General features: G+C 68.8%; 53 protein-coding genes, 1 tRNA gene and 4 pseudogenes (2 of these 58 cut by a window edge). 19 read left to right on the top strand and 39 right to left on the bottom strand.

All coding sequences use genetic code 11. The annotated features are described in order from the left end of the window. From AB0H86_RS39600 to AB0H86_RS39575, 6 genes and pseudogenes are all read right to left on the bottom strand, one after another. Window positions 1–127, bottom strand: partial view of a galactosyltransferase-related protein gene (locus AB0H86_RS39600; RefSeq protein WP_362450205.1) — the 5' portion only. It extends 1,082 nt beyond the left edge of the window; the window shows 127 of its 1,209 coding nt (coding positions 1–127); the start codon lies at window positions 125–127; the stop codon falls past the left edge of the window. A 30-nt stretch (window positions 128–157) separates the two neighbouring features. Beyond that, complete coding sequence (locus tag AB0H86_RS39595) at window positions 158–1,363, bottom strand: MFS transporter (protein ID WP_362450203.1); 1,206 nt, start codon at window positions 1,361–1,363, stop codon at window positions 158–160. Then, complete coding sequence (locus AB0H86_RS39590; RefSeq protein ID WP_362450200.1) at window positions 1,360–3,315, bottom strand: thiamine pyrophosphate-binding protein; 1,956 nt, start codon at window positions 3,313–3,315, stop codon at window positions 1,360–1,362. The genes AB0H86_RS39595 and AB0H86_RS39590 overlap by 4 nt, the downstream gene beginning before the upstream one ends. A 5-nt stretch (window positions 3,316–3,320) precedes the next feature. Further along, window positions 3,321–4,229, bottom strand: a complete 909-nt coding sequence (locus AB0H86_RS39585) for a UTP--glucose-1-phosphate uridylyltransferase (RefSeq protein WP_362450225.1) — start codon at window positions 4,227–4,229, stop codon at window positions 3,321–3,323. A 356-nt stretch (window positions 4,230–4,585) separates the two neighbouring features. Next, the gene (locus AB0H86_RS39580) at window positions 4,586–5,179 is read right to left on the bottom strand and encodes an AfsR/SARP family transcriptional regulator (protein WP_362450223.1); all 594 of its coding nucleotides are present in this window, start codon (window positions 5,177–5,179) and stop codon (window positions 4,586–4,588) included. Continuing rightward, a pseudogene (locus tag AB0H86_RS39575) lies at window positions 5,180–5,401 on the bottom strand (winged helix-turn-helix domain-containing protein); the annotation flags it as partial. A gap of 675 nt (window positions 5,402–6,076) precedes the next feature. On the opposite strand from AB0H86_RS39575, the gene AB0H86_RS39570 reads away from it, so the two are divergent. The 8 genes from AB0H86_RS39570 to AB0H86_RS39535 all read left to right on the top strand — a co-directional run bounded on the left by AB0H86_RS39570 (window position 6,077) and on the right by AB0H86_RS39535 (window position 15,325). Further along, a complete protein-coding gene (locus AB0H86_RS39570; protein ID WP_362450197.1) occupies window positions 6,077–7,039 on the top strand; it encodes an aldo/keto reductase in 963 nt (320 codons plus the stop codon). 680 nt (window positions 7,040–7,719) lie between these two features. Then, window positions 7,720–8,673: a UbiA prenyltransferase family protein gene (locus tag AB0H86_RS39565; RefSeq protein WP_362450195.1), complete on the top strand. Its 954-nt coding sequence runs from the start codon at window positions 7,720–7,722 to the stop codon at window positions 8,671–8,673. Between the two features lie 34 nt (window positions 8,674–8,707). Further along, entirely contained in the window at window positions 8,708–9,727 is a 1,020-nt protein-coding gene (locus AB0H86_RS39560; protein ID WP_362450194.1) for a glycosyltransferase family 2 protein, read from the top strand. Beyond that, entirely contained in the window at window positions 9,724–10,734 is a 1,011-nt protein-coding gene (locus tag AB0H86_RS39555) for a lysylphosphatidylglycerol synthase domain-containing protein (RefSeq protein WP_362450192.1), read from the top strand. The genes AB0H86_RS39560 and AB0H86_RS39555 overlap by 4 nt, the downstream gene beginning before the upstream one ends. Continuing rightward, the gene (locus AB0H86_RS39550; RefSeq protein ID WP_362450189.1) at window positions 10,731–12,161 is read left to right on the top strand and encodes an aspartate aminotransferase family protein; all 1,431 of its coding nucleotides are present in this window, start codon (window positions 10,731–10,733) and stop codon (window positions 12,159–12,161) included. The genes AB0H86_RS39555 and AB0H86_RS39550 overlap by 4 nt, the downstream gene beginning before the upstream one ends. Further along, a complete protein-coding gene (locus AB0H86_RS39545; RefSeq protein ID WP_362450221.1) occupies window positions 12,161–13,276 on the top strand; it encodes an NAD-dependent epimerase/dehydratase family protein in 1,116 nt (371 codons plus the stop codon). Before AB0H86_RS39550 ends, AB0H86_RS39545 begins: the two co-directional genes overlap by 1 nt. Continuing rightward, window positions 13,269–14,300: a glycosyltransferase family A protein gene (locus tag AB0H86_RS39540; RefSeq protein WP_362450187.1), complete on the top strand. Its 1,032-nt coding sequence runs from the start codon at window positions 13,269–13,271 to the stop codon at window positions 14,298–14,300. The genes AB0H86_RS39545 and AB0H86_RS39540 overlap by 8 nt, the downstream gene beginning before the upstream one ends. Beyond that, entirely contained in the window at window positions 14,297–15,325 is a 1,029-nt protein-coding gene (locus tag AB0H86_RS39535; protein ID WP_362450185.1) for an endonuclease/exonuclease/phosphatase family protein, read from the top strand. The genes AB0H86_RS39540 and AB0H86_RS39535 overlap by 4 nt, the downstream gene beginning before the upstream one ends. 90 nt (window positions 15,326–15,415) lie before the next feature. On the opposite strand, the gene AB0H86_RS39530 is transcribed toward AB0H86_RS39535, so the two are convergent. The 4 genes from AB0H86_RS39530 to AB0H86_RS39515 all read right to left on the bottom strand — a co-directional run bounded on the left by AB0H86_RS39530 (window position 15,416) and on the right by AB0H86_RS39515 (window position 20,263). Continuing rightward, window positions 15,416–16,843 (bottom strand): GH1 family beta-glucosidase, encoded by a 1,428-nt coding sequence (locus AB0H86_RS39530; RefSeq protein WP_362450182.1) that lies wholly within the window; start codon window positions 16,841–16,843, stop codon window positions 15,416–15,418. 118 nt (window positions 16,844–16,961) lie between these two features. Continuing rightward, entirely contained in the window at window positions 16,962–17,870 is a 909-nt protein-coding gene (locus tag AB0H86_RS39525) for a carbohydrate ABC transporter permease (protein WP_362450180.1), read from the bottom strand. Between the two features lie 12 nt (window positions 17,871–17,882). Continuing rightward, on the bottom strand, window positions 17,883–18,896 hold the full coding sequence (locus AB0H86_RS39520) for a sugar ABC transporter permease (protein ID WP_362450178.1): 1,014 nt from the start codon (window positions 18,894–18,896) through the stop codon (window positions 17,883–17,885). 5 nt (window positions 18,897–18,901) lie between these two features. Further along, complete coding sequence (locus AB0H86_RS39515) at window positions 18,902–20,263, bottom strand: ABC transporter substrate-binding protein (RefSeq protein WP_362450175.1); 1,362 nt, start codon at window positions 20,261–20,263, stop codon at window positions 18,902–18,904. A gap of 383 nt (window positions 20,264–20,646) precedes the next feature. Between AB0H86_RS39515 and AB0H86_RS39510 the strand changes: the two genes are divergently transcribed. Further along, a complete protein-coding gene (locus AB0H86_RS39510) occupies window positions 20,647–21,699 on the top strand; it encodes a LacI family DNA-binding transcriptional regulator (RefSeq protein ID WP_362450173.1) in 1,053 nt (350 codons plus the stop codon). 5 nt (window positions 21,700–21,704) lie between these two features. On the opposite strand, the gene AB0H86_RS39505 is transcribed toward AB0H86_RS39510, so the two are convergent. The 6 genes and pseudogenes from AB0H86_RS39505 to AB0H86_RS39480 form a co-directional block, all read right to left on the bottom strand. Then, window positions 21,705–21,986, bottom strand: coding sequence for a hypothetical protein (locus AB0H86_RS39505; RefSeq protein ID WP_362450171.1), 282 nt, complete (start codon window positions 21,984–21,986; stop codon window positions 21,705–21,707). A 518-nt stretch (window positions 21,987–22,504) separates the two neighbouring features. Then, complete coding sequence (locus AB0H86_RS39500) at window positions 22,505–23,035, bottom strand: GNAT family N-acetyltransferase (protein ID WP_362450168.1); 531 nt, start codon at window positions 23,033–23,035, stop codon at window positions 22,505–22,507. 457 nt (window positions 23,036–23,492) lie between these two features. After that, window positions 23,493–24,164: a class I SAM-dependent methyltransferase gene (locus tag AB0H86_RS39495; RefSeq protein ID WP_362450219.1), complete on the bottom strand. Its 672-nt coding sequence runs from the start codon at window positions 24,162–24,164 to the stop codon at window positions 23,493–23,495. A gap of 257 nt (window positions 24,165–24,421) precedes the next feature. After that, window positions 24,422–24,601 carry a hypothetical protein gene (locus tag AB0H86_RS39490; protein WP_362450166.1) on the bottom strand — a complete coding sequence of 60 codons (180 nt, stop codon included), beginning with the start codon at window positions 24,599–24,601 and terminating at the stop codon, window positions 24,422–24,424. Window positions 24,602–25,197: 596 nt separating this feature from the next. Further along, window positions 25,198–26,392 (bottom strand): annotated as a pseudogene (locus AB0H86_RS39485) (helix-turn-helix transcriptional regulator). A 108-nt stretch (window positions 26,393–26,500) separates the two neighbouring features. Next, complete coding sequence (locus AB0H86_RS39480; RefSeq protein WP_362450164.1) at window positions 26,501–27,142, bottom strand: HAD family hydrolase; 642 nt, start codon at window positions 27,140–27,142, stop codon at window positions 26,501–26,503. A 73-nt stretch (window positions 27,143–27,215) separates the two neighbouring features. On the opposite strand from AB0H86_RS39480, the gene AB0H86_RS39475 reads away from it, so the two are divergent. Beyond that, entirely contained in the window at window positions 27,216–27,338 is a 123-nt protein-coding gene (locus tag AB0H86_RS39475; RefSeq protein WP_362450162.1) for a hypothetical protein, read from the top strand. A 315-nt stretch (window positions 27,339–27,653) separates the two neighbouring features. Here AB0H86_RS39475 and AB0H86_RS39470 read toward each other — a convergent pair. The 4 genes from AB0H86_RS39470 to AB0H86_RS39455 form a co-directional block, all read right to left on the bottom strand. After that, a tRNA-His gene (locus AB0H86_RS39470) sits at window positions 27,654–27,726 on the bottom strand. 108 nt (window positions 27,727–27,834) lie between these two features. After that, entirely contained in the window at window positions 27,835–28,437 is a 603-nt protein-coding gene (orn, locus tag AB0H86_RS39465; protein ID WP_362450159.1) for an oligoribonuclease, read from the bottom strand. 149 nt (window positions 28,438–28,586) lie between these two features. Continuing rightward, the gene (locus AB0H86_RS39460; RefSeq protein WP_362450156.1) at window positions 28,587–29,843 is read right to left on the bottom strand and encodes a helix-turn-helix domain-containing protein; all 1,257 of its coding nucleotides are present in this window, start codon (window positions 29,841–29,843) and stop codon (window positions 28,587–28,589) included. A gap of 378 nt (window positions 29,844–30,221) precedes the next feature. After that, the gene (locus AB0H86_RS39455) at window positions 30,222–30,578 is read right to left on the bottom strand and encodes a hypothetical protein (RefSeq protein ID WP_362450154.1); all 357 of its coding nucleotides are present in this window, start codon (window positions 30,576–30,578) and stop codon (window positions 30,222–30,224) included. A gap of 306 nt (window positions 30,579–30,884) precedes the next feature. Here AB0H86_RS39455 and AB0H86_RS39450 point away from each other — a divergent pair, with 306 nt between their 5' ends. Together AB0H86_RS39450 and AB0H86_RS39445 are read left to right on the top strand one after the other, a co-directional pair. Next, complete coding sequence (locus AB0H86_RS39450) at window positions 30,885–31,412, top strand: universal stress protein (RefSeq protein ID WP_362450152.1); 528 nt, start codon at window positions 30,885–30,887, stop codon at window positions 31,410–31,412. 182 nt (window positions 31,413–31,594) lie between these two features. Continuing rightward, window positions 31,595–32,158: a GPR1/FUN34/YaaH family transporter gene (locus AB0H86_RS39445; protein WP_362450150.1), complete on the top strand. Its 564-nt coding sequence runs from the start codon at window positions 31,595–31,597 to the stop codon at window positions 32,156–32,158. A 103-nt stretch (window positions 32,159–32,261) separates the two neighbouring features. On the opposite strand, the gene glmS is transcribed toward AB0H86_RS39445, so the two are convergent. Then, window positions 32,262–34,079 carry a glutamine--fructose-6-phosphate transaminase (isomerizing) gene (gene glmS, locus AB0H86_RS39440; RefSeq protein ID WP_362450148.1) on the bottom strand — a complete coding sequence of 606 codons (1,818 nt, stop codon included), beginning with the start codon at window positions 34,077–34,079 and terminating at the stop codon, window positions 32,262–32,264. 13 nt (window positions 34,080–34,092) lie between these two features. Next, the gene (locus AB0H86_RS39435; RefSeq protein ID WP_362450146.1) at window positions 34,093–34,350 is read right to left on the bottom strand and encodes a hypothetical protein; all 258 of its coding nucleotides are present in this window, start codon (window positions 34,348–34,350) and stop codon (window positions 34,093–34,095) included. 186 nt (window positions 34,351–34,536) lie between these two features. Between AB0H86_RS39435 and AB0H86_RS39430 the strand changes: the two genes are divergently transcribed. Beyond that, window positions 34,537–36,138 (top strand): metallophosphoesterase family protein, encoded by a 1,602-nt coding sequence (locus AB0H86_RS39430; RefSeq protein WP_362450143.1) that lies wholly within the window; start codon window positions 34,537–34,539, stop codon window positions 36,136–36,138. A gap of 72 nt (window positions 36,139–36,210) precedes the next feature. On the opposite strand, the gene AB0H86_RS39425 is transcribed toward AB0H86_RS39430, so the two are convergent. The 8 genes from AB0H86_RS39425 to AB0H86_RS39390 all read right to left on the bottom strand — a co-directional run bounded on the left by AB0H86_RS39425 (window position 36,211) and on the right by AB0H86_RS39390 (window position 44,946). After that, complete coding sequence (locus AB0H86_RS39425; RefSeq protein WP_362450140.1) at window positions 36,211–37,098, bottom strand: DUF4429 domain-containing protein; 888 nt, start codon at window positions 37,096–37,098, stop codon at window positions 36,211–36,213. A gap of 83 nt (window positions 37,099–37,181) precedes the next feature. Next, a complete protein-coding gene (locus AB0H86_RS39420) occupies window positions 37,182–38,957 on the bottom strand; it encodes an IucA/IucC family siderophore biosynthesis protein (protein ID WP_362450138.1) in 1,776 nt (591 codons plus the stop codon). Continuing rightward, on the bottom strand, window positions 38,954–39,499 hold the full coding sequence (locus AB0H86_RS39415; protein ID WP_362450136.1) for a GNAT family N-acetyltransferase: 546 nt from the start codon (window positions 39,497–39,499) through the stop codon (window positions 38,954–38,956). Before AB0H86_RS39415 ends, AB0H86_RS39420 begins: the two co-directional genes overlap by 4 nt. Next, window positions 39,496–40,779 carry a lysine N(6)-hydroxylase/L-ornithine N(5)-oxygenase family protein gene (locus AB0H86_RS39410; RefSeq protein ID WP_362450133.1) on the bottom strand — a complete coding sequence of 428 codons (1,284 nt, stop codon included), beginning with the start codon at window positions 40,777–40,779 and terminating at the stop codon, window positions 39,496–39,498. The genes AB0H86_RS39415 and AB0H86_RS39410 overlap by 4 nt, the downstream gene beginning before the upstream one ends. Then, on the bottom strand, window positions 40,763–42,229 hold the full coding sequence (desA, locus tag AB0H86_RS39405) for a lysine decarboxylase DesA (protein ID WP_362450131.1): 1,467 nt from the start codon (window positions 42,227–42,229) through the stop codon (window positions 40,763–40,765). The genes AB0H86_RS39410 and desA overlap by 17 nt, the downstream gene beginning before the upstream one ends. 162 nt (window positions 42,230–42,391) lie before the next feature. Then, window positions 42,392–43,225: a siderophore-interacting protein gene (locus AB0H86_RS39400; protein WP_362450129.1), complete on the bottom strand. Its 834-nt coding sequence runs from the start codon at window positions 43,223–43,225 to the stop codon at window positions 42,392–42,394. A gap of 80 nt (window positions 43,226–43,305) precedes the next feature. Next, on the bottom strand, window positions 43,306–44,352 hold the full coding sequence (locus tag AB0H86_RS39395; RefSeq protein ID WP_362450128.1) for an ABC transporter substrate-binding protein: 1,047 nt from the start codon (window positions 44,350–44,352) through the stop codon (window positions 43,306–43,308). 342 nt (window positions 44,353–44,694) lie between these two features. Further along, window positions 44,695–44,946: a hypothetical protein gene (locus tag AB0H86_RS39390; protein ID WP_362450126.1), complete on the bottom strand. Its 252-nt coding sequence runs from the start codon at window positions 44,944–44,946 to the stop codon at window positions 44,695–44,697. Between the two features lie 42 nt (window positions 44,947–44,988). Between AB0H86_RS39390 and AB0H86_RS39385 the strand changes: the two are divergent. After that, window positions 44,989–45,141: pseudogene (locus tag AB0H86_RS39385) on the top strand (site-specific integrase); the annotation flags it as partial. 96 nt (window positions 45,142–45,237) lie between these two features. Here the strand turns inward: AB0H86_RS39385 and AB0H86_RS39380 are convergent. From AB0H86_RS39380 to AB0H86_RS39365, 4 genes are all read right to left on the bottom strand, one after another. Next, window positions 45,238–45,702: an Imm10 family immunity protein gene (locus AB0H86_RS39380; protein ID WP_362450123.1), complete on the bottom strand. Its 465-nt coding sequence runs from the start codon at window positions 45,700–45,702 to the stop codon at window positions 45,238–45,240. Further along, window positions 45,638–46,045 carry a hypothetical protein gene (locus AB0H86_RS39375; RefSeq protein ID WP_362450121.1) on the bottom strand — a complete coding sequence of 136 codons (408 nt, stop codon included), beginning with the start codon at window positions 46,043–46,045 and terminating at the stop codon, window positions 45,638–45,640. Before AB0H86_RS39375 ends, AB0H86_RS39380 begins: the two co-directional genes overlap by 65 nt. A gap of 185 nt (window positions 46,046–46,230) precedes the next feature. Further along, window positions 46,231–46,701 carry an NUDIX domain-containing protein gene (locus AB0H86_RS39370; protein ID WP_362450119.1) on the bottom strand — a complete coding sequence of 157 codons (471 nt, stop codon included), beginning with the start codon at window positions 46,699–46,701 and terminating at the stop codon, window positions 46,231–46,233. 2 nt (window positions 46,702–46,703) lie between these two features. Beyond that, window positions 46,704–47,450 (bottom strand): XRE family transcriptional regulator, encoded by a 747-nt coding sequence (locus AB0H86_RS39365; protein WP_362450117.1) that lies wholly within the window; start codon window positions 47,448–47,450, stop codon window positions 46,704–46,706. Window positions 47,451–47,696: 246 nt separating this feature from the next. On the opposite strand from AB0H86_RS39365, the gene AB0H86_RS39360 reads away from it, so the two are divergent. From AB0H86_RS39360 to AB0H86_RS39345, 4 genes and pseudogenes are all read left to right on the top strand, one after another. Beyond that, a complete protein-coding gene (locus AB0H86_RS39360; RefSeq protein ID WP_362450217.1) occupies window positions 47,697–47,948 on the top strand; it encodes a hypothetical protein in 252 nt (83 codons plus the stop codon). After that, entirely contained in the window at window positions 47,936–48,181 is a 246-nt protein-coding gene (locus tag AB0H86_RS39355; protein ID WP_362450114.1) for a hypothetical protein, read from the top strand. Before AB0H86_RS39360 ends, AB0H86_RS39355 begins: the two co-directional genes overlap by 13 nt. Window positions 48,182–48,683: 502 nt before the next feature. After that, window positions 48,684–49,215: pseudogene (locus AB0H86_RS39350) on the top strand (site-specific integrase); the annotation flags it as partial. A gap of 1,013 nt (window positions 49,216–50,228) precedes the next feature. After that, window positions 50,229–51,107: a hypothetical protein gene (locus AB0H86_RS39345; RefSeq protein ID WP_362450112.1), complete on the top strand. Its 879-nt coding sequence runs from the start codon at window positions 50,229–50,231 to the stop codon at window positions 51,105–51,107. Window positions 51,108–51,150: 43 nt separating this feature from the next. On the opposite strand, the gene AB0H86_RS39340 is transcribed toward AB0H86_RS39345, so the two are convergent. After that, on the bottom strand, window positions 51,151–51,819 hold the full coding sequence (locus AB0H86_RS39340) for a hypothetical protein (RefSeq protein ID WP_362450110.1): 669 nt from the start codon (window positions 51,817–51,819) through the stop codon (window positions 51,151–51,153). 135 nt (window positions 51,820–51,954) lie between these two features. Beyond that, a complete protein-coding gene (locus AB0H86_RS39335; RefSeq protein WP_362450108.1) occupies window positions 51,955–52,185 on the bottom strand; it encodes a hypothetical protein in 231 nt (76 codons plus the stop codon). A 432-nt stretch (window positions 52,186–52,617) separates the two neighbouring features. Between AB0H86_RS39335 and AB0H86_RS39330 the strand changes: the two genes are divergently transcribed. After that, entirely contained in the window at window positions 52,618–52,929 is a 312-nt protein-coding gene (locus AB0H86_RS39330) for a hypothetical protein (RefSeq protein WP_362450106.1), read from the top strand. An 89-nt stretch (window positions 52,930–53,018) separates the two neighbouring features. Here AB0H86_RS39330 and AB0H86_RS39325 read toward each other — a convergent pair whose 3' ends face one another. The 3 genes in view from AB0H86_RS39325 to AB0H86_RS39315 are tightly spaced (at most 5 nt apart) and all read right to left on the bottom strand, a layout consistent with a single transcriptional unit that may run on beyond the window. Then, the gene (locus tag AB0H86_RS39325) at window positions 53,019–54,179 is read right to left on the bottom strand and encodes an acyl-CoA dehydrogenase family protein (protein ID WP_362450104.1); all 1,161 of its coding nucleotides are present in this window, start codon (window positions 54,177–54,179) and stop codon (window positions 53,019–53,021) included. A gap of 5 nt (window positions 54,180–54,184) precedes the next feature. After that, entirely contained in the window at window positions 54,185–55,144 is a 960-nt protein-coding gene (locus AB0H86_RS39320; RefSeq protein WP_362450102.1) for a hydroxymethylglutaryl-CoA lyase, read from the bottom strand. Continuing rightward, window positions 55,141–55,531, bottom strand: the end of a protein-coding gene (locus AB0H86_RS39315; RefSeq protein WP_362450215.1) for a biotin carboxylase N-terminal domain-containing protein. Its footprint extends 1,679 nt past the window's final position; 391 of the gene's 2,070 nt are visible here — the last part of the coding sequence; its start codon lies beyond the right edge, outside the window; the stop codon is at window positions 55,141–55,143. Before AB0H86_RS39315 ends, AB0H86_RS39320 begins: the two co-directional genes overlap by 4 nt.

Below are 55,531 nucleotides of genomic sequence, written 5' to 3'. Positions count from 1 at the left end.
TCCACGGGCGGGCCATCTCCCAGTAGAAGAGGCCGGAGCGGCGGGCGTCGGGGTCGGAGACGACGACGACGCTGTCGACGACGGCGGTCGCCAGGACTTCCGGGTCGCTGGGACGGAGTTGAGCCACGAGTGTTCCTTTCGGGAGTCGGTGCAGAGGTCAGGCGGCATGGGCGGGAGGCGGCTCGGTGGCTGCCCGCTGCCCTGAAGCGACGAGGCGCAGGAGGACCGCGGCACCCAGCGCGAGCACGCTCACCACGCCGAGCGCCGGGGGCAGGCCGGTGATCTGCGCGAGGAAGCCGATGAGCGGAGGCCCGCCCAGGAAGCCGGTGCCGGCGATACTGGACACGACGGTGATGGCCGGGCCGGTGGCCGGTCCGCCCATCCGCCCGGCCATGGAGAAGACCGCGGGCATCACGATGGACAGCCCCGTTCCCAGTGCCGCGAACCCGCAGACGGCCGCGGCCGGATGCCCGGCCAGAAGACCGGCGGCGAACGCGAAGCCCGCGGACGCAACCGCCCACGTGACCACCCGTACGTCGCCCCAACGGGCCAGGAAACGGTCGCCGAGGAGGCGCCCGGCCGCCATGGCCACGGAGTACGCGGCGTAGCCCACGGCGGCGAACTCGGCGCTGGTGCCGAGGTCGTCGCGTAGGTAAATGGCGCCCCAGTCGCCGACGGCCCCCTCTCCCGCCATGCCGCACAGGCCGACGAAGCCCAGCAGCACCAGCGGCAGCCTGCGCTCGGCGGGCAGCTTGGCCCAGCCCCCTCGGGCGGCCCTCGGGGCGACATCGCTGCTCGCGGGCAGCAGCCAGGGCGACACGGCGAGGGCCGCACCGCCCAGCACCGCGGCGACGAGAGCGAAGTGCACCAGCGGGGACAGGTCGTGGGCCTCGGCGGCCCCGCCGGTGAGCGCGCCGAGCAGCCCGCCGATGCTGTACACCCCGTGCAGGGAGGACAGAACGGGACGGCCCATGCGGTCCTGCAGGGCGACGCCGTGGGCGTTCATCGCCACGTCCACGATGCCCATCGCCGCGCCGAAGCCGATGAGGGCGAGCCCGAGAGCGACGATGTTCCCGGCGAGGGCCGGGAGAATCAGGGCCAGACAGCTCAGGGTGATGCCGAGCACGGTGATGGGGCGGCTCCCGTACCGGGCGACGAGCTGGCCGGAGACCTGCTTGGACAGCAGGGCGCCCACGGCGATGCCGAGCAGCGCCAGCCCGAGCGGGCCGGTGTCCGCGCCGACGTGGTCCTTGACGGCGGGGATGCGCAGCACCCAGTTGCCGAACAGGGCCCCGTTGACGAAGAACACCACGCTCAGAGCGATCCACGGCCGCCCGGCAGGGGCTGTCGGCCCCTTGCTCACGCCACGCTCTCCGGTTCCGCCGGAGACGTCTTCTCGAAGCCCTGGGTGATCCAGATGCCCTTCCACACGTCGGGATCCGACGGCAGGACGATCTCGACCAGGCTGGGTCCCTGTTCGGCGGCGCTCTTCTCCAGCGCGGTCGCCAGGTGGGACACCGCAGCCTCCACCGCCGCGGGCGAGCCGCCGACCGGGACGACCACCTGGTGTGCGGGCACTCCGAGTGCTTCGGCGACCTGGTGGTACGCCAGTTGACCGACATTTGCGAGATACGAACGGTCCGAGGCGCCGTAAGAGGCGGCGGCCTGCTTCTTCAGCGAGACCGACTCCCCGTTGTTGCACACGACGAACAGCACCTGGGCCTGGTCCTGCACGGCGGCAACCAGCCCCTGGAAGGAGTTGGTGAAAGCCTGGTCGCCCAGCGTGCACATCACCCGGGCGTCCCTGTCTCCTCGGGCCAGGCCCGTCGCGTACGCCAGTCCGCCGCCGACGAACGCCCCGTGGTCGCCGAAGACCCGCAGGCCCTGCGGGAAGTCGTCATAGTGCTCGGACAGCAGTCCGCCGAACATCTGGCTGTCGTCCACGAGCGCCGGCCGCTCCCAGGAAGCGAGCGTCGCGGCGAGCGCCCGGGCGACGGCGCGGCGTCCGTCCTCGACGGCGTCGGCGGCCTGCTCGGGGCTCACCATGTGCTCGGCGTGTGCCTCCGCCGGGAACCAGGGCACGGGCGCCGGCTCTGCGGAGACGCTCAGCCGGTCGGCCAACTCCGTGAGTATCAGGGCCGGTTCTCCCACGACCAGCGGTTCGTCGTCGTGCAGGTACTCGTTCTTGAGGACCTTGGCGGGGTCGGTGTTGACCGCCGCCTTCCGGCAGTCCGGCAGGGGGCCGACGACTCGTTCGTAGATGTTGCGGTCCTCCACGGTCACCAGGAGGTCGCACTCCGCGAGTAGGGCGCGGTGAGCCGCGCTGAAGGGGTTGAGCCATCCGGCGAAGTTCGTCACCTCATCGCCCCGTAACCGCTCGAAGAGCATCGGGCCGCGCCGGTACCGCACTTGAAGCACTGCCGCTCCGGTCGCGGCGCTCAGCCGGTCGAGCGCGGGGCGTATCCCCGAGTGGTGGAGGGCGTAGTCGTCGAGGAGGAACAGCGGGCGCCGGGCATGCCGCAGCTCGCTCAGCAGAGCCTCCAGCGCGGACTGCCGGAGATCGGTGGCCGGCGTGGCAGGCGGGGGCGCGAGCAGCGCGTCGAGCGGGATCCAGCGGCTCTCGGCGACATCCTGGGGGACACCGAACAACGCCGGCCGATGCGGTGGTGTGGTGATGAAGGCCAGGCTCGCCTTGAGCCGCTCCACGAACCGCTCGGCCGCGGCCCGGCGTTCGTCGGGATCCTGGGGCACCGGCGGGGCCTGCCACGACCAGTCGGCGAACGTGCCGATGCCCTCGATCAGGCCGGGTTCGCCGTGCGGCGGCAGGAAGCGGACGGAACCGCTGGAGGGAAGACCGACGAGGAACAGCGCCCCCACCTCATTGCGCCGGGCATCGGCCACGGCTCCGGCGGCGTTGGTGAGCCCGCGAGCGCCGTGCAGTACGGCTGCGCCGCGGCCCGGGTGTGTCAGGGAGGCGCCCGCAGCCATGAAGGCGGATTCCTTGTCACCGCGTCCGTTGGACAACTGGACACCTTCGGTGCGATGCAGTGCGTCGCAGATCGCCAGCTCCGAGGTACCCGCGTAGACGAAGACGCTGCGGACGCCGCCGTCGGCGAGCAGCGCCGCCACGGCCTCCGCGCCGGTCAGTAACGGTGTCCGTCTGGGGGTCGCGTCGGCGGCCGACGGTGCGAGGGGCAGGCCGGCCGGGTCGTGGCCGGCGAGTACGAGCCGGGCCAGTGCCAGGGGATCGGTCTCGGTCTGGGTGCCGTTGGCGGAGTCGGGGAGGTGGGTGTCCAGGGGGGAGCCAGAGGGCATTTCGTTCACCTTGTTTCATGGAAGTCGTGCGAGACGAACGCGGCGAGCCACGCTCGGAAGTCCGGCCCCAGATCCCCGCGTTCGCAGGCCAGCCGGACGATGGTGCGCAGGTAGTCGGCCCGGTCGCCGGTGTCGTACCGGCGACCTGAGAACAGGACGCCGTGCACCGGTGCGTGGGCCGTCCTGCTTCGGGAGAGGCTGTCCAGCGCGTCGGTGAGCTGGATCTCCCCGCCGCGCCCGGGCCGGGTGCCGCGGATCACGTCGAAGATGCCGGGGTGGAGGACGAAGCGGCCGATGACGGCGCAGGTGCTGGGCGCCTCGCCAGGGCCGGGCTTTTCGACCAGGCCCGTGATGCGTACGACATCGGCCTCGTCGGTGGGTACGACGGCGGCGCATCCGTAGAGGTGGATGTCGCGAGGATCCACCTCCATGAGCGCCACGACGCTGCCACCGCATCGTTCCTGCACGGCGATCATGCGGTCGAGCAGCGGATCGCGGGGATCGATGAGATCGTCACCGAGCAGGACGGCGAACGGCTCGTTCCCCACATGCGGTTGCGCGCACAGGACCGCGTGGCCGACGCCCTTGGCAGCGCCCTGGCGAACATAGTGCAGAGACACGAGATCGCTGGATTCGCGCACCCGGAGCAACTGCGCCTCGTCACCTCTGCGGGCCAGCGTCTCTTCGATTTCGAGATTGCGGTCGAAATGGTCTTCCAGCGATCGCTTATTGCGACCGGTTACCATGAGTATGTCGGTCAGGCCGACAGTGACCGATTCCTCCACCACATATTGGATGGCAGGCTTGTCGATGACCGGCAGCATTTCCTTGGGAATTGCCTTGGTTGCCGGCAGGAAGCGAGTTCCCAGGCCTCCTACCGGAATGACGGCTTTGGTGAGGCGTGGAGATCTCAGTGGTCTTTTTCGTTCCCGAAGTAACTCAGATTCCACCTGCTGTCCTTCCCCGTCCAGGAAGCCGGTAAAAAAACCCTGACATGTGTGTCATCGGCCTGTCAACCGGTTTCTGTGCAGTCCGGCATGATTGTGCAGCGGTGTATACAAACCCGCCGTCACTGTTTTTTGGGGGATGGCGAAACGATCATCGACGCATTCCTGCCCCGTGTCCCGGCGCGAGCTGCTCGAAGGGGTCGCTGCCGGCGGTGATCAGGTAATCCATGACTGCGAAGCACGTCGCTCCGGGCGGTGGTCGACACCATGGCGACAAACCGCGTCAGGCTCCCCTTATCGGGTGCATGACAGATTTCTTCGTGTCAGGCGCTGTACTTCATGTCGTGGTAGTCGATCCTCTTCAGCGCACGCGCGGGGGACTTGATGATGTCCTGCTGCAGAAGAGTCAGGCGTGCGGAGGGCTCCAGGCCGAGTTCACTCACGATCCGCTTCCGCAGGGCGTGGTATGTCTCCAGCGCTTCGTTCCTGCGGCCGGCCTGGAAGAAGGCGACCATCAGCTGCCCGTGCAGATTCTCGTGCAGCGGGTGGCGGGCCGCCAGTTCGCGCAGTTCGCTGAGCACCTCAAGCGGATGACCGAGCTCCAACTCGAGTGCGATGAGCTTCTCGGTGGAGTTCAGGCAGGACTCGTTGGCGCGATCCGCCCATACCCGCAGGACAGGGCCGCAGCCGATGTCGGCAAGAGCCGGACCGCGCCAGAGGTTCAGTGCCGCGCGGTAGTGCAGCACAGCCTCCTCCGCCGGCCGGGTGCGCCGGGCCTCGTCCGCCTTCTCCAGCAGCCGGTGGTACTGCGCGAAGTCATGCAGCTCGGGGTTCACGCGCAGCACGTAGCCGCCGGGCTGAGTGATCAGGAGTCGCTCGGAGACGGTATGGGTGTCGACATCCAGAGCCTTCGCCATAGCGCGTCGTAATTGCCCGATGTATGTATGCAGGGTTGCGGTGGCCGTCCGCGGCGGATTGTTACCCCAGAGCTCGCGATAGAAATCCTCGGTGAGCGTCGGCTGGTTCGCTCGGGCCGAAAGGAGCGCCAGGACTTGACGCTGCTTCGGGGCGCTTGGGGTTGTGTTCCGCTGGGCGGTAAGAACCCTTAAATCTCCCAGAGTATTTACGGCTACGTCCATAGAAGCACTCTCCCCGGTGTCGTGGCCCGAAGGCCGTACGCAGTGCCATGCACGATTCACCAAAAGCAGTCGCCCGCTGGAAAATGAACAAACAAAAGCTACCACGCCCCGGCATCGCGTGGCCACGTTCCGCTACGCATCAGGCTCGTCCATGATGGCCGAATAGTGTTCCTCCGGGCGTACTGGCCGATCGCCTATGTCGGGTACGTCCGATGCTGCGAATGTGAAATCCAGTTGTCCGTCTCCCGGCGCCACGCATGCGGCGAAATATTTCGCGGGTGCCCGAGGTGATTCGATGCGGTGTCGCCTGACGATCATGTCGAATACGGCATTCGAACAGATGGGCGCACGTGTGGGTGGTCGGCCGCCCGGCGCCGAGGGACCCTCCCGCCGACCCTGATGGGGATGCGTGGAGCGCCGGCGGCGGTGCGGATCCCGTGTCGCCGGGCGGTCGTCAACCGTTGTGCTTCGTCGCGGTCGGCGGCTCGCGTCGTGCGCTCAAGTTCGGCCATCCCGGACCGTATGGTTCCACCGCGCCGGGAGTGGCACGGTCGCCTCCCGCGATTTCATCTCCTACAGTCCGGACGCCGGCGCACCTGTACTGCCCCGGGCGGAATCCGCGGTCGGTGAGTCCTGGGTGACGCCCTCATGCCATGACCCATGGAAGGACATCAAATGAAAAAGCGGCGGATCGGCGGCGAGTCGGGCTTCGACGCCAGCGCACTGTGTTTAGGAGGGATGCACTTCGGCACCAAGACCGACGAGGCGACGGCGTTTGCCATCCTCGACCGATTCCTGGAGGTCGGTGGCACCTTCATCGATACCGCCAACACGTACGCGTTCTGGCCCGAGGGCGGAACAGGCGAGGAGAGTGAGGCGCTGCTCGGTAGGTGGCTGCGCAGCCGCGGTGTACGTGACCAGGTAGTCCTGGCCACCAAGGTGGGAGCGTTACCCGTGCCCCTCGACGCCCCATGGCCGCAGGCCGCCGAAGGGCTGTCGACAGAAGTGATCGAGCGTCAGGTCAAGGCCAGCCTGGACCGGTTGGGGACCGACCGCATCGACGTCTACTACGCGCACATCGAGGACCGGCGCACGCCACTGGAGGAGACGGTCACGGCCTTCGGAGACATGGTGGCGCGCGGCATGGTCCAGCTGCTCGGCTGCAGCAACCACGCGGCCTGGCGGATCGAGCGAGCCCGTGCCCTGGCGCGGCAGCTCGGTGTCGCCGGCTACACCTGTGTCCAGCAACGTGCCACCTACCTCCAGCCACGGCCTGGCGCGGACTTCGGTGCCAACCCCCACGCCGGCGACGAACTCCTCGACTACGTGCGCTCCGAGCGGGAACTGACGCTGCTCGGCTACTCGACTCTGCTGGGCGGGGCGCTGTCGCGCTCGGACCGCCCGGTTCCGGAGCAGTACAACCACCCTGGCACTCCGGGCCGGCTGTCCGAGCTGGGCCGGGTCGCGGAGGAACTCGGCGCCTCGCCGAACCAGGTGGCGCTTGCCTGGCACATGCACAGTTCGCCCAGCACGCTTCCGGTCATCGGGGTGAGCTCGGTGGCCCAACTGGACGAATGCCTGGCGGCGGTCGACCTCGAGATGGACGCTCACCAGCTCGACCGGCTGAACACCGCCTGAGCCCCCGACCGCTGCGTCGTCCGACGAGTCCGGTCCCGGCGGCGTCCTCGCCGCCGGGACCGGACTTCGTCGCGCCCGCTGCCCGCTGCCCGCTGCCCGCTGCCCCGCGCCCGGAACCGGTAGCCGCAGCAGCGCTGACGCGTCGCAAGAGCAGCGCTCGTCGAGCCCGATAGGGCCGGTGCACTCCGGGAACAGCCCCTCCAGAGCATCGGCATGTGGTCGACAAGAGAACCGCCAGAAGCCGCCTGGGGGGCGAGAGGTCGCCCAGGCGCCCGGCGTGGCCGGTAATGCGGCGCTGACCGGCGTGTTCGCGAACAACGAGAACCGGCGGTGCCCCCGGAACGGGATCGTACGGATGTGAAACGGAGCTCGGGCGCATGAGATCGGCCTTGCAGCGGCTCTCGTCGCGAGGCAGTCTCGGCCTGCCCGTCGAGACCATGAGCGGGACCCCCTGAAACCGTCGCCTCCGATCGCACGTGCGCGCTTCCGCCCGGTACGAACCGCCCCCCCCCAACCGCACGAAGCCTCGCCCGAAGGAGAGTCATGACGACGCGCAACCCCATCGCAGGTGCCGCACGCCGATCTGGTGCGGGACACCTCCCCTTGGACGGCCGAAGACGCCGCCACACGGCCATGGGGCATCAGAACCCGCGCCGTCTCGGTTCCGGCGGGGAGATGACATGACGGTCACAGAACCGCGCCTGCGCGACCCCTCCGCCAGACCCGGCATGCGGGCGAAGGACCTGGTGTTGCTGGTACGGCCTCACCAGTGGCCGAAGAACCTGGTGGCCGTCGCCCTGCCACTGGTCGGCGGAGTGTCCTGGACCTGGTACAGGTTGTCCCACATGGCCTGGGCCGTCGCCCTGTTCACCCTTGCGGCATCGATTGTCTACGTGATCAACGACACGGCCGACCGGGAGCGGGATCGTCTGCACCCGGTGAAACGTGCCCGGCCGATCGCCGCCGGGCGGGTTTCCGTCTCCGTGGCCATCGCCTCGGCGGTGGTGCTCACCGCGGCGCTGGCGGTTCTGGCCGCGATGGGGCCGTGGCGGCTCACCTGGCCCGTGGCCGTCTATCTCGTGCTCAACGTGTTCTACAGCCACAGGCTCAAGCACATCCCACTGGTCGACGTCTTCGTCGTCGCAGCCGGGTTCGCGCTGCGGGTCGTCCTGGGTTTCCTGGCCGGCGGTATCCCCCTGTCGGTGTGGCTCGTACTGGGCGTCTACGCGGCCTCCGCCATGATCAGCCTGGGCAAACGGCGACACGAGCTGGACCTGGGGGCGGTGGCCGACCGGCACCGCCCCACCCTTGAGGGCTACTCCCGCCCGTTCGTGGAACAGATGGCCATCGTCACCGCGGTCGTCGCGGTGCTGGGGTACGCCGGTTTCCTGCGCAGCGACGCGACACAGCCCTTCGGTCAGGTGGCCCTGCTGCTGACCATGCCGTTCGTCCTGTACGGACTGTTGCGCTACCTCCAGATAGTGATCACGGAAGGGGGAGGCGGGGACCCCACCAAGACCCTGCTGCGCGATCGGCGGGTCGTCATCAGCGCGGTGTTGTGCTGTGGCTGTCTCGCCTTCACCTCGGTGCTGGCCGGCCATCCGGAATTCGTGGGCGGACTGCCGAGCCGGTGACGAACGATCTGTGGGAAGCCCTGAGGACAGCCGCATGAGACTTGGTAAACCGACCGTGTCCGTCATCATCCCCAACTACAACTACGAGAAGACACTTCCGGCGTGCCTGGACGCGGTCTTCGCCCAGACCCTCCAGCCGCTGGAGGTCATCGTCGTCGACGACGCCAGCACGGACCGCTCACGGGAGATCATCCGGACCTATCCGTGCAGGCTGATCGTGAACCCCGGCAACAGCGGTGTCTCAGCGGTCCGCAACCGCGGCGCCGCCGAGAGCCGAGGCGACATCCTCTTCTTCGTCGATTCCGATGTGGCCCTCGCACCCGACGCGCTGGAGAACGCGGTCCGGATCCTCACCGAGGATCCCGATTGCGGGTTCGTACACGGCGTTCCGGCTGCGGAGCCGCTCTTCGACGACGGCCCCGTCGAGCGCTACCGGGTGCTGCACGCCCACTACTTCCACCGTCGCAGCGTCGGCGTCGTGGCCTCGGCCTTCTTCGCACTGGGCGCCGTCCGACGCGAGGTCTTCGAAGCGGTCGGCCCGCTGAACGAGCGGCTGCGCGACTCGGAGGACCTGGAATACAGCAACCGGCTCCACGGCCGCTGCCGCGTCCGCCTGACGGACACCATCACCGGTCGACACGACGACGCCGACAGCCTGCGCGGCCTGCTCCGGGAACAGGCCAGGCGGGCACAGCTCCTGATCCCGTTCGCGGCGGCGCACCGGGCACAGAAGAACGCGGTGCGGGCACACAGCATGGTCGGTGTGCTCGCGGTCGCCGCGACGGTGGCGACGCTGCCCCTGATAGCGCTGCTCCCGGCCGTTCCGCTGCTGTTCCTCCTGGTCGCCATCGCCTCCGACCCCGGCCTCTCCCGCTTCGTACTGCGCCAGCGGGGCCCCGCGTTCCTCGCCTACTTCACCGGGGTTCATTTCCTGGTCCAGCTGTCGATCGTCCTGGGCGCCGCCTGGGGCGGACTGCGGCTGCTGACGGACCGTGGATTCGGTCGTCCGGATGCCGGCCGGGTCGGGCCCGCCACCGAGGCATCCGCGCGATGACGGCTACCGAGACTCCGCCGGGGATTCGGGCACCGGAGCGCGGTATCCGCCGCAACGTGCTGTCCGGCGCGTTCTTCCTGGCGGTGCTGGCCGGACTGTGGCTGTCGCTGCACGACCGGATCGGCGCGTTCGCGGACCTCGCGTTGCGCCCCCGGTCCCTCCCGTACCTTGTCGCCGCCTTCGCCGCCAATGCCGTGGGAATGCTGATCTCTCTCATGACATGGCGGTCTCTCCTGGTCGGCCTCCGCCCTGTGGTGGACCTCCGCGTCGCCGCCCGGATCTACTTCACGTCATTTCTCGGCAAGTTCGTGCCCGGCCGGGTCTGGGGCCTTCTCGCCCAGCTCCGCCTGGGCAAAGAAGCCGGCTTCTCGGCGTCGGCCATGTCCGGGGTCTTCCTGCTCAATCTTGCGGTCGGCACACTGACCGGGCTCGCCCTGGGCCTGGTCTGTGGTCCGGGACTGCTCGGTGGCCAGGGGTGGTTGCTGCTGCTGCCGGCCTGCGCCGTGGGCGTACTGCTCGTCCGTCCGGAACTGCTCACCTCGATGCTGAGGGTGGCGGCCCGGCTGGTCCGCAGGAATGCGCCCACCAGCACGGCGACCGCGGCGGGAATGCGCCGGAGCATGGTGGCGGCCACCGTCTCCTGGCTGGTCTCCGGGCTTCACCTGTGGTCGCTGGCGGTCCTGTTCGGTGCCGATCCGCTCCGGTCGCTGCCGCTGTGCGTCGGTGGGTTCGCGATGGCTACCGCCATCAGCAGCCTGGCAGTCGTCCTGCCGGACGGCTGGGGCGCCCGCGAGGCGATCCTCATGGTGGTGCTCTCCAGCGTGCTGCCCTGGTCGGCCGCGGGAGCCGTCGCTGTGGCGAGCCGCATCATCTGCACCGCGAGTGAGGTCATCGTCGCCGGGGGCGTGCTGCTGCTCGCCCGTCGGCCGCGCCCCACCCGGACGCATGATTCCCCTTCCCGGACAGCTTCCGTACCGCACGACGACTCAAGGACGGCGAAATCATGACCGATCTGTTGTCCATCGACGACACCCAGGCCCTGACGGCGAAGCAAGTGCAAGACCTGTACCGGCGCCATGTCAACCGGAGCCAGGTATCCCTGATGACGTCCTTCGGGTTCGGCAGAGAACTGGTCGACCATGCCGAGGGCGCCTACCTCTACCAGCGCGACGGCCGCCGCATCCTCGACTTCACCGGCGGCGTCGGCGTGCTGAGCCACGGACACAACCACCCGCGCATCCTGGCCGCGCGCCGGCGGTTTCAGGAGGAGCAGCGGATGGAGGTGCACAAGACCTACTTCTCCCCCTATGTGGCGGCACTCGGCCACAACCTGGCGCAGCTCCTCCCGGACGACCTCAACATGTCCTTCTTCCCGAACTCCGGCGCGGAGGCGGTGGAGGGCGCCGTGAAGCTCGCGTACAAGTACCACAACGGCTCCCGCAAGCGGATCCTGCGCGCCGACAACGCGTTCCACGGGAAGCTGCTCGGCTCGGGAAGCCTCACCGGGCAGGCGCAGGAGACGTTCCGGTTCCCCGGCATCCAGGGAGTGGTCTCCTACCCGTACGGCGACCTCGACGCGATCCGCCAGGAAGTCGCCAAGTCCCGTAAGGGGAAAGGCGAGTGCGACGTCTACGCGATTCTCGTCGAGCCGTTCAGCGCCTCCACCATGCAGTGGTGCTCGGAGGAGTTCCTCCGTGGACTGCGCGCGCTGTGCACGGAAGAGGACATCGTCCTGATCTTCGACGAGATCTACACCGGCTGGGGAAAGACCGGCAGCCTCTTCTACTTCATGCGTTACCCGGGCCTCGTACCGGACGTGGTGACGACCTCGAAGTCATTCGGCGGCGGCAAGTCGTCCATCTCGGCCTACGTCGCCCGGGAACCCGTCTTCCGCCGTGCCTACGACAATATGATGGACGCCCTGCTCCAGAGCACGAGCACCACGTACTACGGATTCGGCGAGGAGACGGCCACCGCCATCGAAGCGATCAACATCGTGGTGGAGGACGACTACCCCGCGCGAGCCCGTGCCATCGAGCGGGTCCTCGCCCCGGGACTGGAGCGCATCGCGAAGGAGCACTCCGAGACCGTGGTCGACGTACGCGGGGCCGGCGCGCTGCACGGCGTCTTCCTGCGGGAGGGTCCAAGGACCCTGGAACTGGCGACCAAGCTGGTACCCGGCGGGATGACCCGTGATCCCCGGTTCCTCACCAAGCTGATCACCTCGTCGGTGGTGAACGCGCTGTACCGCGACCACGACATCTACGCGTACTACACGCTCAACGGGCGCAATCCGCTGGTAGCCGCTCCACCGCTGATCGTGGAGCAGCCCGAGGTCGAGCGGTTCCTTGAAGCGCTGGACAAGACGCTGGCCAAGGGGCTCCCGCGGCTGCTCACCAAGTTCGTTCAGGAGAAGGTGTCGTCGCTGTGGTGATGAACGTCGTGGTGACGGGCGGGGCCGGGATGCTGGGTTCCACCCTGATCGGCAAGCTGCTGGACGAGGGACACCACGTGCACTGTGTGGACGTCCGCGAACCCGACCCCGCTCACTTCACCGCCTCCCGCGCGGGCGGCGGACGGCCGGACGAACTCGACATCACCGTCGCGGACGTCCGGGACGGCGCGGCGATGAAGAGGGCGCTCACGGACGCCGACGCGGTGGTGCACTGCGCTGCCGCGCTGCCCAGCTATCCGACCGAGCAGATACGTTCGATCATCGTGGACGGCACCCGGACCATGCTCACGGCCGCTGCCTCGAACCGGGTCCCCCGGTTCGTCCAGATCTCGTCGACCGCGGTCTACGGACTGCCCAAGGTCGTGCCGACCACCGAGGAGTACCCCCGCCGGCCGGTGGACACGTACAGCGCCGCCAAGGCCGAGGCCGAGGAGGTCTGCGAGAGATTCCGCGGCGGTGAAATGTGCCTGCCGATCCTGCGCCCCAAGACCTTCCTCGGGCCGGGCCGGATGGGTTTGTTCGCGATGCTCTTCGAGTGGGCGGAGGAAGGCCGCAACTTCCCCGTTCTGGGCCGGGGCGATGTCCGCATCCAGATGTTCGACGTGAACGACCTCGTCGACGCCGTGATCACCACGCTGCACGCCCCACCCGAACAGGCGGACGACACCTTCAACCTCGGCGCGACCACCTTCGGCACGCTGCGGGAGGACTTCCAGGCCGTGCTCGACGCCGCCGGTCATGGCCGACGGGTTGTGCCGATCCCGGGCCGGCCCGCTGTGTCCGCGCTGCGCCTGCTGGAGCGGACCGGTCTCTCCCCCGTCTACGGCCGTCTGCTGAACAAACTCCTCGACGACTCCTTCGTCAGCACCGACCGCGCCCGGGAACGGCTGGGCTTCGACCCGCGATACTCCAACGAGGAGTCCATCCTCCGTACCTACGCGTGGTGGCGCGAGCAGCGGCAGCGGTCCGCGAACACCGCCGGACGCCGACCCGCGACCGGCGGTACCACAAGCGTCGAACCTTGGCGGCAAGGGGCGCTCTCCCTCGCCAAGGTCTTCTTCCGGCCGCCTACCCGAAAGAGGACCCATGCCTGATCAGCAGCCCCTGGTGTCGGTCATCGTGCCGAACTACAACTACGCCAAGTCCCTGCCCCTGTGCCTCAAGGCGATCCAGGACCAGGACTATCCCTCGATCGAGATCGTCCTGATCGACGACTGCAGCACCGACGACTCCGTGGTCGTCGCGGCGGCCCTCGGGGTCGAGGCCGTCAGCACCGGTACGAACGGCGGTGTCTCGGTGGCCCGCAACCTGGGTGCCGCGCGCGCCCGCGGGGAGATCCTGCTCTTCGTCGACTCCGACGTGGCCCTCGCCCCCGACGCCGTGACGCAGGCGGTCCGCCTGTTGCTTGCCACCCCGGACCTGGGAGCGGTCTGCGGGATCTACGACCCGGACCCGCTCATCAGGGACAGCCGCATGGAGGAGTACCGCTGCCTCCAGCAGTACTACGCGCTGGTCAGCTCCGAAGGGCGGATCAGTACCGTCCACACCAACACCTTCGCCATCCGGGCGGACGTCTTCGCCGAGCTGGACGGGTTCAATCCCCAGCTCCGCCACACCGAGGACCAGGACTTCGGACTGCGCCTCGCGATGCGCTACGGGGCACTGAGCACCTCGGCCGTGGTGGGCCGGCACGACAACGACGACACGCTGCGGCTGGTGCTCCGCAAGGTCTACCAGCGCATCTACCTCGCCATGCCGCTGTACCTGCGGCGGCGCGGCCTCCCCGGCGGCTACGCCTCAGGCCCCCGCGCCTGGGCGAGCGCGGTGTGCCTGCTGTCCGTCGCCACGCTGCTGCTGCCGCTCCTGCTGGGCGCGGCCTGGGCGGTCGTACCGGTGCTGGTGCTGGGCACAGGGCTCGCGTGCGACACCGGCCTGTACCGCTGCGTCGTCCGGCACAAGGGGTGGGGCTTCCTCGGGTACTTCATGGCGGTCAACTTCGTGGTGAACCTCACCGTGGCCGTGGGGGTCATCGCGGGCGGCCTGCGGTGTCTGTTCTCCCGCCGGTTCCGTGAGGTCTACGACGCCGCCCTGGGCTCGGGGGTGAGCGCGCCCGCATGACGACGCTCGACGCCGTTCTGATCACCGGTGCCGTCGGGGCGCTGCTCTTCCAGGTGGTGGACCGGCTGCTGACCAACCGATGGTGGTGGTGGGCGACGACGGACGTACTGCCACCGCCCGTCCATGTCCTGGTCCCCGGAGCGCTGTTGGCGGGCGCCTCGGCCACGAGTGGCGGTCCGCGCTGGTGGACCGCCACCCTCGCGGCGGCGGCGCTCGTGCTGGGGATGAGGCATTCCGGACTGGCGCCGCGGGCAGCGCTCAACAACCGCCGCGCCACCGGATCGGCGGGAGGCGTCCGCGTCGTGTGCTGGAACACCCAGCACTGGGACGAGAGCGTCGACACCGAGGACTTCTACGCCTTCCTTCGGCGGCTCGACGCCGACATCTACCTCCTCCAGGAGCACATTTACGACGCAGGCGTGCACGCTCCGCCGATCCCGGTGGACTTCCGCGCGCGCCTGGCTCGTGAGTTCCCCGGCTACCACGTCCTGGTACGGGGGCAGTTCGTCACACTCTCGCGTTTCCCCGCCGTCGCGACACCCGACATCGGGGCTCCCGAGGTGTTCCGGGCGGACCTGCGCATCGATTCCCTGCCCGGCTCACCGGTGCTGTCCACGTACAACGTGCACCTTCCGGTGCACGTGTTCCTGGAGAACCCCCTCCGGCTCGGGCTCTACCGGGAGATCAGGGAACGGGTGCTCAGCCGGAACCGCCAGCTGGACCGGTTGATCGCAGACGTCCGCGACAACGAGTGTCCGGCGCTCATCGCCGGCGACTTCAACCTCAGCCGCTCGCTGGGTGACATCGAGCGGCTGTCGGCCGTGGCCGAGGACGCCCTGCGGGCGTGCCGGTCGCTCTACCCCGTCAGCTGGCACCGGGGTGCGGCCTGGCTACGGTGGTGGCGGCTCGACCTCGCTTTCACCACCCGTGGTGCGAGGGCGGAGCACTATCACTTCCGCGACCCTCAGGGACTCTCGGACCACGCCGTCCAGGAACTGGTCATCGACGTCCGCAAGGACACCTGAACCGACCGGCCCGTACAACGTCCGCCGAGAGCAGGGGGCGCGGCACTCCCTCCAGGATGCCGCGCCCCCCGCCGCTGCCGGAAGCCGCGGTCAGACCCCCTCCACCGCGGGCAGCTTCCCGGTCCGCGCCACCTCCGCGTACCAGCGCGCACTCGACTTCGGCGTCCTCTCGAGCGTGGCGTAGTCGACGTACACGATGCCGAACCGCTTCTCGTAGCCGTACGACCACTCGAAGTTGTCCATCAGGGACCACTGGTAGTAGCCGCGGACGTCCGCGCCGTCGGCGATGGCGCGGCGGACCGCCGACAGGTGGCCGTGCAGGTAGGCGATCCGCTCCGGGTCGTGGACGCGGCCGTCCGGGTCGGGCTTGTCGTCGTAGGCCGCGCCGTTCTCGGTGACGTACAGCGGCAGGCCGGGCGCCTCACGTGTGTAACGCATGAGCAGCTCGTGCAGACCCGTCGGGTCGATCGTCCAGCCCATCTGCGTCTGCTCGCCGGGCGTCTGGTGGAACATCACGTCGTCCGTGCCCGGCCAGGGCGAGTACGCGCTCTCCCCGTGCCCGTCCGCGCGCGGGCTGCTGGACTCGGGGTCCGCCGCCGACACCAGCGCCGGCGTGTAGTAGTTCAGCCCCAGCGAGTCCAGCGGCTGGTTGATCAGCACCAGGTCGCCCTCCACGATGCACGACCAGTCCGTGATCTTTTCGGTCGCCTTCAGCAGCGTCTCGGGATAGGCGCCGTGCAGCATCGGGCCGTGGAAGACGCCGTTGGCCAAGTCGTCGATCTTGCGGGCTGCCGCAAGGTCCGCCGGGTCCTGCGACACGGGGCGCACCGCCGAGGAGTTGAGGCTCACCGCGATCGAGTTGCGGGCCGGCATCACCGACCGCAGAGCGGACGTGCCCAGGCCGTGGGCCAGGTTCAGGTGGTGGGCGGCCTTCAGGGACGCCTCCGGGTCCGTACGGCCCGGGGCGTGTACTCCCGAGGCGTAGCCCAGGAACGCGCTGCACCAGGGCTCGTTGAGCGTCATCCAGTGCTCCACGCGGTCGCCGAGCGCCTCGCCGACCAGCTGTGCGTAGTCGGCGAACCGGTACGCCGTGTCGCGCTCCGGCCACCCGCCCGCGTCCTCCAGGTCCTGCGGGAGGTCCCAGTGGTAGAGGGTCACGGTCGGCTTGATGCCGTGGGACAGCAGTTCGTCGACGAGGCGACGGTAGAAGTCCAGACCGACCTGCGCGGCCGGGCCGCGGCCCGTCGGCTGCACCCGCGACCAGGAGATGGAGAAGCGGTAGGCGTCCAGGCCCAGCTCCGCCATCAGCGCCACGTCCTCGGGATAGCGACGGTAGTGGTCGACAGCGATGTCACCGTGGTCGCCGTCGAAGGTCTTGCCCGGCGTATGGCTGAAGGTGTCCCAGATCGACGGGGTGCGACTGCCCTCCCGCACTGCCCCCTCGATCTGGTAAGCGGAGGTCGACGCGCCCCAGAGGAAGGTGGAGGGAAAGGTCACCGGCGTCGTGGGTTCAGGCATGGAAGCGCTCCCATCGGTGGTCGTTCAGACCGTTGGAGGAAGGGGGAGGAGGAAAACCGGGGTGAGGCGGCGGTGACCCGCCCCGGCAGCACGGGGACCGAGGCGAGCTGATCCGCCGTCAGCCCTTGACGGCACCTTGCATGATGCCGCCCACGATCTGCTTGCCGAAGATCGCGAAGACGAGCAGCAGCGGCAGTGTGCCCAGCAGCGCACCGGCCATGATCAGGGACTGGTCGGGGGTGTAGCCGCGTCCCAGGCCGGCGATCGCGACCTGAACGGTCGGGTTGCCCATCTGGGTCAGCACGAGGAACGGCCACAGGAAGTCGTTCCAGGTCTGTACGAACGTCAGCATCCCCAGCACGGCCATCGCGGGCCTCGCCGCCGGGAACACCACGTGCCACACCACCCGCCAGCTGCTCGCGCCGTCCACGCGGGCGGCTTCGATGATCTCGTCCGGCAGCGCCTGGACCAGGTACTGGCGCATGAAGAACACGCCGAACGCGCTCACCAGCGAGGGAAAGATCACCGCTTGCAACTGGTCGGTCCAGTCCAGCTTCGCGACCATCATGTACATGGGGATCACGCTGAGCTGGGGCGGCACCATCATCGTGCCGATCACGATCAGCATCAGGGCGTTGCGGCCCTTGAACCGCAGCTTGGCGAAGGCGAACCCCGCGATCGTCGACAGGACGACGATGGTCACCGCCGAGATCCCCGCCACGATGGTGGTGTTGAGGAACGCCTCACCGAGGTTGGCTTCCTTCCAGGCCACCTCGAGCTTGTCGAAGAGGCCCGAACCGAACCAGAACGGCGGCGGGGACTGCGCCAGCCGGTTGTTGTCGCGGGAGGCGGCGATCGCCGTCCACACCAGCGGGAACAGCGAGCCGATGGTGAACAGGGCCAGGATCGCGTACCCGATCGGCCCGGCGTGCAACTGCCCGCCCGCCCGTGCGGACTTGGGGCGCCGGGAGCGCTTCGGCGGTGCGGGCACCGCGTCGGCCGGGGGTTTCGTCACAGTCGTCGACACGGCCGGAACTCCTTAATGACTGGCGCGCAGCCGGCGCGAGATGACGTAGTTGACGATCCCGACCACTATGAGGATGAGGAACATCATCCAGGCGATCGCCGAGGCCCGCCCCAGGTGCTGGTTCACCCAGCCCTGCTCGTACAGGTACAGGCCCAGTGTCTGGAACTGGTGCTCGGCGCCGCCGGAGGCACTCTTGGTCGCGTCGAACAGCAGCGGCTCGCCGAAGACCTGACTGGCCCCGATCGTCGACACGACACAGGTGAACAGGATCGTCGGCCGCAGCGACGGCAGCGTCACGTGGAAGAACTGCTGCCAGCGGCTGGCCCCGTCCAGGGCCGCCGACTCGTACAGGTCGTGCGGGATGGCCTGCATGGCGGCGAGGTAGATCAGCGCGTTGTAGCCGGTCCACCGCCAGATGATGATCGTCGAGACGGCGAGCTGCGACCACCACTTGTCGTTCTGCCAGTCGACGGGGTCGATGCCGACCTCGTGCAGCACCCAGTTGATCATTCCGTAGTCGCGGCCGAAGAGCAGCACGAACACCAGCGAGGCGGCGGCGATCGAGGTCGCGTACGGAGCGAGCATCACGACCCGGAAGAAGATCGAGGCGCGCAGCTTGTAGTTGAGGATGTGGGCGATGCCCATCGCCATCAGCAACTGCGGAACGGTGGCGATGATGCCGATGGTGAGGGTGTTCTTCGCAGCGTTCCAGAAGAAGTCGTCCTCGAAGATGCGGGTGTAGTTGCGCAGCCCCACCCAGCTCATGTCGGTGGGCGCCGTCAGTTCCACCTGGTGCAGCGACGCCCAGCCCGTGTAGAGAAGCGGGAACAGGCCGAACGCGATGAACAGCAGGAAGAACGGCGAGACGAAGGCATACGGGCTCCAGCGCACGTCCCGCTGCCAGCGCCGGGACAGCCGGGCCCGCTTCTTCGCCGAGCCCGCGGGCCCGGCGTCGGGAAGCGCGCGGGCCGGGGCCGCGCCCCCCTCCTTGCCGGGGGGCGCGGCGGTGTCGTGCCGGGTGGCCATACCGGTCACTTCTCCAGGTTGTTGTCGATGGTCTTGGTGGCCGTCTCCCACGCCTCCTCGGGCGACTTGCCCTTGGTGACCAGGACGAGACCGTTGTCGTTCAGGCTCGACCCGATGACCTGGTCCTTGGGACCGACGATCTGAACGGGGGTCGTCTTCGCCGCCGCGGCGAAGATCTCGCCGATCGGCGCGTCACCGGTCATCTCGTTCTTCGCGTCCAGCACCTGGGGCATGGTGTACGTGGCCGGTGCGCTCGGGAAGCCGCCCTGCACCTTGAACAGCTTCGCCTGCTGCTCCGGAGCGGTCAGCCAGGCGGCCAGCTTCGTGGCCTCCTTCACGTTCTTGCCGCTCTTCGGAACGGAAAGGAAGGCGCCGCCCCAGTTGCCGGACTTGGGCGCGACGGCCACGTCCCACTTGCCCTTGGCCTCCGGCTTCGAATGTTCCTTGAGCGTGCCGAGCATCCATGGCGGGCAGGCGATCGCGGCGAACTTGCTGTTGGCGACCGTGGTGTTCCAGTCCGGCTGGAACTGGGTCTGGGCGCCGACCAGTCCGTCCTCGGCGGCCCTCGCGGTCTGCATGAAGGACTGCTTGACGACCGGGTTGGTCTTGTAGATGACCTTGCCGGACTCGTCGTAGTACCTGACCTTCTCGCTGCCGAGGATGGCGCTCATCAGGCCGCCGGGGGAGTCCATGAAAGTGGTGCCCTTGGGGGCGTTCTTCTGGTAGTCCTCGCCGACGTCGATCAGCTTGTTCCAGTCGCCGGCCCACAGCTTCGCCAGCTCTTCGCGGTCGGTCGGCAGCCCGGCTTCCTTGAAGAGGTCCTTGCGGTAGCAGATCGCCACCGGCCCCACGTCGGTGCCGAGGCCGATCGTCCGGCCGTCCTTCGTGGTGGCCTGCTGCCACTTCCAGTCCAGCCAGTCGCTCGACTTCACGCCCGGCGCCTTCGAGAGGTCCTCGAGCTTGTCCCCCTGGGTGCTCACCACCTCGGCGATGTTGCCGACCTCGACGGCCTGGATGTCCATCAGGCCCGCGCTGGTGGTGAGGTGGTTGACGAGCGCCGGGTAGTAGTTCTCGTTCCGCTGGGTGACGTTCTCCTCGATCTTGATGCCCGGGTTGAGCTTCTCGTACTCCGAGAAGAGGCCGGCCTCTTTGAATCCGAAGGTGCCGAAGAGTCCCAGTTTGACGACGGTCTTGCCCTTGTCGTCCCCGGACGAACTGCTTTTGTCGCCACCGTCGTCGGCGCAGCCGGCCAGCAGCCCCGCGCTCATCGCGGCGCTCACCGCAAGGACCAATGTCCTGTTGGCGGTGCGGCGGGTCCTGCCCCCTCTCGAGTCCAGCCGAGAGTGGCGGAGGGTACGTCCTCGCATTGCGTCCTCCTGTTGCCCTGACGTGCCGGCCCCCCGGCCAACTGCGTTGTCGGACCCGTTGTTTCATGCTGCGGCTCGGGTGGGGAACGTGCGGGTTGTGTATGAGTCAGGTACCGTGGGAGCGCTCCCACTGGTGATGTGTTGAAGGTTCGTCGACCCGGGCGGGGGTGTCAAGGGACCGGGGGCGGAGAGATGCGTTCAGTTATCGGGCTGTTAACTGGACCCGGGGGGAGCGGATCGGAAGCGGTCGGCATCACTCGGCCCGGTCGGCGTTCGAGGACCAGGACGTTCCGGGGGCGGCGAGCTCCCGTGACGGCCACACCGGTGAGCGGGACTGTTAAGTTCCAGGCCGGCGGCAAGACTACGGCGGGAGAGGCGGAGCCATGGGCCACGGAGCGAGGGGCCGGAGCGGTGGCCGGCCCACCCTCGAAGAGGTGGCGGCACGGGCGGGCGTCGGTCGCGGGACGGTCTCCCGGGTGATCAACGGTTCGCCCCGGGTCAGCGACGCCACCCGGGCGGCGGTGGAGGCGGCGGTCGCCGAACTGGGCTACGTACCCAACACGGCCGCCCGCGCCCTGGCCGCCAACCGCACCGACGCGATCGCCCTCGTCGTCCCCGAGCCGGAGACCCGGTTCTTCGCCGAACCGTACTTCTCGGACATGCTCAAGGGGGTCGGCGCCGAACTGTCCGACACGGAGATGCAGCTGCTGCTGATCTTCGCGGGCAGCGACCGGGAGCGGGCCCGCCTCGCCCAGTATCTGGCCGCGCACCGGGTCGACGGCGTCCTTCTGGTGTCGGTGCACGCCGACGACCCGCTGCCCGACCTGCTCTCCCAGCTGGAGATCCCGGCAGTGATCAGCGGCCCGAGATCGGCAGGGGAGACGCTGACGTCGGTCGACTCGGACAACTACGGCGGCGCCCGTTCGGCGGTCGAGCACCTGCTGGCCCGAGGCTCCCGGGTGGTCGCCCACATCACCGGCCGGCTCGATGTGTACGGCGCCCAGCGACGCGTCGACGGCTACCGCGACGCCCTGCGGGACGCCGGGCACGAGGCGGACGAGCGGCTGATCGAGCCCGGCGACTTCACCGAGGAGGGCGGCCGGCGCGCGATGACGAAGCTGCTGGCCCGCCGTCCCGACCTGGACGCGGTCTTCGCGGGCTCGGACGTGATGGCGGCCGGCGCCCGTCAGGTCCTGCGCGAGGAGGGTCACCGTATCCCCGACGACGTGGCGCTCGTCGGTTACGACGACTCGGCCATCGCCCGCCACATGGACCCGCCGCTGACCAGTGTGCGCCAGCCCATAGAGGAGATGGGCCGCAGGATGATCGACCTGCTGCTGACCGAGATCGCCGACCGTCGGCCGGCGGTCACCCGGGAGCTGGAGCGGCGCCAGGTGGTGCTGGCGACGGAGTTGGTGGCGCGGGCGTCGTCCTGACCGGGTCACTGCCGGTGCCACCGCCTGCGCGGTCGCCGTCGCGGCCGCTCGGTGCGGTGCGTGACGAACCAGGCGATGCCCAGGAGCACGTCCCCGGCCAGCCAGCAGAGGATCACGAGCCAGGCGCCGGCGGCCGACCCCGAGTCGTCGGCGCCCCGGCACAACTCCCCGACGCATCCCTTGCCCGCCGCGTCGAGGGCCACCACGAGCCACAGCAGCATGGCCAGGTTGAACGCGAGGAACACCCAGGTCACCAGCCGCCACCGGGGGTTGCGCCGGGCCAGCATGACGAGACTCCCAACATCACGAATGACTCATAACCTGACAATACGCCCGTACGATCCGGGTATGGCCGTGGGGAAAGCCGGCGGCACCCGCTCCCCTTCGAGACGGATGCGTCTCGCACGGCGTCCAACTCCCGGACGGCACACGCTGTTTCGCCAAGTCGGCCGCCACCGCGCCGCCCGCCGCCGGCTCGACCGTGCCTGGGCCTTCCATCGCTCGGTCCGGCATCCGGCGATCGTCCCGCAACCGCACCGGATCGCGCTACGGGACGGACGTACGGCGACGGTGATGCCCTGGCGCGAGGGCGGGCGGAGGTGGCGCTGGTCCTGGGCGATGACGAGCGCGCCTTCCGGGGTACGGCGGCACAGGCGGCGGTCGTCGAACGGGCCACCCGCCCGGATCCGGGCGAACGCTGCGCAAGCGAGGGCGAGTTGGCGACGGCGTCGCGGGGCGGCGGCTGCCTGAGAGGCCGTCGGATGCGGACGTCCCCTGGCGCCGTGCCTGCCGCGGCAGAAGGGTCCTAGTCGCCGCCCAGGACCAGCCGCCACCTCCGCTCGCCGTCCTGCTCCTCCTCGGTCGGTGTGAGGCCGGCCGCCGTGGCGACCGAGGCCGACGCGAGGTGGTCGGGGTGGATGTGGGCGACCACCGTCCGCACGGACCGACTCCCGAGCCACGCGACGAGCGCCCGCGCCGCCTCGGAGGCGAACCCGCGCCCCTGCCAGGGTGTCCCGACCACCCAGGCGATCTCGGCGGTGTGCCGACCCGCGTCTCCCCGTGTGATCGTCGCCTGGACCGTGCCCACGAGGCAGTCCTCCGTGCGCGGTCGCAGTACCCAGTTGCACCACGTGACGTCCTGGTCGGGCGATCCGGCGACCAACCGCTCGTAGCGGGTCCGCACGGCGTCGGGGGAGTGGGGTGTGCCGCCGATGAAGGTGTGCAGGGCCGGGTCGGACAGCGCGACGGCCATCTCCTCGGCGTGCTCGACCCGCAGGGGCAGGAGGTCGAGGCGGGGTGCGGAGAAGGGTTCGGCGGCCATGAGGGGCTCGGTCATCGGCTGGCCCTCTCCGAGGTCTGTGAGCAGTCCGGGCCGCCGGGACGCGGGCGCCGGGAACGACTTCAGCCGGGCGCGTTCAATGACGCTCGATGTCGCTGAATGCTGCCCACCGCCTCTCGTTCCCACGGGAACAAGGGGGTTCTGAGGCTATCCAGGGTGGGGGCCGGCTGAGTGCAGAACGGCCTTACCGACAGTCAATGAAACACGACAGCGCCCCCGGCACATGATCAACCTTCCTCCGCACTGCAAGATCACACAAATTAGGGTCCGCCCGAATCCTTTTTGATCATGGGCTCGGGAGAGTGGACGGGAGGTCCCGCCCCACCCGACGAGCGGTCCTGACCCGCCGCCGCGCCCTCGTACAGCCGGATCGAGCAGGGCCACGCCTCACCTGAGCGGCCCGCCGCAGACCCCGGTCGGTGAGGGGGAGAACTGACCGGGGCCGCTACAGCTGTCAGGCGCGGGCCTGGACGATGAGTGTGCCTACCGTGCGTGGGCCGGGAGGCGCGGCCAGCACCTGCGTGCGCACGTCCGTGTAGCCGTAGCTGTCGAGCAGCTGCTCCCACACTGTCGGCTCGTAGTCCCAGCGCTTCACGACGAGCGGGTCCTCGTCGGCGCTGCGCGGAATGTACGAAGCCTGGCAGCCGTAGCAGCCTTCGACGGGCGGCCGCTGCGAAAACACCAGCATGCCGCCCGGCCGCAGCCGCTCACGCACAGCCGGTAGCAGGACGGCCGGGTCCGTGAACCACACCGCCCCGTACACCGAGCACACCGCGTCGAAGGGAGCGGTGCCGTGCAAGTAGGAGAGGGCGTCCGCCCGTACCAGGTCGAGCCCCGGCATGCCGCCCCATCGCTCCTCAGCCGCCCGCAGTTGCGCCGCCGACACGTCGATGCCGACTGCTTCCATGCCGAGCCGGGCCAGGTGCGCCGCGTTTCCGCCCTTGCCGCAGCCGAGATCCAGCACGCGGCCACCGGGCGGCAGATCGAGGAGCTCAGCACCGGGGCCGTGGTCGGGGTACTGCGTCCAGTTGAACCAGGTCGTCTCTCCGCGGGCGTTGGTCGGCTTGCGCTCGGGCCGCTGCCGCGCGTAGGTGTCCCAGGCGCGGGTCGGTGGTGCCCACGGGATGTTCCAACGCGATGGTCACGTGTGTTCCTCCTGTTGTGGACGGACGCCCCGGTCGGGGCGTTGGAACCCGCCGCCCCCACCAGCTCACGGGTACGGGGGCGGCGGGGGTCAGCGTCGCCGCGCGGGCGTGCTTTGGTGAGGCGCCGGCTTGCACGGCACCGTGTGGATGTACACCGTCGTGCCCGCGTTGGTGGGTGCAGCGTTGACGACGGGCGTCTCCTCGCCGGGAAGGATGCGGAGGTCGCAGCGTGCGCAGATCACCGTCTGACCTCCCTGCGCCAGAGGAGGAACCAGGACCGGTACCGCTCCATTGCCTCCGGGCACTCGGGGGGATCGACCGGCCGGCCGAGGTCGACCTTGCAGCCGGGGCAGAGGATGCAGTGGTCGGCGAGCTCGCCGAACGCTTTCTGTGCCGGGGTCAACGTCGCGGCGCTCATCGTGCCTCCCGTGCGAGTTGCTCCAGCGCGGTCCGGGTCCCGCACAGCGAGGCGTCGTCAACGCACTGCTCGCACTGCCCGGCGTGGTCGCCAAGAGCCCGCACGGCGGTCTCTCCAGCACAGCCGCGACAGGCCCGGGGGAACGTCGAGTAAGCCCCGTCCAAACGCTTGTGGCGGCGCTCACCCAGATCGACAGCCGTGGCCGTGTCGAGGATCGCGGTACACCAGACGCATGCCGCGCCGCGTACCTGCTCCTGTGACAACCCGTCAGGGGCAGGGAGGGGGAGCAGGGACAGCGGGCTGTCGGTGGTACTGGTCATGCCCGGCCCGCAAGTCACGATCGGCCACTCGCGGTCGCTGCCCGGCACCTTCACCGAACCGGCCGCGGTGAGGTCCTTGGCGACGGCGCCGCAGTCGAAGCAGGCGCGGCCTGGAGTCGGGCGATGCTCACCGGGCCGCTGATGCGGACCGGTGAGACGGTAACGGTGTCGGGCATGGGCCGTTCCCCTCTGCCTGGTTGCGCGGACAGACAGAGCATGGCCTTGTACAAGGGGCACAAGGGACACAGCGTGTGTCCCCTGATGTTCCTCGGCCGGTCACGGTCGGACGGCGCAGACCCACTCGGCGAACGACGTAAGGGACTCGGCGTCTGCGCGCTTCAACCGGCGCAGGGTGGCGGCCGTTTCGCGGGCCCAGGGGTGTTCGCGGGTGTGCTGCGGGGCGATCAGCCGGGCGACCTTCAGCGACTCGAAGGAGTCGTCGGCCAGGCCTGCCCACAGCTGTGCGGGTGCGAGCTCGATCCAGAACCCGGACTGCCGCTCCGCGGGCAAGTCCTTCGGCGGTGTCCACTCGCGGGCGACAGTGAGGGCGCGGGAGATGTGGTCGCGGCCCAAGCTGACCGCGACGGACACCTCGTGGGCACGGACCGAGTCCGGACCGGAGGCTGTCCCCCCGTACTCCCCTTCGCGGACCTCGTCGCCGAGTTGGCGTGCCTCGCCCAGATGGGTGGCGGCGGCAGAACCGTCTCCGACCCGGCCGGCGATGACCGCGGCCCGCATGTGAAGCGCGCCGCGCACAGCGATCGCGTCCGGGCCGTGGGGGCTTGGGCTCGCGTCGATGGCGCGCTCAAGGGCGCATAGTCCGGCCGTGTGGGCGCGCGGCGAAGAACGTCTCCGTTCGTACGTAGGCGGCGGTGGCCTGTGTGAGCGGGTCTTCGGTGCGGTCGGCGGCCCATCGCATCAGGTCGACCAGTCGGGCTGAGAGGTCGTGGTGACCGTACTTGTAAGCCACGGCGTCGGCGGTGCGGGCGGTGGCAGCGAGGAGCTGGGCGGCTTGCAGGCGTTGGGCTCCGTGGCTGTGGTGCAGGGTCCGGAGTGTGTCGTCGAGGAGGCTGGGGATGTGCGTGGCGATCCGTGCGTACTGGGCTGCCAGGCGCCAGTTCACGGCATCCTGCACGTCGTTGCGGAGTTTCGTCAGCGGGCGGGCAGGTGCGTCTGTGGGGAGGTCGTAGGCGGCGATGGCGGCGATGGCGGCGTTGATTGCGGGGATCGCGGCGTGGACTCTGGTGTCCGTGTGGGTGTTGCCGGTGATGATGTGGCTGGGGTCGACGGCGAGGGCGGCGGCGAGGGAGTCGAGGGCGTTGTCGCTGGGGGACCTGGCGCCGCGCTCGATCGCTTTGACCATGGAGAGGGATAGGAAGGCTGCGGTTGCGAGGTCTTGCTGTGTCATCCGGCGGGCCTGTCGGATGGTGGCGATGCGCTGGCCTACCTCGCGCGTCGTGGTAGTGGGCATACTGGCTCCCGTTCGGGGCGTCCACTCCGAGCCGTACTCGCGTGACGACGCTGCGTGTACGAGAACGGCCCCGCTGGTCTTGACTGGTGGGGCCGTAGCGTTGCCGGTTCAGTGCGCGATGATCGACGTGAGCTGGCTGAGGCTGTCGATCCGCCAGTCCGCCCGCGCCACGACCTCCGGGTCATCAGCCCACAGATGCCCCCATGGGCCGCGGCGTAGATGCGCCGCGCGCAGACCAGCCGCTTTGGCGGGGATCAGGTCGTTGGCCGGGTGGTCGCCGACGTACACCGTCTCCTCGGGTGAGGCCTGTGATACCTCCAGCACCCGCTCGAAGAACGCGGGCTGTGGTTTGGCCACACCCCACTCACCGGACGTCACGATCAGATCGGCGGGCAAGTCCAGGTCACGCAGGAGGTCACCCATCCTGGGTGTCTGGTTCCCGGCGACGACGACTCGAATGCCGAGGTGGCGCAGTGCGGAGAGGGCGGGGCGGACGTCGTCGTACAGGTCGGTCTCGTCGAGTGCCTCGCCGCGGCCGGCGGCTTCGCGGGCGTGGTACTCGGCGGCGATGTCGATGCCGGGGCGGGCGAGCCGAAGGGCGTCGGCGTTGTCACGGCCTTGGGCTACGACGGCGCCGACGAGGGCGGAGAGGGTGTGGTGTGGGACGTCGAGCCAGTCGGCCCATGAGGCCCAGTAGCGGTCGTCGCGGGTGATGGTCTCGCCGACGTCGAACACTGCTGCACGAATCATGCGGGCAGCGTACCTGCGGCGATCTTCGGTCAGGGCGGGGGCTGTTGTCGGTGGGGGCTACTACTCTGCGTCCATGCCCCACGAGCCTCCAACTCCTGCTTCCGTGCGGTCTGTTGACGATCTCAACGCGGGCATCCGGGCGTTCTGGCAGCGGCTCGGCGGCCGTACGCCGAGCGCTGAGGAGCGGGCGGAGTAGAGGCGATGGTGACCCAGTGGGGGCTTCGTCATGCCCGAAGTCGTGCAAGCGGCCTGACTCCGGGCATGACGAAAGGCCCCCTGCTCGGTCGGCGGGCCGTGCAGGGGGCGTCTCATGCGTACTGGCGGCGGGCAGGGTCGAGGCTCATCGAGAGCAGGCTGCCACCGCTGCTCGGCTCCGGTTCGGGTGCACCGTCTCTCCGGAGGGCGTCGGGGTCCCAGCTCGTGGCCTGCAGGCTGTACCCGTGCTGTTCCCGTGGTGACGAGAAACATCAAGGGCTGACCCGTTTTCACAGGTCAGCCCTTGATCATTCAGGGTGAGTGACGGGACTTGAACCCGCGGCATCCTGGACCACAACCAGGTGCTCTACCAGCTGAGCTACACCCACCATGCGGGCGGTTCGGATTTCCCCGACCGGCCGAGAAAAAGTGTACAGGGTCCGAAGGGGTGCTCGCGCCCGCCTTTCGCGGCGCCCCTTCCCGGGCCTCTGGCTGCCCTATCGACCGGGCAGGACGTGCTTGGCGGCGATCGTCTTCGCGGTGTCGGAGTCGGGGCCCGGCTGCGGTACGAAGACGGCCTCGCGGTAGTAGCGGAGCTCCGCGATGGACTCGCGGATGTCGGCGAGCGCGCGGTGGTTGCCGTTCTTCTTCGGGCTGTTGAAGTACGCCCGCGGGTACCAGCGCCGGGCGAGCTCCTTGATGCTGGACACGTCGACGATCCGGTAGTGGAGGTAGTTCTCCAGCGTCGCCATGTCCCGGAGCAGGAAGCCGCGGTCCGTGCCGACCGAGTTGCCGCACAGCGGGGCCTTGCCGGGTTCCTTCACATGCTCCCGTACGTACGTCAGGACCTGCTCCTCGGCGTCCGTGAGCGTTGTGCCCCCGGACAGTTCCGTGAGCAGTCCGGACGCGGTGTGCATCTGACGCACCACCTCCGGCATCGTCTCCAGTGCCTGGTCCGGCGGACGGATGACGATGTCCACACCCTCGCCGAGGATGTTCAGCTCGGAGTCGGTCACCAGGGCGGCCACCTCGATGAGCGCGTCGTCGGACAACGAGAGGCCGGTCATCTCGCAGTCGATCCACACCATGCGATCGTTCATGCGACCACCCTACGGCTGACGTCCGCTTATGTGAGCGCCCGGTGCACCCACGGACCTCGCCGACGGACCGGACGGGACCGGACGAGACCGGACGGGACGGGCAGGGGCGGCGGGGGAGAGCACCAGCCGGCGCCCGCCCCCGTCACACCTCACATCCCGCTGCGCTGCCCCGGCAGACTCGCCCGGCTGCCCGCGTACGCCTCGCGCCCGTTGTCCGAGGAAGACGACAGTGACGCCGATGTCCCGATCGGGCTCGATGCCGTGCGCCGGGTCTGGAGCGGAACCGGCCCGCCGTTGTCCGGGTGCAGAGGCGCCGGCGAGCTCGCCGGACCCACCTGCCCGGCCGAGGACGCCATACCGTCGCTGTCCACCGGCGGCCGTTCCCCCTGGGGCCTACGGGCGCGGTACGCGGCCCGGTAGGCGGCCGGGGACGAACCCAGCTGACGGCGGAAGTGCCCGCGCAGCGCCACCGGTGAGCGGAAGCCGCAGCGGCCCGCGACCTCGTCCACCGAGTAGTCCGAGGTCTCCAGCAGCCGCTGCGCCTGCAGCACCCGCTGGGTGATCAGCCACTGGAGCGGTGCGCTGCCGGTCAGCGATCGGAAGCGGCGGTCGAACGTACGGCGGCTCATGTACGCGCGCGCCGCGAGCGTCTCCACGTCGAACTGCTCGTGGAGGTGCTCCAGCGCCCACGCGACGACCTCGGCGAGCGGGTCGGCGCCGATCTCCTCTGGTAAAGACCGATCGAGATAGCGCTCCTGGCCGCCCGACCGGCGCGGCGGTACCACCAGACGCCGGGCCAGCGCGCCCGCCGCCTCGTTGCCGTGGTCCGTCCGCACGATGTGGAGACAGAGATCAATTCCGGCCGCCGTGCCCGCGGACGTCAGCACATCGCCGTCGTCCACGAACAGTTCACGCGGATCCACGTGCACCGACGGATAGCGCTTGGCCAGTGTCGGCGCGTACATCCAGTGGGTGGTGGCGGGTCGGCCGTCCAGCAGGCCCGCCGCCGCGAGGACGAAGGCGCCGGTGCACAGCCCGACGATGCGGGCACCCTCCTCGTGGGCGCGGCGCAGCGCGTCGAGCGCCTCCTCGGGTGGCGGAGAGGTGATCGAACGCCAGGCCGGCACGACGACCGTGCCCGCCCGGGAGATCGCCTCCAGGCCATGTGGTGCGGAGAGTTCCAGGCCCCCTGTGGTCCGCAGCGGACCTTCCTCACCGCCGCACACCAGCAAGCGGTAGCGCGGCACGCCGGCGTCCTGGCGGTCGATCCCGAACACCGACAGTGGTATAGAACTCTCGAAGATGGGGCCGCCGCTGAACAGCAGCACCGCGACGATCTCCTTGCGGCGTCGCCCGGAGAGTTTCCGGGCCGCGGCTTCCGGCGCGGCAGTGGAGTCGTGGCTCATACTGCTAAGCCCCCCTCGGTGGTCGCGGCTCCTCGGTTGTGTCGCTCCTGCACGTTTCCCCTTGGTCCTGCACGAGTCCCCCGCCGTAAGACAGTCAAGATCGAATCTACTGCGTCCCGTGGTGCCGACGTGACCAGTTGGTCAGGCGGCACATTGTCGACTTGGCAACTTGGCGTGAAGCATTCGATCACGAAGCGTTGCACTCGTGGGGCGTGCAGGGAAGTGCGCCTTGTCGCAGTGGCCAATCCACGTAGGGTGGGAAGACCCCCAAAGCCCCTTTCCGTGCAGGTGGAACGGGGGTTGGGGGGTGGTTCGGCCAAGGGGTGCGCGGGGGTCAGAAGTTGGCTGAAAAGAGTCGGGCGCGTGCGCGGAAACCGGTCAGCCGACCGGTGTATTCCCCCCACTGTGACGTCCGCCTCTACGAGCCCCCGCACCGGCCCGGTGCTGACCGCTGTGCGGGCGGCCGTGGTGGGTGACGCGGCGGGGAGCCCGCTCCTCGGCGCGCAGGCGGGCCGCGCCGCGCTCCGACTGGCGCAGGAGGATACGGCACACCGCGGTCACCGCGGCCAGACCCAGGGCGGTGCCGGCGGCCCCGGCCAGCGAGCTGCCGTACCAGAGGAGGACGACGGGGACCAGGACACAGCTGAAGGCCGCCCAGCGGACGACGTCCGTGGCGGAGTCCTGGCCGGGCGAGGTCGCGCGGGAGGCCTCGGAACGGGGCCTGGGACCGGACATGCGTGCTCCCTGGGGCGTGGCTCACGGGGTTCAACGCGTGTTCGATCGATCGGTCACTGTGCGTGGGACATGGAACGTCGTTAGGTGAATCCTGTGCGAACCGCCTGTACAACGCAGCAACCATTGCGTTACGGGCACCCCCTCGTGCATGCTCCCTGGAACCCCCACGCCCCGTGGGCGGGATCTGGGCTAAGGAGGCGTGCCGCCGTATCCTTGAGGGTACGAGGTTGGGAAGATGATTCCCGGACACAGCTCCGCCGCACACTGATGTCCCACCCATAAAAGGATCACAACGCCGAGACAGCCATGGCCGGTCACGAATTCTTCGAACCCGCGGACCGCAAGCGGCCTGTCGCCGATCACACGGCGGCCGAGCCCCAGGCGGCGGAAGAGCCACGTCACTCCTGCGACCCGGCCTTCAGGCACGGCGTCGTCGTGGGCTTCGACGGCTCCACCTCCAGCGAGCGCGCCCTCGCGTACGCCATAGGCATGGCCCTTCGCTCCGGGTCGGGCCTGATCATCGTCCACGTCGCCAACCGGCTGCCCACCACCGTGTGGGCGGGCTGCGAGCCCCCGGTCTTCGTCGACGTACCGGACCACCGCACCGAGGTCCTCGGGCTTGAGCTCGCCTGTGCGGAGTACCTCGCCGAGGTGCCCTGGATCCTCGTCGAGCGCGGCGGCGACATCTGCCACGAGCTCGAAGAGGTGGGCCGGGAGTACGAGGCGGACGCGATCGTCGTCGGCTCGACCCATGGCATCGTCGGACGCATCTTCGGGTCCGTCGCGGGGCGGCTCGCCAAGCGGGCCAAGCGGCCCGTCATGGTCATCCCGTAGCCGCTCGCGCTTTTGTCGTTGTCAATCCGTAACTCGTCGTTCTCCCAGGTGAGATGCGCCCTGGGTACCACCAACTCCCTTTGTGCGCCGCCCGAATCTACTTGTGCGTAGATGTGTTTGTGCCTTTGTGAAGGGCATATACCGGTCACCGCACAACCGCACATGCATGAAGGGAGCCCGCCGTGGACAATGACGTCTCTGCGGGAAGCACCACCACGATCGTCGGCCGACTCGCGCTCGGCGTCACCCTGTTGGCCTTCGGCCTCGGGTACACCGACCTGATCGACGGCGTGACGGCGGCTGACGCCGTATCGCTGGCCCACTACGTAGGCGGCGTCGCGCTCTTCGTCGCCGGTCTGTTCGCGTTCCATGACCGTGACACCGTCACCGGTACGGCCTTCTCCGCGCTCGGCGCGCTGTGGTTCACCTGGGCGGTGTCGGCCGGCGGCCAGGTCTCCGACAACGCGGCCGGACTGTTCCTGCTGCTGTTCGCCCTGGTGGTGCTGTCCCTCACCGTGGCCGTCGGCGACCAGCTCGCCAAGGGCACGTACGGGCTGTTCCTCGTGTCCCTGGTTCTGTTGGCCATCGCCGACTTCGCCGGGAACGACGGCCTCGCCAAGGCCGGCGGCTGGTTCGCGGTGGCGGCGGGCGCGGTGGCCTGGTACGCCGCGACGGCGGCGCAGGCCCAGTGGCCGACCGCCCTCCCGCGACGCGCGGCCCGCCGGGGAGTGACGGTCCCCGGATAGCCGCGCCGGCCGGGGGTTGGGCGGCCCCCGGCGTTCAGAACGGACCCCCCGTGACTGTGGCATCACGCGGGGGTCCGTCCCGTTTGCCAGAAGGGGCGCGCTGCTACTCCACCGTCACCGACTTCGCGAGGTTCCTCGGCTTGTCGATGTCCCTGCCCAGGGACAACGCCGTGTGGTAGGCGAGGAGTTGGAGCGGGATGCCCATCAGGATCGGGTCCAGCTCGGCCTCGTTCTTCGGGACCACGATGGTCTGGTCGGCCTTCTCCTGGCACTGGTGGGCCACCGCGAGGATCCGGCCGCTGCGGGCCTTGATCTCCTCCAGGGCGGCGCGGTTCTTCTCCAGCAGGTCGTCGTCCGGGACGATCGCGACCGTCGGCAGGGCGGGCTCGATGAGGGCCAGCGGGCCGTGCTTGAGCTCGGAGGCCGGGTAGGCCTCGGCGTGGATGTACGAGACCTCCTTGAGCTTCAGGGAGGCCTCACGGGCCACCGGGTAGCCCCGGACGCGGCCGATGAAGAGCATCGAGCGGGCCTCGGCGTACTCCTCGGCCAGCTTCTTGATCTCGTCCTCCTGATCCAGGATCTCGGTGATCTGCCCGGGCAGCTTCCGCAGCCCCTCGATGATCCGCTTGCCGTCCCGGACGGAGAGGTCGCGGGTGCGGCCCAGGTGCAGGGCGAGCAGGGCGAAGGCGACGGTGGTGTTCGTGAAGCACTTCGTCGACACCACGCAGACCTCGGGGCCGGCGTGGACGTAGATGCCGCCGTCCGCCTCGCGGGCGATCGCCGAGCCGACCACGTTGACGACACCCAGGACCCGCGCGCCCTTGCGCTTCAGCTCCTGGACGGCCGCCAGCACGTCGTACGTCTCACCGGACTGGGAGACGGCCACGTACAGCGTGTCGGGGTCGACGACCGCGTTGCGGTAGCGGAACTCGGACGCCGGCTCGGCGTCGGCGGGGATGCGGGCCAGCTCCTCGATCATCTGGGCGCCGATCATGCCCGCGTGGTAGGAGGTGCCGCAGCCGAGGATCTTCACGCGGCGGATCTGGCGCGCCTCGCGGGCGTCCAGGTTCAGGCCGCCGAGGCGCACGGTGGAGAAGCGGTCGTCGATGCGGCCGCGCAGCACACGGTCCACGGCGTCGGCCTGCTCGTGGATCTCCTTGTGCATGTAGGTGTCGTGGCCGCCCATGTCGTAGGAGGCGGCCTCCCACTCCACGGTGGTCGGCTCGGCGGTGGTCCGGGTGCCCTCGGTGGTGTAGGTGCGGAAGTCGTCCGCCTTGAGGGTGGCCATCTCGCCGTCGTCCAGCGTCACGATCTGGCGGGTGTGGGCGACCAGGGCGGCGATGTCCGAGGCGACGAACATCTCCTTCTCGCCGATGCCGAGGACGACCGGGGAGCCGTTGCGGGCCACCACGATCCGGTCCGGGTAGTCGGCGTGCAGCACGGCGATGCCGTACGTCCCCTCGATGATCCGGATGGTCTCGCGGACCTTGTCCTCCAGCTTCTCGCCCTGGGCGCGGGCGATGAGGTGGACCAGGACCTCCGTGTCGGTCTCGGAGAGGAACTCGACGCCGTCCGCCTCCAGCTTGCGGCGCAGTTCGGAGGCGTTGTCGATGATGCCGTTGTGGACGACGGCGACCTTGCCCTCGGCGTCCAGATGCGGGTGGGCGTTCACGTCGGACGGGGCGCCGTGGGTGGCCCAGCGGGTGTGCGCGATGCCGGTCGTGCCCTTGAAGCGCGCCGGGACCTTGGCCTCCAGGTCCCGGACCCGGCCCTTGGCCTTGACCATCTTCAGGCCGGAGGTCTTCGGGGAGGTGACGACGATGCCCGCCGAGTCGTAGCCGCGGTACTCCAGGCGTTGCAGGCCCTCCAGCAGCAGCGGAGCCACGTCACGCTTCCCGATGTATCCCACGATTCCGCACATACAAGTGTGTCCCTCAGCCGTAGACGATGCGGCGCAGCTGCCTGAGCGTGAGCTCCGGCGGTGCTACCGCGCGGTATTTGAGATCCGCCTCGATCCGTTCGAAGATCTCCGCGTTCACCAGGCCCTGGGCCTGCAACTCGCGGTGGCGGCGACGGACGTGTTCCTCCGTCGTCTCGTCGAAGTAGGCGAGCACGTCCAGGATCACGCGCAGTGCCTCGCCCCGGTTGAGGGGCGTGGACCGCGCCAGATGATCAACGAGTTCGTCGTGCACTCGGTAGATCCTGAGGTACTGGCGACGGTTTCGCAAGAATTCTGCCCGATTTCGGGCAGGTGTCTGTTGGGATTCTTTGGGTGAACGTTGAATCTGTCATGAGGACCTGTTCGTGAATCGTCCATCCGGCGTCTTGCGACCTGTCGCCTGGGGGGACGAGTTTCAGACGCCATGGACACTCCTCGCATGGGCGTACCCGAGCAGCTCGCCGAGCGCATGAGCATGGCCGAGCAGCACGAGTACCTGCGCAACAGATTCTCCCGACGCACGATGATCAGGGGCGGCGCCGTCACGCTGGGCGCCGTCGCGGGTGGCGCGTTCGTACCGGGCGCCACCGCACAGGCCGCCGTTCCGACCCGGGCCGACGCCACGGCCACCGCGACCGTCGACGGCGCCCTGGTCGCCCCCTTCGGCCGCCACCTCGCCTTCGGCAGCGACCCGCGCACCGAGATCACCGTCTCCTGGCAGGTCCCGGTCGCCGTCAAGAAGCCCTTCATCCGGATCGGCGCCCAGCCCTGGGACCTCTCCCGCAAGATCGAGGCCGAGGTGCGCACCCTGTACACCCCGGCCGGTGTCGGTGCCAGCGCCAACCACACCCAGTACTACGTGCACGCCAAGCTGACCCACCTCAAGCCCGGCAGGACGTACTACTACGGCGCCGGCCACCAGGGCTTCGACCCGGCCGAGCCGCACCTGCTCGGCACCCTCGGCACCTTCACCACCGCCCCCGCCCTCCCCCACTCTCGGCTTCGCTCGAGCGGGGGGACCCCCATGGAGCCGTTCACCTTCACCGCCTTCGGCGACGAGGGTGTCAGCTATCACGGGCTCGCCAACAACAGCCTGCTGCTGGGCCAGAACCCCGCCTTCCACCTGCACGCCGGCGACATCGCCTACGCCGACCCGTCCGGCTCCGGCCAGGCCTCCGACACCGGGTTCGACTCGCGGATCTGGGACCAGTTCCTCGCCCAGACCGAGTCGGTCGCCAAGTCCGTCCCGTGGATGCCGGCCTACGGCAACCACGACATGGAGGCCTGGTACTCACCCAACGGCTACGGCGGCGAGGAGGCCCGCTGGAACCTCCCGGACAACGGCCCCGACCAGAAGAACCTGCCGGGCGTCTACACCTTCGTCTACGGCAACACCGCGATCATCTCGCTCGACGCCAACGACATCTCCTTCGAGATCCCGGCCAACCTCGGCATCTCGGGCGGCACCCAGACCAAGTGGCTGGAGGCGCAGCTCAAGAAGTACCGCGCCTCCGACGACATCGACTTCGTCGTCGTCTTCTTCCACCACTGCGCCTACTGCACCTCCACCGCGCACGCCTCGGAGGGGGGCGTGCGCCAGGAGTGGGTGCCGCTGTTCGAGAAGTACACCGTCGACCTGGTGATCAACGGCCACAACCACCAGTACGAGCGCACGGACGTCATCAAGGCGGGCGCGGTCACCAAGAAGCTCCCGATCGGCGGCACGGCGTACACCGAGACCGACGGCGTCGTGTACGTGACGGCGGGTGCGGCGGGCCGCAGCCTCTACGCGTTCACCGCCCCGCTGTCCTACGAGGGCCACGAGAACGAGGTCGAGTCGGTGTCCTCGTTCATCAACGTCAAGGGCGGCAAGCAGAACGAGACCGTGGCCTGGTCCCGGGTGCGCTACCTCGACTACTCCTTCCTGCGCGTGGACGTCACCCCGGCCGCCAAGGGCCGCACGGCCACGCTGAAGGTACGGGGCATCGCGGAGAGCGGTGAGCAGGTCGACCACTTCACGGTGGCGCGCACGGCCAAGTAGGGCCGTACGCGCGGCTGGTGTGCCCGGAAGGCGGGGCACGACCCACGGCAGGCGGTCCTCGGCCCCGGATGGCTACATCCGCTTGAGGATCGCCTGCTTCGCCGTCACGAACTCCTCGTCCGTCAGCACGGCCGCGCGGTGCAGCTCACCGAGCTCGCGTAGCCGGCGCAGCACCGCGTCCTGGTCGTTCTCGACGGCGGGCGCGGGTGCGGGTGCGGTGAGTGCCCTGGCTCCTGGCGGTCGTACGTCCTCCCCGCGGGTCGCCGGATGCGGCAGCCGGGCCTGGACGGCCGCCGCGACCAGGGCCATCAGCGGGTCCTTGCGGAAGCTCCACAGCTCCACGGCGTTCGGGTCGTACTTCGGCGGGGCCTTGGTGGGGGCGTTCCGCACGGTGAAGCGGAGACAGCCGTTCTCCAGGCCGGCCGCCGGATGCCACTCCACGGCGGCCAGGTCGGTGACCGCGAGGACGCGAGGGCCGGCGGCGGCCTTGGCGTCCTCCGTCTTCCAGTTCCACTCCAGGCGGACCTGCTCGCCGTCGAAGCTCGCGGTGCCGTCCCCGGCGGACACGGAGATCGGGACGGCCGGACCCGGCAGCAGATACCGGTCCACCGGATCGGCCGGCACCTGGTCGAGGAGCAGTGCGCCCCGCACCTCGTCGACGACGTACTCGGCGACGCCGTAGCGGTCCGCCTCGACGATCAGCTGGTACGGGTCGTGCGGTTCGCCGAGCCGGCCGCCGGTCGCGAGCAGCAGCGGATCGGAGCCGTCCCGCAGCCGCAGCCTCAACCGGCCGGTCTTCTTCCCCTGTTCGAAGGAGACGCCCGCCACCGCGCGCAGCGGGACGACGAGTTCACCCAGCGTCTTGCGCAGGAGGCTGACGTTCTTGTCCCGTCCCGGAGTCAGCCGCAGGGCGTCGCCGTCGAAGACCCACGTGCCGTCCTTCTGGATGATTTCCGCCATGACGGGGATTGTTCCACCGTGAAAGAGGCGGGCAGCCCCGGAGGACCGTACTCCGGGGCTGCCCGCCCGTCCGTGGGGGCCTGTCACAGCCCGGCGAGGGGGTTCTCCAGGTTGCCGACCAGCTGGAGCGCGCCCGACGGATCCGCCAGGTCCACCATCTGCTCGTTGTTGCGCAGCTGGAGCCGGTTGAGGCAGGACAGCGCGAACTCGGGGGCGAACATGTCGTACCGCTCGAACTTGTCGGCGAGTTGGGGCACCGAGCGCTGGTAGTCCCGGGTCACCTCGGCGACCGTCCGCCAGAACTCCTCCCCCTCCAGGATCCCCTCGGTGGCGAGGTTCGCCGCGAGGAAGCGGAAGAAGCAGTCGAAGACGTCCGTGAAGATCGACAGGAGTTTCTTGTCCTCCGGGACCTCGACGCGCAGTCGCTCGACCGTCGGCGGCAGTACCGCGTCCGGGTCCAGGACCGCGATCTCCTCGGCGATGTCCTTGTAGATCGCGCGCTGGACCACGCCGTCCTTCAGGACCAGGATGACGTTCTCGCCGTGCGGCATGTAGACCAGGTCGTAGGCGTAGAAGCTGTGCAGCAGCGGGGTGTAGTAGGCCCGCAGATAGCGGCGCAGCCACTGCGTCGGCGTCAGTCCGGACCGCTCGATCAGGGCGCCCGCGAAGGACGCGCCCTCGTGGTCCACATGGACGAGGGAGGCCATGGTGGCGAGGGACTCGCCGTCCTGGAGGGAGGGGACCGGGCTTTCCCGCCACAGCGCGGCGAGCATCTTGCGGTACGGCGAGTAGCGGCCGGTCGCCGCCTCGTACTCCAGGTGCCGGTAGCCCACGGCCGCCCGCTCCCGGATGATCGACAGGCCGGTGTCCTTCAACACCGGGTCGTTGTCGATGAGTTGGGCCAGCCAGTCGTTGATCGCCGGGGTCGCCTCCATGTAGGCGGCGGAGAGCCCGCGCATGAAGCCCATGTTGAGGACGGACAGGGCCGTCTTCACATAGTGCTTCTCGGGGTGGGAGCTGTTGAAGAAGGTCCGGATGGACTGCTGGGCCAGGTACTCGTCGTCGCCCTCGCCCAGGCAGACGAGATGGCCACGGGCGACCTCGGCGGCGAAGGTGACCGTGAGTTTGTTCCACCACTGCCAGGGGTGGACGGGGATGAGGAGGTAGTCGGCCGGGTCGAGGCCCCGGTCGCGCAGGACGCCGTCGAACCGCTCGACGGTGTCCTCGCCCAGCTCGTCCCGTACGAAGGACTCGTACTCGATCCCGACCCCCGCCGTGAACGCCGCCCGCGAGCGGTGCGCGGCCAGCCACACCAGGCGGACCGTGCTCGCGGTCTCGGGGGCGTACGACAGGTACTCGTGGATCCCGAAGCCGAGCCTCCCGTTGTTGGCGACGAAGCAGGGGTGGCCCTCGGTCATCCCCGTCTCGATCGCCTGGAAGCCGCCGCTCACCAGCTCGGCGACCGGGATCTGCGGCTTGGTGAGCTTGAAGCAGGTGCCGGAGAGGGTGGAGGAGATCTCCTCCAGGTAGACCGGGAGGATCTCGTCGCTCAGGTTCAGCGTCTGCTTCAGCTCGATGAAGAAGTCCAGGGCCGCGAGGGGGAGCCCGGCTCCGTCGCGGGTGCGGGTGATCGAGTCGGCGTCCACCTGCCAGTGGTCGAGGGCGTGGCGGGCGGCGGTGAAGCGGTAGTGGGTGAGGCCGTCGTCGCTGCGTACGACGTACTCGTCCCCTTCCCCCTCCTTCTCCGGCATGACCAGCCGCTCGTGGGCGAACTCGGCCAGCGCCTTGCGGACGAGCAGGCGGTTGGCCTTCTCCCAGCGTTCGGGGGAGAGGTGGGCCACGGCGTCGGCGAGGGTCATGCGGTCACTCCCGTCGAGAGAAGGCCGTGCTTCTTGAAGAACTGCTCTCGGGTGCAGAAGCTCAGCAACGCCTTCTTCTCCGGCTTCTGGATCTCGCGCTCGGGCACGAACCCGACGGCTTCGTTCAGGGCGTGGACGGCCTTGTTGGTCACGTCCGGTTCGACGACGACGCGCTCGGTCGCCGGGTCCTCGAAGAGGCGGGCCAGCACGGCGGTGATGACCGACCGGGTGAACCCGTGCACGGGCCGGTCGGTGGCCGGCGTCAGGAAGTGCATCCCGACGTCACCGGGCAACGGCTCGTACAGGCCGACCAGTTCGCGGTGCCGGGGGTCGTAGTACTCCATCAGGAAGACCGGTTCACCGTCCTGGAGCCCGAACAGCGCGTGCTGGTGCTCATCGGCGGTGATCTCCATGTAGGCCCGCTCGACATCCTCCAGTTTCGCGTCCTGCATCATCCAGAAGGCCGCCTTGGGGTGGGTGACCCAGGAATGCAGGAGCTCGGCGTCCTTCAGGGGATCGAGGGGGCGGAAGGCGAAGGTCATACGGCGAACTCCTGGAACGCTATGGACTTCTCGACCGGGTAGTACTCGCTGCCGAGCAGCTCACGGATGATGTAGCTGTTGCGGTACGCGCCCATGCCCAGGTCGGGACTGGTGATGCTGTGCGTGTGGACGCCGGCGTTCTGCAGGAACACGCCCCGGCCGGTGACGTCGATGGCGTAGTTGCGGGCGACGTCGTAGTTGCCGTGGGCGTCGTGGCGCAGCCGGTCGCGGACGGGTTTGAGGAACTCGGGCTCGGCGTACTTGTAGCCGGTGGCCAGGACCAGGCCCTGGGAGCTGAGTTCGTAGTCCTTGTCCTGCTCCTCGTGGTGGAGGGAGAGGGTGTACGAGCCGTTCTCGTACCGGGCGCTGTTCAGCGAGGAGTTGGTGAGCAGACGGGTGGGCACCGGACCGCCGAGGTTCTTCCGGTACAGCAGGTCGAAGATCTCGTTGATGAGGTCACCGTCGATGCCCTTGAACAGGCCCTTCTGCTCGCCGGTGAGGCGGTAGCGGGTCTGTTCCGGCAGCGCGTGGAAGTAGTCGACGTACTCCGGGGAGGTCATCTCCAGCGTGAGTTTCGTGTACTCCAGCGGGAAGAAGCGCGGGGAACGGGTGACCCAGTTCAGCCGGTAGCCGTGGACGTCGATCTCGCTGAGGAGGTCGTGGTAGATCTCGGCGGCGGACTGTCCGGAGCCCACCAGCGTGATCGACTCCTTGCGCTGGAGCTCCGCCCGGTGCTCCAGATAGCGGGAGTTGTGGATGAAGTCGCCGCCCAGGCCCTGGCAGGCCTCCGGGACATAGGGCGGGGTGCCGGTGCCGAGGACCAGGTGGCGGGCGCGGTACACGTCACCGTCCGTGGTCCTCACGGCGTACAGCTCGGCGCCCTCGTCGTACGTCACGTCGGTGACCGTCGTGCCGAAGCGGACGCTGCTCAGTTTGTTCGCGGCCCAGCGGCAGTAGTCGTCGTACTCGACCCGCAGCGGGTAGAAGTTCTCGCGGATGTAGAACGAGTACAGCCTGCCCTTCTCCTTCAGGTAGTTGAGGAAGGAGTACGGCGAGGTCGGGTCGGCGAGGGTGACCAGGTCCGACATGAACGGGGTCTGGAGGTGGGCGCCCTCGAGGAACATGCCGGCGTGCCACTCGAAGTCGGGCTTCGACTCCAGGAAGACACCGTCGAGTTCGCCGATGGGCTCGGTGAGGCAGGCCAGGCCGAGATTGAACGGGCCGAGCCCGATCCCCACGAAGTCATGGGTTCTGGTCGGGTTTTCAGGACGCGCGGTCAAGGGACTCTCCCAGGTACTGCTCGGCGTGGCCGGCGATCAGATCGAGTACGGCGGCCATGTCGTCGACCGTCGTCTCGGGGTTGAGCAGGGTGAACTTCAGGTAGTGGCGGGCGCCCACCTTGGTGCCGGCGACCACCGCGTCGCCGGAGGCGAACAGGGCCTTGCGGGCGTACAGGTTGGCGCGGTCGATCTCGGACGGGTCGGCGACGGCGGCCGGGATGTAGCGGAAGACCAGGGTGGAGAGGGTCGGCTCGACCACGACGTCGAAGCGCGGGTCGGCGGCCAGCAGTTTCCAGCCCTGCACCGCCAGGTCGCAGACCTCGTCGAAGAGCTGCCCGATGCCGTCGGCGCCCATCACACGCAGGGTCATCCACAGCTTGAGCGCGTCGAAGCGACGGGTGGTCTGGAGGGACTTGTCCACCTGGTTGGGGATGCGTTCCTGCACCATGCGCCGCGGGTTGAGGTACTCCGCGTGATAGGTGGCGTGCCGCAGGGTGGTCGCGTCCCGGACCAGGACCGCCGACGAACTCACCGGCTGGAAGAAGGACTTGTGGTAGTCGACGGTGACCGAGTCGGCGCGCTCGATGCCGTCGATACGGTCCCGGTGCTTGACGGAGGCGAGCAGTCCGCAGCCGTAGGCGGCGTCGACGTGCATCCACACGCCGTACTGCTCGCACAGCTCGGCGATCTCCGGCAGCGGGTCGATGGAGCCGAAGTCCGTGGTGCCGGCGGTGGCGACGACGGCCATGGGGACGAGGCCGTCCTGCCGGCAGCGCTCCAGCTCGTGGGCGAGCGCGACGGTCTGCATGCGCTTGTCGTTGCCGACGGGGATCGACACGACGGCGTCCTGGCTCAGGCCCAGCAGTTTCGCGGACTTCTTCACGCTGAAGTGGCTGGCCTCGGAGGCGAAGATACGCAGTGTGGAGAAGGAGTCCGCGGCGTCCCGCCCTGCCCCTCCCGGCTTGGCCTCCTCCCGGGCGAGCAGCAGCGCCTGGAGGTTGGACTGGGTGCCGCCGGAGGTGAACACGCCGTCGGCGTTCTCCCCGAGCCCGATGCGTCCGGCCGTCCAGTCGATGAGTTTGCGCTCGATGAGAGTGCCGCCGGCCGACTGGTCCCAGGTGTCCAGCGAGGAGTTGACGGCGGACAGGATCGCCTCGCCGAGCACGGCCGGGATGACGACCGGGCAGTTGAGGTGGGCGAGGTAGCGGGGGTGGTGGAAGTAGATCGCGTCCCGGAGGTAGACGTCCTCCAGTTCGTCGAGCACCGCGGTGGTGTCGTGCAGCGGCCGGTCGAGGTCGATCTCGTCGATGCGGGGGGAGAGGGCGTCGACCGTGACGCCGGTGAACGGACGGGAGGTGGTGGCGAGTTTGGCCGCCACCCGCTCGATTCCTTCGGTCGCGGAGCGACGGTAGTGCTCCGCGGTCGTGTCGTTGAGCAGGTGCGAGCGCATTGCGGGTCCTCCGGTGGGGGCGGTCCGTGGGGCGGGGAGCAGGACGGAGCCTCAGCTTCAACTTAGGTAAGCCTAACCTAAGTTAACGCTGACGAAACCTCACCCCTGCCGTGACTGCCGTCACTTCGGACCCAGCCCGGCGTCATCGCGTCCGTGGACGGATCACTCCCGCTCGCGCAGCTGCTCCTCCGACAGGCCCTGGCGCCAGTAGCCGACGAACGTCACCCTGCGCCGGTCGACCTCCCGCTCACGCACGAAGTGCCGGCGCAGCTCCTTCACGCACCCGGACTCGCCCGCGATCCAGACGTACGGGTGCTCGGCGTGCGGGAGTCGGGCGTCACGAAGGGCGCCGAGGGCCATGGGGGACCCCTCGGCGCGTGCCGCGTCCCGCACCAGCCAGGTGATCTCGGCGTCCGCCTCGGTCACCAGGTCCTGCACATCGGCGGCGTGCGGCACCTCCAGCCAGACCCGGGCGCGGGTGCCGGCCGGCAGTGACTCGACGATGGCGCAGACGGCCGGGACGGCGCTCTCGTCCCCCCAGACGACCACCAGGTCGGTGTCCGCGGGCGGCCGGAAACGGATCGCCCGGTTGTCCGCGATCGCCGGACCGAGCATCAGGATCCGGTCCCCGGCGGCGGCCCGCGCGGCCCAGGCGGAGGCCGGGCCGGCCGGGGTGTGCAGCACGAAGTCGATGTCGATCTCGTCAGGAGCGCGTCGCAGGGCCCGGAGTGTGTACGACCGCATCACGGCCCGTACGTCGTCCGGGAGTTCACGCCACCCCTGCCACCAGCCGTCACCGAGTTCGATCGGGACGACGGGCTCGGGCTGCCCCGGGTGCGGGAGGAACAGCGACAGGGACTGGTCCCGCCCGTCGGAGAAGAACGCGTGCAGATCCTCCCCGCCGAAGGTCACCCGGACCAGAGACGGACCGAGCCGCCTCGTCCGCACGACCTGAAGCGAGAAGAAACGGAACGGGGCGGCTATGGCGGTGGTCATGTGAGCTCCTGAGTCATGGTCAGGGGGCGGGGCGGCGCTACCGAGGGGCGCGAGGAACTTCGGCCCTCCCGGCGGAGCGCCTAGGCGACCTTCTTCGCGTCCTCGATGGCCTTCGCGAGGTTCTCGACCATCGGCACGCACTTGTCGTACGACAGGATCGGCTCGGGGGAGCGGCCGATGACCTGGCCGGCCTTGACCGCGGGCAGCTTCTTCCAGGTGGCCTCGGTGATGTCGGCCGGCTGGATGGTCGCGGAGCGGTCGTCCATCATGATGATGTCGGCCGGGTACTTGTCGACGTTCTCCCAGCTCAGGCTCTCGTACCAGCCGCCGGTCGCCTTCTTGGCCGCCTCCGAGGGCTCGACGAAGTTCACGCCGAGGGCCTTGAAGTACTCCAGGTCCGCGGAGAGGTTGGTGCCGGAGACGTAGAAGACGGTGTCCGCCGCGGAACCCGCCAGCACCTTGACCTCGGGACGGGCCTTGGCGGCCTTGCGCAGTCGCTCCGAGGCCGCCTCGAAGCGCTTCTTGGCGTCGGTGACCTTGGCCGCCTTCATGTCCGCGCCGAGCGACTCGGCCAGCTCCCACATGCGCGTGAGCGGCTTGGTCAGCTGCCGGTCGTAGACGGAGAGGGCGACGCTCGGGGCCAGCTTGGCGACCTTGTCCTTCGAGGCCTCGGGCACGTACCAGAGGGTGCCGGCGCTGTCGAAGGTGGTGGTGATCAGCACCTGGGGCGCGAAGGCCGCGTACTTCTCGACGCTGAACTGGTCCCACACGTTCCCGAAGACCGTCAGCCCGCTGACGTCCATGTCACCGGCCTGGACGTCGGCCTTGCCGTCCTTCGTCGTGGTCGGGCCGAACACGCCCTTGACGTCGATGCCGTAGTCGAAGAGGGCGGCGGCCACGCCGGTGAAGGCGACTATCTTCGTCGGGACCTCGTCCAGCTTCACGGTGGTGCCGCGGTCGTCCTTGAAGGACCAGGGGCCGGAGGCCTTGGCGGGCGTCGTCGAGTCCGAGCCGCCGCTCTCCGAGTCGCTGTCGCCGCACGCGGCCAGGAAGGCACCGAGGCCGAGCGCACCGCCGGTGGCGAGCAGGCCGCGACGGGAGAAGTTGGCGGTTCTGGCGTTCGACATGGGTGGGTCTGCTTTCGTGCGTACGGCGGCGACTGGGTGCACGCCAACGATGGGTGGCGGAATGAGGCTTAGGTTAGCCTAACCTTCTATTTTGTCCAGGGGGCACCCGGCCTCCTGTTCCCGAATCGCGGGGAGCGATGCCCGCGCGGGGCGTGATCCGAGTCATGACCGGCATGGTTCGCCGGGCGGCTGCTGTTGCATGCCGCCGATGAACTCCCGTAGAGCGCCTGCCACTTCACCCCCTCCGGTCTCGCTTCCAGAGGGTGGTACTGGGGGTGGGCGGTATTGGTGGTGCTGGTACCGGCGGGGGTGGCGGCCAGGGCGATCGGCGCGCCGTGAGGGTCAGGCCGCCAGGCCTGGCCCTGGCCCGTTCGGCCCGCGTCCGCCGTCGGCCTCCGCAGGAACCGGGGGCAGGGGCTGGGACCGGTTGTCGAAGGGCGGCGGGATGTGCGGGTTGGTGTCCCCGAGGCTCGCCCGCAGCCGGTCGCCACCGAGCCCGCGCAGGCGCAGAGCGGCCAGGCCGTCCGAGTAACGGTAGGCGGTGGTGACCATCTTCGAGGCCGGCAGTTCGGCCGTCTCCTGGAGTTGGGACATGCCCTGTTCGAACTCGCCCTCCACACCGGACTCCGCAAGGGCGAACTCCTCGGCCACGCCCACATCGGCGTCACCGCCGGCGTCTACGCCCAAGTACGACTTCGCCTCCAGCGCCAGGCCATCGACACCCTCGGCAACGCCCTCAACCCGACCGACACCCCCGACGACCCACCCGCCACAGCCATCGTCCGCTGACGTTGCCGTCACCGTTGCCGTCAAACGACCCGAGGGCCATGACTACTCAACCTCCCATTAGGAATGACCTAACGGGAAGCCCTCGATAAGCGTCACCTACACATCGGCAGGAGGTTCCGAGCCGTCCATCCCAATCAATTCCGGCCGCTTCTCAAGAGAGCCCCATTCAAGGATCTCGCGAAGCTTCCGAGACAGATTATCGCCATCAATCTGAGCTTCACGCAGGTTCACTTCAACGGGCGTCCAGATCTCAAGAATCTCCGCATCCTCAGCGGTGAAATCTAGCGTGAGAACCAGGTTGGAAAGTCGCACACTTTGCAGGCAGCCATAGACGGTAAAACCTCGCTCCGTAGAGACGTTGTAGGAATCCATTCCAGACTGGATTTCCTGCTCATCTGGTTCATACGTGGATCGCTGAATTGAGAACGATCGCGGGACGCCGGCCTCATCTACCCCGGCAAAGCCCACCTCAAGGGCCTCTTCGTCCTCGTAATCCTCAAAGAACCCAACCTCTGCGGCGGCCAATCTCATCATTAGCGCCTCCTCCTTCCAGCCGTCCATGACCCAGCGCCCTTGGCGCCGGACCAATCGTAAGTGACTGAAATCCCAACTCGTTGACCATGCGGTTCATCGCACCCTTGCACCGCGAGCAAGGGGGGAGTTGGCCTTGCATCCTAACCGAATCGCCAGCGCTCAACGGGAATTTGCCAGTGAAGGGGTCATTCGGGAGTGAAACCTTCGGCCCCGTGGAGGCGCCCGCCATGCGCGAGAATCGATACTCCGTGTGCGTGAAAGCCGAGTTATTGGGATACCCGAGCGCGGCCTCTTCGGGCGTCATATCCCCGCTCTCTAGCGAGATATTGCTCGTGCTTCCATCCGGCGAGGCAACAGAGATATCGCACATGTGCCCGTTGCCGCCAGTGTTATGAACCAGGACCGGAGTGGCCCCAGCCAGCACATAGTACGTGTGCTACGCGAGCCCCTCTACCTGCTTTTATGCAGGTCAAGCGAGGTTTGCTGGTCCGATGACGTGCGTCGGTGTCCGTGGTTGTGCGGGGTTGTTGCCGTCAGCTACTGCCGTCAGCCGGTTCAGCCCAGGTACGGCTCCTCACGGTGTTCCAAGAAGTGCTGGAGCCTGAGCCGTTGGGTGTGGTGCATCGGCAACTGCTCGATCTCTTCCGGTGGTACGAACCGGAGTTCGCTGGACTCGTCGGAGATTGCCAGTTGGCCGCTGGTGATGCGGGCGGTGAAGCAGACGTTGAACTGGCGGCGGACCTCGCCGTCGGTGTAGGCGATGATGTGTTTCGGGTCGGTGTAGGTGCCGACCAGGCCGGTGATCTCTACGTCGAGGCCGGTCTCTTCCTTGACCTCACGGACGGCTGTGCCTGGCAGGGAGTCGGTGAGGTCCATGCCGCCTCCGGGCAGGGCCCATAGGTCGTTGTCGCGGCGGCGCTGGAGGAGGATGCGCCCGTGATCGTCGGTGACGACGGCGGATGCGGCGACGACCATGCTGTTCGGCTTGGGTGCGGCTGGGTCGTCGTAGTACTCGGTGCGGGCCACGGTCAGCCTTCCTCTCGTACGGGCGTCGCCGTCGCCCACACCGCGTCGAAGCTCTCGGCGTAGGTATCGAACATGCCGCCTGTCTCGTGTCGACGAAGATGCCACACGGGGGCGGCGTAGGCGTTGACGCCCCAGACGTGTGCGTTGACGAGTTGCTGGTCGTCGGCGCGGTAGAGGGAGTTGTAGAGCGTGGTTTCGTGGGTGCGGACTTCGATGCCGGGGGTGCCGGTGAGCGGCCTGTAGTGCATGAGTGCGAGGCGGCAGCGGGATTCGATGCCGTGGCCGAACCGCTCCTCCTTGCCGCGGGCTTGGACGCTGTCGCTGTCGGGGTCCCCGATCGCGATGCGGACGGTGCAGCCTTCGGCGGCACGTTCGGTGAGGAGTTCGTTCAGCCGCGGGTAAGCCTCGTGGAGGAATACGGCCGCGTAGACGAGGATGTCGATCCGTTCCCGGGCCTGGGCCATCAGGTCGGTGAACATCGAGACGGGGATGTCGGCCCGCTGCTCGTAGAGCGCCACCAGTTCGGGGCTGATGGCGCGGGCGGGGCGGGCCTGGCGGAGCGCCGGCCAGAGTGCGTGCACGTCTTCTCCCAGGGCCTTGGCCGCCTGGAGGGCGGTGGCACGACGTGGGATACGCCCGAGGTTCACCCAGCGCTCGACCGACTTGGGGTCGACCTCGACCTGCTGAGCGAGTGCGGCGTACGTCCAGCCTCCCGCCGCCATGACGGCTCGTAGTCTCTCGTTCGGCATGAGTCTCCCTCTTCGTCTCAGGACGGCACCAGGGACGTTCTACATGGTGTGGGACGTCCCGAAGTGGGGTTTGGTGGAGGTTCCTTCGTCCCGGTGACCGGCGTGAGGATCGGTGGCGACCCTGCGGCACCGACGGGCCCAGGGGCACGTATCCACGCCGCCGAGGAGCGTCACCGTGCGAAAGAGCGCCACCCCATGTGTTCCCGCCCTGCGACTGGACGCCCGGTCGCGCGCCGCCTCGCCGGGGTGGTCACGATGACGGTCCCCACCCCTGATGCCGACGGGCACACCGTCTCGCCCGATGTCGGCGCCCTGGTGGTCGACCGGCGGAGCGGCAAGGTGGGCGTGGTGATGGGGCATGTGGGGCCGTACGTGCAGCTTCGGCCACCGCGCGGTGGCCGGGAGTGGGACGTGCCGCCCGAGGACGTACGTGCGCCGACTCCGACGGAGGAGTTGAGCGCGAAGGTGGCCGTGGCCAATCGGAGGTGGGGACGGTGACCCCTCGCTCGGTCCTGCGCTACGAGACCTGGACTCTCCAGCCCGACCGCGAGCCGGATGCGGAGCCGGTCTTGTACGCGATGCAGTGCGCGGTGGACGGAGAGACCTCGCCGACGAGCGAGGACTTCGCCGGACCGCAGGACTGGGTGCTGCGGCACTGCGGCCAGAACCCGTCCCACCACACCTACCGGGAGATCATCACCCGCCCCTGGCGGACCTGGCGCCAGACGTGACCCGCCTCGCTCGCCCAGGCGCCGCACCGCGCTGACCCGCCCGACTCCCGTCCCTGCCGGGCGCAGCCGATCGAGGCTCCCCCGCACTCGTCAGCCCCGGCAGGGACGGGCCTTCACGTGCGTGCCGTGCTCATGACTGTGGGGGTTCTGGCCTCTGCCACAGAAAGTCAGCCACGACGGCGGGCGCGCCGACCGATCACCCGTCACGTGTGTCTCGCTCAACCCCGCACCGGATCAGTCCAGTTATCTCCATCGTCACGGCCCCCAGCCAGGCAGCAAGCATGGGCGTTCGGGACCGCGCGAGCCCGCCGGCGGCCTCTCAGGTGCCCGGCCTAGTCTGCTGCTGAGCGGTCGGACCGGGGCTTCCGATTGCTGGTCCGGCTTACGCTCCCCGGGCTCTGCGCGCCGAGTGGTCGGCGGCCGTCGCCAGCGGGGCGGCAGACAGGAGCGGGCGGCGGTCACCGACCACTCGGCGCGCAACGGCCCGCGTCAGCGGGACGCCCTTGACGCGGGCACCGCCGCCATCCGCCGCACTCTTCAGCGCACCAGCACCGGCGGACTCACCACGCTGCCCACCAAAACGCGGGCCTCCGAGCGCCGTATCGCCCTTCCCACCCGCTGCGTCCAGTCGCTGAAGCTCCACCACGAGCAGCAGAAGCGCGAGCGTGAGGGCCGTAGGCTCGACGTGGCAGCACAACGGGCACGTATTCACCACTGCCGAGGGCAGACCGATAGACCCGACCAACCTCACCCGCACCTTCAACACGCTCCTCCGCAAGCCCGGCCTACGCTGCATCCGCTTCCATGACCTCCGCCATTCGACCGCCACTCTGCTTCTGGAGCAGGGCGTCGAACTCGTCGTCATCAAGGAACTCCTCGGCCACGCCCACATCGGCGTCACCGCCACCGTCTACGCCCACGTCCGGCTTCGCCTCCAGCGCGACGCCATCGACACCCTCAGCACGGCGCTCGACGGTCCTGCTGGCTACGATCCGACCTGTGACGACGCACTGTGCGGAGCCATCGTCCGCTGACGTTGCCGTCAACTACTGCCGTCACCCCCATGCAGAAGCCCCGTCAGGACGCACCTGGCGGGGCTTCAACTTTGCAGTTCGGAATGGCACGGGAAGGTCGACATCCCCCAGCGGAACGACGCCCTCACGCCGCATGCGAGGAACGGGCGAGACCCCCGAATAGAGCCTCGCCCGTTCCTGCGAGCGTCAAGAAGCTACTTGCCTTCTCCCCTCAGCAAGATCTGAACCTTTGACGGAAATTGCGGATCATCCACCATTACCGAACAGATCACAGAGCCACGGAATCCCGTGAATTGCATTCGGGCGTATTCGTTCGGATCGTGCAATACGAGCCACCCGGACGGACACGGGAGCGAGACCTCAAAGAGCTTCACAGGAAGCACCACAGGCGGAGCCGACTTCCATACCTCGCATTCGACAGGACCGTCGACACTGGCCTGAACGCCGAAGATGAGTGAACTACCCTCTCGATACCAGCTGCTCGACGCCGGGTCCCAGTCACTGACGTCATCGTCACTTCCCGCATCCCGCAAGATCAGGCATCCGTGCTCGATTTTTGCCAGGAATGCAACCACAGGGCTATTAGCTTCCATTCCTTCTTGCTCTTCCTGGTGAAAGTTGTGAGACGACCCCACCCTGCCGCCTAGCGCAGGGCAGACAGTGAGGATACGCCGTCTGAGGAATTGGGGGAGCGACGAGACTAGACGGCGGCTGGTGATCTGGAATCCAGTCCCCGTCCTTGGTGCCGGGGGTCGTGGCATCGCAAGTGTGGCAGCCGTGGGCATTTCCGGATTCATTGATCAGATCTCGAACCCCATCTGCCTCAATGTCACCGTTCTCCAGACCTACTCCCTCTCGGGCATTCGGACCAGCACCCAGCGTCAGATCGCACTTCTGACCTGGCGTTGCATCGACGCCCGCATGTCCGGCCCAAAGGACCTGTCCGTCGACTACTTCGCTCCATCCTGGTCTCGGCCGGCATCCTGCCCGTCCGTGATGAGTACCTGGCCAGAGTGGAGCGGTGGATCGAGTTCAAGATCGCGGCTCTGGACGATCCGGAAGAACGCCGACTTATCACTGACTTCGCCCGCTGGGACCGCGTCGTCCGCATCCGGCGCCGGGCCCGAGGCAAACCGATCTCACCGGCGGCAGTCGACGTCGCCCAGAGCCAGATAGGCAAGGCCGTCACCTTCCTGACCTGGCTCAAGAAGCACGACGCGACCTTGGAGACCTGCGATCAAACGCTCATCGACCTCTGGCTCACATCGGAGGACCACCAAGGCCCCTACATCGCACGCGCATTCGTCGCCTGGGCCGTTCGCAGCAGCATCCCCCACCGGCCCCAGAGAACCTTCTACCGACCTCTCGACGCCGACGAACGCTGGATGATCGCGCGCCGGCTCCTCAACGACGACTCCTTCGAAACCAGGGACCGCGTCGCCGGACTCATGGTCCTTCTCTACGGCCAGACCGCCGCCAAGATCAGCCGACTGACCACCGCACACGTTCTCCACGACGAGAACGGAGTCGCCCTGCAACCTCACAAGACCCCGCTGAGACTCCCGCCGCCCCTGGACGAACTCGTCCTCCAACTCGTCGAAATCGCCCGCAGCCACGAGCAGATCGTGATGTCCAACGAACAGAACGCACCCTGGCTCTTTCCGACCCAGCGCCCCGGAAAGCCGCTGACCAACCGACGTCTCACGAGGCGACTCCACAACATCGGACTCCCCTCGGAAGCAGCACGATGCGCCGCCCTGCTCGACCTCTGCATCCAGATGCCCCCGGCAGTCCTTCAACGGCTCCTCGGAGTCAGCGCCTTCGCCGCCGAACGGTGGGCGGCCGGAGCCGTCAGGACCGCCTACGCAGCCGAGGTGGCCCGCCGATCGTGACGCACGAAACAGCAACCCAGGGCTTGGCCATTCCCAAGCGGTCTCAGCTACCGTCTGCCTCGACGCCGCCTCGCAGCCCCCACTCATCAAGCCCCGAATAGATCAACGCGATGCGGCCTCCGGGGAATCCGAGGGACTCGGCCTCCCCGGAGAAGAGCGCCACCAGAGAGTCAGAACCTCTCCACCAGGTGTCTGCAAGGCCCATCACCTCGCGCACCGGTTCGTAGCCGTCCAGCTCGATGCCATCGAAGCCATCGCCGACGAGCTTGGTTACCTGCTTCGCCCACATGGAAGCGTGGTGGGCCAGGGCGAGCGATTCCACCCAGCCCTCGATGGACGCGTGGAGAGGCGCCCACCCATCTGCCTGGATTCCGAACTCACCAGACGGACCGATCATGAATGAGTAGGGGACCGCGGTTCGTTGCATCCCGGCTTCGAACCACCACCCTGCCGAGTCTGATTCGGGCGAGTCCGGATCGAGGTACTTGGGGCCTCCGTCGTACTGCGATGCGGGTGGCAGGAGCAGACCGCCCCATCTCTCCTGGTAGGCCGCCATGCGGTCGATCACTGCTGCCGGGACGTCTCGCTCAAGCCACCACTGCCGGTGCCCCTCCACGGACCGGACGTCGACCTTGATTCCGTGCGCGCTGACGAACGATCGGGCTCGTCGAGTCAAGCCATCAGGCACGTCGTTGAAGAGGTTGAGATTCACCAGGGCGACGCTACCCAGTAGCCCGAAGGACAGCGGGTGCGGGCCCTCTATGCGTCCCGCGACACCGCGGCTGAGCCGAGCTGAAGCGGCTTCCTATTCCGCACGCCTGAATATCCGAACCTGCCGACAGACGCCTTACAGCTCCCCCTTGGCGGCCGTGTCGTACCGGGTCACTGACAGCCGGGTGCCCGTCGTGGACTCGCCTTGCCAGGTGGAGACCGCGCGGCCCAGGTCGTCGTACACGGTCGAGGTCTTGTTGCCGTTGACCGTGGCGGAGGTCATGCGGTCGAGCTCGTCGTAGGTGAACGAGCTGGTACCGGTGTCGGGTCCACCGCCGTCTTTCGTCGGAGCTGAGCTGCCACTCACCGGTCGTGTCGTCCTTGATGAGCTGGCCGGAGGTGCCGCCCGCGAGGGCCAGCGTGGCGTTGTCGTATGCCCAGCACTCGTCACCGTAGGTGTCGTCGTGTCCGTCGTCGGCGCACGGTTGGTAGCGACGCTCGACGTAGCCGGGTTCGTAGCTGAAGCCCTGGCCGATCCACGAGCCCTGGTTGTTGGTCGTCGCCGTCTGGCCGTCGATCGACTGAGAGTTGTAGCCCAGACCGACCGTGGGCTGGAGGCCGCCGAGGACGGGCGGGACGGTCATCGGGTAGGACCAGGTGAACGCGCCGGAGCTGGTGTCCACGCCCCACTCGGAGGACGCCGAGAGGCCGGTCGCTGTGTAGTCGCCGCCGTCACCGCCGCTGCTCGCGGTGGCCGCGAGGACGGTGGCGGACGAGGCCGTGGTCGCCCCTGCCGTACATGGCCGCTGCGGGGGGCGCCCCGCTTCCCGTCCAGCTCACCGTGTCCACCCTGACGGTCGCGGCCGAACTGGCCCCCGGAGCCGACGGAACGGCACGATTACGCCTCCCCGCCCGCCTCAAGCTCCCGGCCGGACGCCACCCGGTCACCTTCCCGAAGGCGGACACCCCGGTCGCGTACGCCGTCGTCCGTGACGGCTCCCTGCTGCGGCTGGAAGGCCCGGCGTACCAGGCCGGCACCGGGCGTCGGCTCCGGGACGCGGTCGGCGACGACCGCCGGATCCGGCGCCTGCGGCGGCGGTTGGGGCGGTAGGGCTGCGCGGCCGAGGAGACTCGGCGGCCGACTTCCCGGCAGTTGCCGGCCCGCTCCTGCCCCCGGCGGGCACGGGCCGACGACGCACATCACCCCGCCAGCCCCAACTCCCGAGCGATCAGCATCCGCTGGACCTCGCTAGTACCCTCGCCGATTTCCAGGATCTTGGAGTCGCGCCACATGCGGGCGACCGGGTACTCGTTCATGAAGCCGTAGCCGCCGTGGATCTGGGTGGCGTCGCGGGCGTTGTCGACGGCGATGGTGGAGGAGTGGAGTTTGGCGAGGGCGGCCTCCTTTTTGAAGGGGTCGCCGCTCACCAGGCGGGAGGCCGCGTCACGCCAGGCGAGGCGGGCGGTGTGGGCGCGCATCTCCATGTCGGCGAGCTTGAACTGGATGGCCTGGTTGGCGCCGATCGGCCGGCCGAAGGCCTCGCGTTCCTTCGCGTACTTCAGCGACTCGTCCACACAGCCCTGCGCCAGACCGGTCGCCAGCGCCGCGATGGCGATCCGGCCCTCGTCCAGGATGCGCAGGAACTGGGCGTAGCCGCGGCCCTCCTCGCCCAGCAGGTTCGCCGCGGGGACCCGTACGTCGGAGAAGGACAACTCGCGGGTGTCCGAGGCGTTCCAGCCGACCTTCGAGTAGGGCGCGGCGACCGTGAAGCCGGGGGTGCCCGACGGCACGATGATCGCGGAGATCCGCGGACTGCCGTCCGGCTTGCGGCCGGTCACCGCGGTGACGGTGACCAGGCCCGTGATGTCCGTGCCCGAGTTGGTGATGAAGCACTTGGTGCCGTTGATCACCCATTCGTCGGTCTCCGGGTCGATGCGGGCCGTCGTCCGCGTCGCGCCCGCGTCCGAGCCGCCGTCCGGCTCGGTCAGACCGAACGCGCCCAGCATCTCGCCCGAGCACAGGCGGGGCAGCCACTCCCGTTTCTGGGCGTCGGTGCCGAAGAGATGGACCGGCATCGCGCCCAGCGAGACGCCCGCCTCCAGGGTGATCGCCACCGAGGAGTCCACCCGCGCCAGTTCCTCCAGCACGATACCGAGAGCCAGGTAGTCGCCGCCCATGCCGCCGTACTCCTCCGGGAACGGCAGCCCGAACAGGCCCATGCGGCCCATCTCGCGGACGATCTCGTACGGGAACTCGTGCCGCTCGTAGAAGTCGCCGATCTTCGGCGCCACCACGTCGTGCGCGAACTCCTCGACCGTACGGCGGAGTTCTTCCAGTTCGGGGGAGAGACGGTGGTCCATGACGGTCAGTGCTCCTTGCGGCTTTCGGAGTCCTCGTGGGACAGGGCGCGGACGGTGCGGGAAGGGCTGGGTCGGCCCAGTCGGTCGGCCATCCACAGGCTTGTGGCGACGAGACGGCCGAGGTCGACTCCGGTGTCGATGCCGAGCCCCCGCAGCATCCACACGAGGTCTTCGGTGGCGAGGTTGCCGGTGGCGGACTTGGCGTACGGGCAGCCGCCGAGGCCTCCGGCGGAGGCGTCGACCGTGCTGACCCCGTGCTGCAGGGCCGCATAGGTGTTGGCCAGTGCCTGGCCGTAGGTGTCGTGGAAGTGCACGCCGATGACGTCGGTCGGCACGCCCTTCTCGTTGAGCGCGGAGAGGAGGGCGAGGACATGGCCCGGAGTGGCGACCCCGATCGTGTCGCCGAGGCTCAGCTCGTCGCAGCCCATGTCCCGCAGCGCCGTGCACACGCGGACGACCTGGTGGACCGGGACCGGCCCCTCCCAGGGGTCGCCGAAGCACATGGAGACATAGCCGCGCACATGGGCGCCCTCGTCCTTGGCGCGGGCCACGACGGGCTCGAACACGGCCAGCGACTCGTCGAGCGTCCGGTTGAGGTTGGCCTTGGCGAAGGACTCGGTCGCGCTGGCGAAGACGGCCACGCGGGTGGCGCCGAGAGCGAGCGCCCGGTCCAGGCCGCGGCCGTTCGGCACGAGCACCGGAAGCGCCACGGGGATCTTGCTGACCAGCGGGAACAGCTGCTCCGCGTCGGCCAGTTGGGGCACCCATCTCGGGTGCACGAAGCTGGTGGCCTCGATCGTCGTCAGCCCCGCGTCGGCCAGCCGGCGGACGAACTCCGCCTTGACCTCCGTCGGGACGGTCGCCTTCTCGTTCTGCAGGCCGTCGCGGGCACCGACCTCGTGGATGCGCACGCGCGCGGGCAGGTTCGTCGCCGGTACGGCCATGGGGAGCCCCTGGGCAGTCATTCCGCCTCCTCGTGCGGTGCGATCACGGCGAGCACCTGGTCCATGGCGACCGTGGAGCCCGGTACGACGTCCAGTTCGGCGACCGTGCCGGCGTGCGGGGCGGAGATGACGTGCTCCATCTTCATCGCCTCGACGACCAGCAGACTCTGACCCGCGATCACCTCGTCGCCGACGGCGACCTTCACGACGGTGACCGTGCCGGGCATGGGCGCGGTGAGCGAGTCGGCGCCCTCGTGGGCCCCGCGGTTGAGGGACGCGGCGACCGGGTCGTGGTCGCGCACCTGCCAGGAGTCGCCGTCGCGTCCCAGCCAGGTGCCGTCCGGCAGGGCGGCGAAGGTGTGGACAGTGCCGTCGAGGCGGAGGGTGAACGGGGCTTCCGGTCCGGCG

Origin of the sequence: Streptomyces sp. NPDC050997 (assembly GCF_040660135.1) — a bacterium.
In the GTDB taxonomy this organism is placed as follows: domain Bacteria; phylum Actinomycetota; class Actinomycetes; order Streptomycetales; family Streptomycetaceae; genus Streptomyces.
The sequence above is the reverse complement of the archived record's forward strand: the minus strand, read 5'-3'. Positions and strand labels throughout refer to the sequence as shown.

Excerpts from the sequence above, each read along its gene's own strand:
- AB0H86_RS39330 (WP_362450106.1), top strand. The coding sequence starts at position 52,618 with ATGGCCGCTGCGGGGGGCGCCCCGCTTCCCGTCCAGCTCACCGTGTCC.
- AB0H86_RS39425 (WP_362450140.1), bottom strand. The coding sequence starts at position 37,098 with ATGGCGGAAATCATCCAGAAGGACGGCACGTGGGTCTTCGACGGCGAC.
- AB0H86_RS39590 (WP_362450200.1), bottom strand. The coding sequence starts at position 3,315 with ATGCCCTCTGGCTCCCCCCTGGACACCCACCTCCCCGACTCCGCCAAC.
- AB0H86_RS39325 (WP_362450104.1), bottom strand. The coding sequence starts at position 54,179 with ATGGACCACCGTCTCTCCCCCGAACTGGAAGAACTCCGCCGTACGGTC.
- AB0H86_RS39450 (WP_362450152.1), top strand. The coding sequence starts at position 30,885 with ATGGCCGGTCACGAATTCTTCGAACCCGCGGACCGCAAGCGGCCTGTC.
- AB0H86_RS39460 (WP_362450156.1), bottom strand. The coding sequence starts at position 29,843 with ATGAGCCACGACTCCACTGCCGCGCCGGAAGCCGCGGCCCGGAAACTC.
- AB0H86_RS39390 (WP_362450126.1), bottom strand. The coding sequence starts at position 44,946 with ATGTCCCAACTCCAGGAGACGGCCGAACTGCCGGCCTCGAAGATGGTC.
- AB0H86_RS39540 (WP_362450187.1), top strand. The coding sequence starts at position 13,269 with ATGCCTGATCAGCAGCCCCTGGTGTCGGTCATCGTGCCGAACTACAAC.
- AB0H86_RS39565 (WP_362450195.1), top strand. The coding sequence starts at position 7,720 with ATGACGGTCACAGAACCGCGCCTGCGCGACCCCTCCGCCAGACCCGGC.
- AB0H86_RS39475 (WP_362450162.1), top strand. The coding sequence starts at position 27,216 with ATGCCCCACGAGCCTCCAACTCCTGCTTCCGTGCGGTCTGTTGACGAT.
- AB0H86_RS39515 (WP_362450175.1), bottom strand. The coding sequence starts at position 20,263 with ATGCGAGGACGTACCCTCCGCCACTCTCGGCTGGACTCGAGAGGGGGC.
- AB0H86_RS39550 (WP_362450189.1), top strand. The coding sequence starts at position 10,731 with ATGACCGATCTGTTGTCCATCGACGACACCCAGGCCCTGACGGCGAAG.
- AB0H86_RS39400 (WP_362450129.1), bottom strand. The coding sequence starts at position 43,225 with ATGACCACCGCCATAGCCGCCCCGTTCCGTTTCTTCTCGCTTCAGGTC.
- AB0H86_RS39415 (WP_362450136.1), bottom strand. The coding sequence starts at position 39,499 with ATGACCTTCGCCTTCCGCCCCCTCGATCCCCTGAAGGACGCCGAGCTC.
- AB0H86_RS39530 (WP_362450182.1), bottom strand. The coding sequence starts at position 16,843 with ATGCCTGAACCCACGACGCCGGTGACCTTTCCCTCCACCTTCCTCTGG.
- AB0H86_RS39375 (WP_362450121.1), bottom strand. The coding sequence starts at position 46,045 with ATGTGCGATATCTCTGTTGCCTCGCCGGATGGAAGCACGAGCAATATC.
- AB0H86_RS39560 (WP_362450194.1), top strand. The coding sequence starts at position 8,708 with ATGAGACTTGGTAAACCGACCGTGTCCGTCATCATCCCCAACTACAAC.
- AB0H86_RS39510 (WP_362450173.1), top strand. The coding sequence starts at position 20,647 with ATGGGCCACGGAGCGAGGGGCCGGAGCGGTGGCCGGCCCACCCTCGAA.
- AB0H86_RS39580 (WP_362450223.1), bottom strand. The coding sequence starts at position 5,179 with ATGGCGAAGGCTCTGGATGTCGACACCCATACCGTCTCCGAGCGACTC.
- AB0H86_RS39365 (WP_362450117.1), bottom strand. The coding sequence starts at position 47,450 with ATGCCGAACGAGAGACTACGAGCCGTCATGGCGGCGGGAGGCTGGACG.
- AB0H86_RS39480 (WP_362450164.1), bottom strand. The coding sequence starts at position 27,142 with ATGATTCGTGCAGCAGTGTTCGACGTCGGCGAGACCATCACCCGCGAC.
- AB0H86_RS39500 (WP_362450168.1), bottom strand. The coding sequence starts at position 23,035 with ATGACCGAGCCCCTCATGGCCGCCGAACCCTTCTCCGCACCCCGCCTC.
- glmS (WP_362450148.1), bottom strand. The coding sequence starts at position 34,079 with ATGTGCGGAATCGTGGGATACATCGGGAAGCGTGACGTGGCTCCGCTG.
- AB0H86_RS39535 (WP_362450185.1), top strand. The coding sequence starts at position 14,297 with ATGACGACGCTCGACGCCGTTCTGATCACCGGTGCCGTCGGGGCGCTG.
- AB0H86_RS39570 (WP_362450197.1), top strand. The coding sequence starts at position 6,077 with ATGAAAAAGCGGCGGATCGGCGGCGAGTCGGGCTTCGACGCCAGCGCA.
- desA (WP_362450131.1), bottom strand. The coding sequence starts at position 42,229 with ATGCGCTCGCACCTGCTCAACGACACGACCGCGGAGCACTACCGTCGC.
- AB0H86_RS39420 (WP_362450138.1), bottom strand. The coding sequence starts at position 38,957 with ATGACCCTCGCCGACGCCGTGGCCCACCTCTCCCCCGAACGCTGGGAG.
- AB0H86_RS39545 (WP_362450221.1), top strand. The coding sequence starts at position 12,161 with ATGAACGTCGTGGTGACGGGCGGGGCCGGGATGCTGGGTTCCACCCTG.
- AB0H86_RS39430 (WP_362450143.1), top strand. The coding sequence starts at position 34,537 with ATGGGCGTACCCGAGCAGCTCGCCGAGCGCATGAGCATGGCCGAGCAG.
- AB0H86_RS39520 (WP_362450178.1), bottom strand. The coding sequence starts at position 18,896 with ATGGCCACCCGGCACGACACCGCCGCGCCCCCCGGCAAGGAGGGGGGC.
- AB0H86_RS39490 (WP_362450166.1), bottom strand. The coding sequence starts at position 24,601 with ATGAGCGCCGCGACGTTGACCCCGGCACAGAAAGCGTTCGGCGAGCTC.
- AB0H86_RS39455 (WP_362450154.1), bottom strand. The coding sequence starts at position 30,578 with ATGTCCGGTCCCAGGCCCCGTTCCGAGGCCTCCCGCGCGACCTCGCCC.
- AB0H86_RS39395 (WP_362450128.1), bottom strand. The coding sequence starts at position 44,352 with ATGTCGAACGCCAGAACCGCCAACTTCTCCCGTCGCGGCCTGCTCGCC.
- AB0H86_RS39380 (WP_362450123.1), bottom strand. The coding sequence starts at position 45,702 with ATGGACGGCTGGAAGGAGGAGGCGCTAATGATGAGATTGGCCGCCGCA.
- orn (WP_362450159.1), bottom strand. The coding sequence starts at position 28,437 with ATGAACGATCGCATGGTGTGGATCGACTGCGAGATGACCGGCCTCTCG.
- AB0H86_RS39555 (WP_362450192.1), top strand. The coding sequence starts at position 9,724 with ATGACGGCTACCGAGACTCCGCCGGGGATTCGGGCACCGGAGCGCGGT.
- AB0H86_RS39505 (WP_362450171.1), bottom strand. The coding sequence starts at position 21,986 with ATGCTGGCCCGGCGCAACCCCCGGTGGCGGCTGGTGACCTGGGTGTTC.
- AB0H86_RS39320 (WP_362450102.1), bottom strand. The coding sequence starts at position 55,144 with ATGACTGCCCAGGGGCTCCCCATGGCCGTACCGGCGACGAACCTGCCC.